Annotated in this window: 54 protein-coding genes and 1 other RNA gene; 37 read left to right on the forward strand and 18 right to left on the reverse strand. The window is 41.5% G+C overall.

What is annotated here, in order from left to right:
* Window positions 1–35 precede the first annotated feature (35 nt).
* The 5 genes from iscA to EC846_RS11000 form a co-directional block, all read right to left on the reverse strand.
* Complete coding sequence (iscA, locus tag EC846_RS10980; RefSeq protein ID WP_004661460.1) at window positions 36–356, reverse strand: iron-sulfur cluster assembly protein IscA; 321 nt, start codon at window positions 354–356, stop codon at window positions 36–38.
* 29 nt (window positions 357–385) lie between these two features.
* The gene (gene iscU, locus EC846_RS10985; RefSeq protein WP_004639432.1) at window positions 386–772 is read right to left on the reverse strand and encodes a Fe-S cluster assembly scaffold IscU; all 387 of its coding nucleotides are present in this window, start codon (window positions 770–772) and stop codon (window positions 386–388) included.
* 90 nt (window positions 773–862) lie between these two features.
* Window positions 863–2,080 carry an IscS subfamily cysteine desulfurase gene (locus EC846_RS10990; protein ID WP_004771672.1) on the reverse strand — a complete coding sequence of 406 codons (1,218 nt, stop codon included), beginning with the start codon at window positions 2,078–2,080 and terminating at the stop codon, window positions 863–865.
* Between the two features lies 1 nt (window position 2,081).
* A complete protein-coding gene (locus EC846_RS10995; RefSeq protein ID WP_004771673.1) occupies window positions 2,082–2,555 on the reverse strand; it encodes an Rrf2 family transcriptional regulator in 474 nt (157 codons plus the stop codon).
* A gap of 107 nt (window positions 2,556–2,662) precedes the next feature.
* Window positions 2,663–3,301, reverse strand: coding sequence for a hypothetical protein (locus EC846_RS11000; protein WP_123775186.1), 639 nt, complete (start codon window positions 3,299–3,301; stop codon window positions 2,663–2,665).
* Window positions 3,302–3,510: 209 nt separating this feature from the next.
* Here EC846_RS11000 and EC846_RS11005 point away from each other — a divergent pair, with 209 nt between their 5' ends.
* From EC846_RS11005 to EC846_RS11015, 3 genes are all read left to right on the forward strand, one after another.
* The gene (locus EC846_RS11005) at window positions 3,511–3,966 is read left to right on the forward strand and encodes a phasin family protein (protein WP_123775187.1); all 456 of its coding nucleotides are present in this window, start codon (window positions 3,511–3,513) and stop codon (window positions 3,964–3,966) included.
* A 168-nt stretch (window positions 3,967–4,134) separates the two neighbouring features.
* Entirely contained in the window at window positions 4,135–4,407 is a 273-nt protein-coding gene (locus tag EC846_RS11010) for an HU family DNA-binding protein (RefSeq protein WP_004639426.1), read from the forward strand.
* A gap of 139 nt (window positions 4,408–4,546) precedes the next feature.
* The gene (locus tag EC846_RS11015) at window positions 4,547–6,418 is read left to right on the forward strand and encodes a SurA N-terminal domain-containing protein (RefSeq protein WP_004771676.1); all 1,872 of its coding nucleotides are present in this window, start codon (window positions 4,547–4,549) and stop codon (window positions 6,416–6,418) included.
* 66 nt (window positions 6,419–6,484) lie between these two features.
* On the opposite strand, the gene EC846_RS11020 is transcribed toward EC846_RS11015, so the two are convergent.
* On the reverse strand, window positions 6,485–7,342 hold the full coding sequence (locus EC846_RS11020; protein WP_123775188.1) for a YbgF trimerization domain-containing protein: 858 nt from the start codon (window positions 7,340–7,342) through the stop codon (window positions 6,485–6,487).
* A gap of 323 nt (window positions 7,343–7,665) precedes the next feature.
* Here EC846_RS11020 and ffs point away from each other — a divergent pair.
* An RNA gene (gene ffs / locus EC846_RS11025) (signal recognition particle sRNA small type) lies at window positions 7,666–7,762 on the forward strand.
* A 10-nt stretch (window positions 7,763–7,772) separates the two neighbouring features.
* Here ffs and EC846_RS11030 read toward each other — a convergent pair.
* The 4 genes from EC846_RS11030 to EC846_RS11045 all read right to left on the reverse strand — a co-directional run bounded on the left by EC846_RS11030 (window position 7,773) and on the right by EC846_RS11045 (window position 10,624).
* Window positions 7,773–8,255 carry a regulatory protein RecX gene (locus EC846_RS11030; RefSeq protein WP_123775189.1) on the reverse strand — a complete coding sequence of 161 codons (483 nt, stop codon included), beginning with the start codon at window positions 8,253–8,255 and terminating at the stop codon, window positions 7,773–7,775.
* Window positions 8,256–8,301: 46 nt separating this feature from the next.
* Window positions 8,302–9,348, reverse strand: a complete 1,047-nt coding sequence (gene recA, locus EC846_RS11035; RefSeq protein WP_004771679.1) for a recombinase RecA — start codon at window positions 9,346–9,348, stop codon at window positions 8,302–8,304.
* A 159-nt stretch (window positions 9,349–9,507) separates the two neighbouring features.
* Window positions 9,508–9,936: an RNA-binding S4 domain-containing protein gene (locus tag EC846_RS11040; protein WP_004771680.1), complete on the reverse strand. Its 429-nt coding sequence runs from the start codon at window positions 9,934–9,936 to the stop codon at window positions 9,508–9,510.
* Entirely contained in the window at window positions 9,920–10,624 is a 705-nt protein-coding gene (locus tag EC846_RS11045) for an HAD-IA family hydrolase (RefSeq protein ID WP_123775190.1), read from the reverse strand. The genes EC846_RS11040 and EC846_RS11045 overlap by 17 nt, the downstream gene beginning before the upstream one ends.
* A gap of 11 nt (window positions 10,625–10,635) precedes the next feature.
* Here EC846_RS11045 and EC846_RS11050 point away from each other — a divergent pair, with 11 nt between their 5' ends.
* Entirely contained in the window at window positions 10,636–11,493 is an 858-nt protein-coding gene (locus EC846_RS11050; RefSeq protein ID WP_123775191.1) for a 3'(2'),5'-bisphosphate nucleotidase CysQ family protein, read from the forward strand.
* Between the two features lie 51 nt (window positions 11,494–11,544).
* Window positions 11,545–12,276 (forward strand): histidine phosphatase family protein, encoded by a 732-nt coding sequence (locus EC846_RS11055; RefSeq protein WP_004771683.1) that lies wholly within the window; start codon window positions 11,545–11,547, stop codon window positions 12,274–12,276.
* Window positions 12,277–12,377: 101 nt separating this feature from the next.
* Here EC846_RS11055 and EC846_RS11060 read toward each other — a convergent pair whose 3' ends face one another.
* Complete coding sequence (locus EC846_RS11060; protein ID WP_123775192.1) at window positions 12,378–12,794, reverse strand: hypothetical protein; 417 nt, start codon at window positions 12,792–12,794, stop codon at window positions 12,378–12,380.
* A gap of 318 nt (window positions 12,795–13,112) precedes the next feature.
* Between EC846_RS11060 and EC846_RS11065 the strand changes: the two genes are divergently transcribed.
* Together EC846_RS11065 and EC846_RS11070 are read left to right on the forward strand one after the other, a co-directional pair.
* Window positions 13,113–15,923: a M66 family metalloprotease gene (locus tag EC846_RS11065; protein WP_123775193.1), complete on the forward strand. Its 2,811-nt coding sequence runs from the start codon at window positions 13,113–13,115 to the stop codon at window positions 15,921–15,923.
* Between the two features lie 186 nt (window positions 15,924–16,109).
* Complete coding sequence (locus tag EC846_RS11070) at window positions 16,110–17,378, forward strand: hypothetical protein (RefSeq protein ID WP_123775194.1); 1,269 nt, start codon at window positions 16,110–16,112, stop codon at window positions 17,376–17,378.
* 47 nt (window positions 17,379–17,425) lie between these two features.
* On the opposite strand, the gene rpsT is transcribed toward EC846_RS11070, so the two are convergent.
* Complete coding sequence (rpsT, locus tag EC846_RS11075; RefSeq protein WP_004771687.1) at window positions 17,426–17,692, reverse strand: 30S ribosomal protein S20; 267 nt, start codon at window positions 17,690–17,692, stop codon at window positions 17,426–17,428.
* Between the two features lie 212 nt (window positions 17,693–17,904).
* Between rpsT and EC846_RS11080 the strand changes: the two genes are divergently transcribed.
* The 5 genes from EC846_RS11080 to EC846_RS11100 all read left to right on the forward strand — a co-directional run bounded on the left by EC846_RS11080 (window position 17,905) and on the right by EC846_RS11100 (window position 22,998).
* Window positions 17,905–18,570: an NAD-dependent epimerase/dehydratase family protein gene (locus EC846_RS11080; RefSeq protein ID WP_123775195.1), complete on the forward strand. Its 666-nt coding sequence runs from the start codon at window positions 17,905–17,907 to the stop codon at window positions 18,568–18,570.
* Between the two features lie 12 nt (window positions 18,571–18,582).
* Window positions 18,583–19,095: a ribonuclease E activity regulator RraA gene (rraA, locus tag EC846_RS11085; protein ID WP_005257007.1), complete on the forward strand. Its 513-nt coding sequence runs from the start codon at window positions 18,583–18,585 to the stop codon at window positions 19,093–19,095.
* 12 nt (window positions 19,096–19,107) lie between these two features.
* Window positions 19,108–19,896 (forward strand): glutathione S-transferase N-terminal domain-containing protein, encoded by a 789-nt coding sequence (locus EC846_RS11090; protein WP_123775196.1) that lies wholly within the window; start codon window positions 19,108–19,110, stop codon window positions 19,894–19,896.
* A 117-nt stretch (window positions 19,897–20,013) separates the two neighbouring features.
* Entirely contained in the window at window positions 20,014–20,367 is a 354-nt protein-coding gene (locus EC846_RS11095; RefSeq protein ID WP_123775197.1) for a hypothetical protein, read from the forward strand.
* Between the two features lie 123 nt (window positions 20,368–20,490).
* Window positions 20,491–22,998, forward strand: coding sequence for a tetratricopeptide repeat protein (locus tag EC846_RS11100; RefSeq protein ID WP_123775198.1), 2,508 nt, complete (start codon window positions 20,491–20,493; stop codon window positions 22,996–22,998).
* 84 nt (window positions 22,999–23,082) lie between these two features.
* Here the strand turns inward: EC846_RS11100 and EC846_RS11105 are convergent, their stop codons facing one another.
* A complete protein-coding gene (locus EC846_RS11105; RefSeq protein ID WP_123775199.1) occupies window positions 23,083–24,615 on the reverse strand; it encodes an acetyl-CoA C-acetyltransferase in 1,533 nt (510 codons plus the stop codon).
* Between the two features lie 223 nt (window positions 24,616–24,838).
* Here EC846_RS11105 and EC846_RS11110 point away from each other — a divergent pair, with 223 nt between their 5' ends.
* The 3 genes from EC846_RS11110 to EC846_RS11120 all read left to right on the forward strand — a co-directional run bounded on the left by EC846_RS11110 (window position 24,839) and on the right by EC846_RS11120 (window position 28,484).
* On the forward strand, window positions 24,839–26,230 hold the full coding sequence (locus tag EC846_RS11110) for a 3-oxoacyl-ACP reductase (RefSeq protein ID WP_004771693.1): 1,392 nt from the start codon (window positions 24,839–24,841) through the stop codon (window positions 26,228–26,230).
* Window positions 26,231–26,295: 65 nt separating this feature from the next.
* The gene (locus EC846_RS11115) at window positions 26,296–27,150 is read left to right on the forward strand and encodes a MaoC family dehydratase (RefSeq protein WP_123775200.1); all 855 of its coding nucleotides are present in this window, start codon (window positions 26,296–26,298) and stop codon (window positions 27,148–27,150) included.
* 80 nt (window positions 27,151–27,230) lie between these two features.
* Window positions 27,231–28,484 carry a serine hydrolase domain-containing protein gene (locus EC846_RS11120; RefSeq protein WP_123775201.1) on the forward strand — a complete coding sequence of 418 codons (1,254 nt, stop codon included), beginning with the start codon at window positions 27,231–27,233 and terminating at the stop codon, window positions 28,482–28,484.
* On the opposite strand, the gene EC846_RS11125 is transcribed toward EC846_RS11120, so the two are convergent.
* Both EC846_RS11125 and EC846_RS11130 read right to left on the reverse strand, forming a co-directional pair.
* Window positions 28,481–28,999 (reverse strand): GNAT family N-acetyltransferase, encoded by a 519-nt coding sequence (locus tag EC846_RS11125; RefSeq protein WP_123775202.1) that lies wholly within the window; start codon window positions 28,997–28,999, stop codon window positions 28,481–28,483. The two genes, EC846_RS11120 and EC846_RS11125, sit on opposite strands and share 4 nt — an antisense overlap.
* Before the next feature lie 12 nt (window positions 29,000–29,011).
* Complete coding sequence (locus EC846_RS11130) at window positions 29,012–29,596, reverse strand: TetR family transcriptional regulator (RefSeq protein ID WP_123775203.1); 585 nt, start codon at window positions 29,594–29,596, stop codon at window positions 29,012–29,014.
* 126 nt (window positions 29,597–29,722) lie between these two features.
* Here EC846_RS11130 and EC846_RS11135 point away from each other — a divergent pair, with 126 nt between their 5' ends.
* Window positions 29,723–31,213 carry an MFS transporter gene (locus tag EC846_RS11135; protein ID WP_123775204.1) on the forward strand — a complete coding sequence of 497 codons (1,491 nt, stop codon included), beginning with the start codon at window positions 29,723–29,725 and terminating at the stop codon, window positions 31,211–31,213.
* A 41-nt stretch (window positions 31,214–31,254) separates the two neighbouring features.
* Here EC846_RS11135 and EC846_RS11140 read toward each other — a convergent pair whose 3' ends face one another.
* Both EC846_RS11140 and EC846_RS11145 read right to left on the reverse strand, forming a co-directional pair.
* Window positions 31,255–31,848: a Maf family protein gene (locus EC846_RS11140; RefSeq protein WP_123775205.1), complete on the reverse strand. Its 594-nt coding sequence runs from the start codon at window positions 31,846–31,848 to the stop codon at window positions 31,255–31,257.
* Window positions 31,848–32,231, reverse strand: a complete 384-nt coding sequence (locus tag EC846_RS11145) for a DUF2237 family protein (protein WP_005229802.1) — start codon at window positions 32,229–32,231, stop codon at window positions 31,848–31,850. Before EC846_RS11145 ends, EC846_RS11140 begins: the two co-directional genes overlap by 1 nt.
* Before the next feature lie 140 nt (window positions 32,232–32,371).
* Here EC846_RS11145 and EC846_RS11150 point away from each other — a divergent pair, with 140 nt between their 5' ends.
* Window positions 32,372–33,559, forward strand: coding sequence for a phosphoglycerate kinase (locus EC846_RS11150; RefSeq protein WP_047432658.1), 1,188 nt, complete (start codon window positions 32,372–32,374; stop codon window positions 33,557–33,559).
* A 153-nt stretch (window positions 33,560–33,712) separates the two neighbouring features.
* The gene (locus tag EC846_RS11155) at window positions 33,713–33,943 is read left to right on the forward strand and encodes a hypothetical protein (RefSeq protein WP_004771706.1); all 231 of its coding nucleotides are present in this window, start codon (window positions 33,713–33,715) and stop codon (window positions 33,941–33,943) included.
* Window positions 33,944–33,991: 48 nt separating this feature from the next.
* Here the strand turns inward: EC846_RS11155 and EC846_RS11160 are convergent, their stop codons facing one another.
* Window positions 33,992–34,375 carry a hypothetical protein gene (locus tag EC846_RS11160; RefSeq protein WP_005257017.1) on the reverse strand — a complete coding sequence of 128 codons (384 nt, stop codon included), beginning with the start codon at window positions 34,373–34,375 and terminating at the stop codon, window positions 33,992–33,994.
* A gap of 254 nt (window positions 34,376–34,629) precedes the next feature.
* Here EC846_RS11160 and EC846_RS11165 point away from each other — a divergent pair, with 254 nt between their 5' ends.
* From EC846_RS11165 to EC846_RS11250, 18 genes are all read left to right on the forward strand, one after another.
* The gene (locus EC846_RS11165; protein ID WP_004771710.1) at window positions 34,630–35,208 is read left to right on the forward strand and encodes a nitroreductase; all 579 of its coding nucleotides are present in this window, start codon (window positions 34,630–34,632) and stop codon (window positions 35,206–35,208) included.
* Window positions 35,209–35,255: 47 nt separating this feature from the next.
* Complete coding sequence (locus tag EC846_RS11170; protein WP_123775206.1) at window positions 35,256–36,329, forward strand: NAD(P)H-dependent glycerol-3-phosphate dehydrogenase; 1,074 nt, start codon at window positions 35,256–35,258, stop codon at window positions 36,327–36,329.
* Window positions 36,330–36,386: 57 nt separating this feature from the next.
* Window positions 36,387–36,842, forward strand: coding sequence for a phosphohistidine phosphatase SixA (gene sixA / locus EC846_RS11175; RefSeq protein ID WP_005257021.1), 456 nt, complete (start codon window positions 36,387–36,389; stop codon window positions 36,840–36,842).
* A gap of 40 nt (window positions 36,843–36,882) precedes the next feature.
* Window positions 36,883–38,022 carry a type II secretion system protein GspL gene (gspL, locus tag EC846_RS11180; protein ID WP_123775207.1) on the forward strand — a complete coding sequence of 380 codons (1,140 nt, stop codon included), beginning with the start codon at window positions 36,883–36,885 and terminating at the stop codon, window positions 38,020–38,022.
* On the forward strand, window positions 38,022–38,501 hold the full coding sequence (gene gspM / locus EC846_RS11185; protein ID WP_005257023.1) for a type II secretion system protein GspM: 480 nt from the start codon (window positions 38,022–38,024) through the stop codon (window positions 38,499–38,501). Before gspL ends, gspM begins: the two co-directional genes overlap by 1 nt.
* An 89-nt stretch (window positions 38,502–38,590) precedes the next feature.
* Window positions 38,591–39,598 (forward strand): quinone-dependent dihydroorotate dehydrogenase, encoded by a 1,008-nt coding sequence (locus tag EC846_RS11190; RefSeq protein WP_123775208.1) that lies wholly within the window; start codon window positions 38,591–38,593, stop codon window positions 39,596–39,598.
* A gap of 1 nt (window position 39,599) precedes the next feature.
* The gene (locus tag EC846_RS11195) at window positions 39,600–40,193 is read left to right on the forward strand and encodes a CvpA family protein (protein ID WP_123775209.1); all 594 of its coding nucleotides are present in this window, start codon (window positions 39,600–39,602) and stop codon (window positions 40,191–40,193) included.
* Window positions 40,194–40,217: 24 nt separating this feature from the next.
* Window positions 40,218–41,756: an amidophosphoribosyltransferase gene (gene purF, locus EC846_RS11200; protein ID WP_005257025.1), complete on the forward strand. Its 1,539-nt coding sequence runs from the start codon at window positions 40,218–40,220 to the stop codon at window positions 41,754–41,756.
* 101 nt (window positions 41,757–41,857) lie between these two features.
* Window positions 41,858–43,747, forward strand: a complete 1,890-nt coding sequence (locus tag EC846_RS11205) for a M48 family metalloprotease (RefSeq protein WP_171066985.1) — start codon at window positions 41,858–41,860, stop codon at window positions 43,745–43,747.
* Between the two features lie 126 nt (window positions 43,748–43,873).
* On the forward strand, window positions 43,874–44,674 hold the full coding sequence (locus tag EC846_RS11210; RefSeq protein WP_004771720.1) for an undecaprenyl-diphosphate phosphatase: 801 nt from the start codon (window positions 43,874–43,876) through the stop codon (window positions 44,672–44,674).
* Window positions 44,675–44,782: 108 nt separating this feature from the next.
* Window positions 44,783–45,580, forward strand: a complete 798-nt coding sequence (locus tag EC846_RS11215) for a PaaX family transcriptional regulator C-terminal domain-containing protein (protein WP_123775210.1) — start codon at window positions 44,783–44,785, stop codon at window positions 45,578–45,580.
* 126 nt (window positions 45,581–45,706) lie between these two features.
* The gene (locus EC846_RS11220; RefSeq protein WP_123775211.1) at window positions 45,707–46,690 is read left to right on the forward strand and encodes a fatty acid desaturase family protein; all 984 of its coding nucleotides are present in this window, start codon (window positions 45,707–45,709) and stop codon (window positions 46,688–46,690) included.
* A 59-nt stretch (window positions 46,691–46,749) separates the two neighbouring features.
* Entirely contained in the window at window positions 46,750–47,172 is a 423-nt protein-coding gene (locus EC846_RS11225) for a PaaI family thioesterase (RefSeq protein WP_047432677.1), read from the forward strand.
* A 153-nt stretch (window positions 47,173–47,325) separates the two neighbouring features.
* Window positions 47,326–48,318: a putative solute-binding protein gene (locus EC846_RS11230; protein WP_123775212.1), complete on the forward strand. Its 993-nt coding sequence runs from the start codon at window positions 47,326–47,328 to the stop codon at window positions 48,316–48,318.
* Between the two features lie 175 nt (window positions 48,319–48,493).
* Window positions 48,494–49,270, forward strand: coding sequence for a tellurium resistance protein (locus tag EC846_RS11235; RefSeq protein ID WP_123775213.1), 777 nt, complete (start codon window positions 48,494–48,496; stop codon window positions 49,268–49,270).
* 12 nt (window positions 49,271–49,282) lie between these two features.
* Entirely contained in the window at window positions 49,283–50,407 is a 1,125-nt protein-coding gene (locus EC846_RS11240; RefSeq protein ID WP_123775214.1) for a toxic anion resistance protein, read from the forward strand.
* Between the two features lie 27 nt (window positions 50,408–50,434).
* Window positions 50,435–51,349: a hypothetical protein gene (locus tag EC846_RS11245; protein ID WP_123775215.1), complete on the forward strand. Its 915-nt coding sequence runs from the start codon at window positions 50,435–50,437 to the stop codon at window positions 51,347–51,349.
* A 214-nt stretch (window positions 51,350–51,563) separates the two neighbouring features.
* Window positions 51,564–52,369 (forward strand): thioredoxin family protein (locus EC846_RS11250; protein WP_123774090.1); only part of this gene is annotated, 806 nt, incomplete at its 3' end.

The raw sequence follows: 52,369 nt of genomic DNA on the forward strand, positions 1-52,369 counted from the left end.
TGTTTTGACGAAAAGAAAGAGAGTAGTGGTTGAGATTAAACAGTGAATGATTCACCGCAACCACATTCACCTTTTTGGTTTGGGTTGTTAAACTCAAAGCCTTCATTGAGACCATTTTTAACATAGTCCATCTCTAAACCATTGAGATAAACCAAGCTTTTAGGGTCTACAAAGACTTTAACGCCGAGTTGTTCAAATACTTGATCGTGTGTGTCGATATCATCAACAAACTCAAGTACATAAGCCAATCCGGAACAACCCGAAGTTTTCACACCAATACGAATGCCTTCACCCTTACCTCGGTTTTGCAGGTAATTGCTGATGTGAGTCGCAGCATTTTCAGTTAAATGGATCATGAAAACTCCAATGTTATTTCGGTCATCAATTAAGCTTTCGCTTTCTTACCACGATAGTCTTCAATCGCAGCTTTGATTGCATCTTCAGCCAATACAGAGCAGTGTACTTTTACTGGTGGAAGTGCAAGCTCAGTTGCGATATCAATGTTTTTGATCGCTTGAGCTTCATCAAGTGTTTTGCCTTTTAACCATTCGGTTACAAGTGAACTTGATGCGATTGCAGAACCACAGCCATAAGTTTTGAAGCGAGCTTCTTCAATTACGCCATTGTCATCGACTTGAATTTGTAAACGCATTACGTCGCCACAAGCAGGTGCACCGACCATACCTGTACCTACATTTTCTGCATTCTTATCTAAAACACCAACATTACGAGGGTTTTCGTAATGATCAATTACCTTTTCGCTATAAGCCATGTCGCTTCTCCAAACCTCGGGGTCAGCCTAATATTAATATGAGGGTTAAAACATACTTTTCAATGAAGTGCTCAAAAGAGCACTTTATGATTAGTGTTCAGCCCATTCAACTGTTGAAAGGTCGATACCTTCTTTGTACATATCCCAAAGCGGAGAAAGTTCACGTAATTTCTCAACAGCAGCTTTGGTAATTGTTAACACGTAATCAATATCTGCTTCAGTGGTGTATTTACCAAAACTGAAACGGATAGAGCTATGTGCCAACTCGTCAGATAAACCTAAAGCACGTAATACATATGACGGCTCTAAAGTTGCAGATGTACATGCTGAACCACTTGAAACAGCTGCATCTTTCAATGCCATCATCAGTGACTCACCTTCAACGAAGTTGAAGCTGACATTTAGATAGTTTGCAACGTTTTGTGTTGGGTGACCATTCAAGAACACTTGTTCAAGGTCTTGTAAGCCATTCCAAAGCTTGTCGCGTAACTTGCGAATGCGCTCTTGTTCTGCTTGCATAGTTTTGCCAGCAATTTCAAAAGCTTCGCCCATACCCACAATTTGATGAGTCGCTAAAGTACCAGAACGCATACCGCGCTCATGGCCGCCACCGTGCATTTGTGCTTTTAAGCGAACACGTGGGCTACGGCGAACGTAAAGGGCACCGATACCTTTAGGGCCATAAACTTTATGACCAGAGAAGCTCATCAAATCAATTTTCATTGTTGAAAGGTCAATTTCAACTTTACCAGCGGCTTGAGCTGCATCGACGTGGAAGAATGTTTTGTTCGCACGTGTTAATTCACCAATTGCAGCAACATCTGTCACAGTACCGATTTCGTTGTTTACCATCATAAGTGAAACAAGGATCGTATCTGGACGTAAAGCCGCTTGAACCATTTCTGGTGTAATTAAACCAGTACGTGGTTCTGGCTCTAAATATGTAATTTCAAAACCTTGTTCTTCGAGTTCACGGCAAGGATCTAACACAGCTTTGTGTTCGATTTTACTTGTAATGATGTGTTTGCCTTTTGAACCGTAGAACTGAGCAATACCTTTTAATGCCAGGTTGTCAGATTCGGTTGCACCAGAAGTCCAAACGATTTCGCGTGGATCTGCTTTAATTAAATTTGCAACTTGCTCACGCGCATATTCAGCTTTTTCTTCGGCTTGCCAACCATATGCATGTGAACGTGACGCAGGGTTACCAAAAGTTCCCTCGAACGTTAAACATTCCATCATGCGTTCTGCAACTTCTGGCAGTACTGGAGTGGTTGCTGCGTAATCAAGATAAATTGGACGTTTCATGTCAAATACCTGTAACCGATAGAAGGGCTGAATCTAAACTTGGTGAATTCTGGCGTAATGCAACAGTTTGAACGTTGTCACGCGCAATCAAATCAGCAAGGGTGATTTTTGCGAGATAATCGGCAATATGGTGGGAGAGTTCTTGCCATAAGTCATGTGTTAAACACATCGCACCATTTTGGCAGTTACCCTTATGGTCACAACGAGTTGCATCAACAGTTTCATTTACAGCTTCGATGATTTCTAGCACAGTAATTTCACTTGCATTGCGCGCCAGGTGATAACCACCATTTGCACCGCGTACACTTGAAACTAACCCATGACGTTTAAGTTTCGCGAATAACTGTTCTAAATAAGCGACTGAGATGGATTGGCGTGCTGCTATTTCCGCAAGCGTGATCGTTTGTTCAGTTGGCTGCAAAGCTAAATCAAGTAGAGCAGTCACTGCGTAACGACCGCGAGTTGTAAGACGCATGATTCGGTACACATGGTTAGACTAGATGTTTAAATTTTATGAATTCCGACTAAAATAGTCAAGTTTTAAATTGCCAATCTGAGCGTGAAAAGTGAAATATATTGGAATTATTGTATCCACGTATTATAAACAAAAAAGGCGATGAAAATAAAGCTTAAAACAGCAAAGCTGATATTGATTAGGCGTTGGCGTTTTTGCAGACGGTGAATGCGGTTTTGATACTGCTTAACCTCAACCAATAAAGTATTAATTTCCGAACGCTGCTGATCGATTTTTTCCAGCAATGGGGCAATACGTTGTTGTGAGGCAACGGCTTCAGCTTCATCGCTAAACCATTGTTTCCAGTTTGCCAGAATACTCGACAGGGTGAGGTGTGGAAGTAAATCCATAAACTCTTCAGTGTGAGTGGCATCACCCAGAATGCGCATATTGGCAATGCTACGTTGATTGTTAAACACAAAAATCTTGATCAGATCGATCAATGTGCTATTAATTTCCAGATCAATGGTGCGATCCAGCGCTTTCATATCAAACAAAAGGCCTTTTTCGGTAAACTGGATGTAAAAGTCGAAGAAAGGGATATAGCTGTTAATACGGATCGTGATTTTTTGATCAATTAATTTTTTGGCTTGCAGGCGTAATCCCGCATCATGCGTCAGGATGAAAGAGAAAAAAGTCTCTAAAACAATGATGACAATGTTGAGCAACAAATGCGGATGTTTATGTCTTTGTTGCGTATCACTCATAAGTCTCTTTTTCCTTGCCAATCAATCAATAAAAACAAAAAATCTGTAAACCTGAGTATCCTTACTCAATTGTTAAAAATAATTTACAGGACTTTCTTGCTTTGTAGAACAGTTTTTTAAAACGATCAAGTCTTAACTTTGATATTATAAAAACATTTTTATGGTCGAATACGACATACTGTTTGTAAAGTGCTTAGGAGTAATGGTCAATGGATAACTCAAATATAGAAAATCCCAACGAGGAAGCTGAGGTAAAAACTAAGCCAAAATCAAAGAGTTCTAAAAAATCTGCGTTAGATTTCAAAAAATATACACAACAAATCTGGCTGGCTGGCTTAGGTGCTTTTTCTCGTGCAGAAGAAGAAGGAAATAAATTGTTTGACTCACTGGTCAAGGTGGGCGAAGAGTTAGAATCAAAAACGGTTGATTTTGCCGACAACACGGTAGGCAAGGTGACCGAGAAAGCCAAAGAGTCGGTGACCGACACGAAAGACAAGGTTGAGAAGATTCTAGATACCAGTGTGAATCACTCGCTTAACCGTATTGGTCTGGTGACACCGAAGGATCTTCAGCACATCGAACAGCTGCTTATACAGCTCCATATCAAGGTTGATGCGTTGATCGAAGAAAATAATCAATTGAAGGCCAAATTGAATAAAAAGTAAAAAAAATGCAGGTAACTCGTCTGTTTATGTCGTATTTCAGTATTTATTTTAATTAAAAGGCCTTTCTAGTATTGCGTTCTCCCCTAAAGCATTGCTATAAAGGCGTCATGGCCTTTTAAACTATAGCCTTGGATCTTAACAAACGATATTAAGAGGATATTTTTTATCATGAATAAATCAGAATTAATTGATGCGATTGCTGAAAAAGGGGGCGTGTCAAAATCGGATGCTGGTAAGGCACTCGATGCGACAATTGCATCAATCACTGAAGCACTTAAAAAGGGTGATACGGTTACTTTAGTTGGGTTCGGTACTTTCAGCGTTAAAGAACGTGCTGCTCGTACTGGTCGTAATCCTAAAACTGGTGAAGAGTTACAAATCAAAGCAAGCAAAGTACCTAGCTTCAAAGCTGGTAAGGGTTTAAAAGATTCGGTTGCGTAATCTTTTTAAATCAATAAACGCACCATTCTGGGTGCGTTTTTTATTTATTGAATGAAAAAGTTAATTTGATCCTTATTCTGCATTCATTCACTTTTGTTTTTCAGTTAAAATTGCCCCGAAATAAAATATTGGAATTCTTATGGAATCGTTTCGTACTCTCATTAAGGGTTGGCTTGGCAAAGTCCTGTTAGTTTTGTTTTTGACTCCTTTAGCACTTGTCGGTATAGAAGGGTATTTTAGTGGTAGCAATAAAGCAGACGTTGCAAAATCAGTAAACGGTCAAGATATTTCTAATAAAGAATTAGAAAGTGCAACCAAGAACTATAAAGATCAATATTTATCACTGGTAAAAGGTGATGAATCACTTTTGAATTTGCCTGTTATTCAAGAAAAAGCATTAGATGCACTTGTTGCTCGTTCATTGCTACAACAACAAGCTGAAAAGTTAGGCATGACGCTAAGCGATGTACAACTTGAGCAAATGTTGGCACAACAGCCGAGTTTTCAAGAAAATGGCAAGTTCTCTCAAACCTTATATGAGAACTATCTACGTTCTGTGGGAATGACCAATCAGGCCTTGATCACCAGCTTACGCCAAGATCATGCGCTGAAAATGATTTCAACATCATTGATGGATTATGCTCTAGTGAGCAAGTCTGATGTGCAGCAGTTGGCAAATTTACAGACTGAACAGCGTACTTTGCATTTGGCAAGTATTAAGCTGGATGACTATAAGAAAGGCGTAACTGCTTCTAATCAGGAAATTGCTGACTACTACAACAAGCATAAAAATGAATTTAAGCAAGTTGCAAGTGTTGACGTTGATTATGTCGTGCTTACACCTGCTTTGCTGCCTAAAGCAAACCTTGCGGTTACTGAAGCTGATCTTCAACAAGCCTATACGGCTTTTGTTGATGAGAAGAAAAAGGCAATTAAACCTCAGGTTAAACATATTCTCATTACAACTGATGCGCGTGATGATGCGGCGGCTCAGAAGCTTGCCAATGAAGTCTATGCAAAAATTCAGGCAGGTGAGTCATTTGCTCAGGCAGCAGCTCAATACTCTGAAGATCCGAGCTCTAAAACACAAGGTGGTTTAGTCGATGCTTATGCGCCAGGTGTTTTCTCGGCTGATTTTGATAATGCAGTAAATGCATTAAAGAATGGTGAAATTTCTAAACCAGTTAAGACTCAGTATGGTTATCACATTATCCAAGCTGAATCTCCAATGGTGAAATTACCTTCATTTGAAGCTGAAAAAGCGCGTTTAACTGCTGAGGTTGAGAAAAGCAAACTGGCTAACCAGTTTAGCGATACCGTAAACAGCTTAAATGAAATGGTGGTCGGTAATGATTCTCTAGATGCTGTTGCTGAGGAAGTGAAGGGTGCGCGTATTGAGTCTGCAAATGGCGTGACTTTGGCAACTGACAATCCATATCTCAGTGATTTAAGCGTTAAAGCAAAATTATTTAATGATGATGTGAAAAATGGTGACCGTAACGCGTCTTCAAATATTCAGTTGGCAAATGGCGATACGATCTGGATTAAAGTTCGTAACTACCATGCGGCGGGCGTTAAACCTTTAGATCAAGCGACTGCTGAAGTAAAAGCAAAAGTGATCGAAGCGAAGGCGTATAAAGCAGCTCAAGCGAAAATTGCCACAATCCTGACTGATTTCAAAACGCAACCGGCGGCACAAGTGGTTGCAAAATCTCAAGTGAACTTTGAAAATGCAGGTACATTTGCGCGTTCTCAAGGTTTAAAACGTCCGATCGAGCGTGCTGCATTTAGTATTCCAGCGCCAGCAAAAGAAGGCTTGTGGTCTGCAACAACTGCAAAACTACCGAATGAATTGGTAATTGTTGCGGTTTCAAATGTGAACAGCAGTGTTGCAAGCACATTGCCAGCAGAGCAGGTACATGAGTTGAATCAGCTTTACCAGCAGTTCCGTGGACAACAGATCCTTGAAGACTACACTGAATACTTAAAATCGAAGGCGAAGATCAAATAATTGATTTGATCCCGCATAAAAAAGCCAGTTGATATCAACTGGCTTTTTTTATTGAAAGAAGAAAACTTATTTTTTCTGAATAAATTTGGCTTCTTCAGATTGAGGGTATTGGCTTAATAGTTTGCTTTTGTACTGACTTGCTAAAGCATCGTTATGATCAACTTCTTTCGCAATGCTATAAAGCTGATATACGGCACGCGATGCTCTTGCTGAATTCGGGTAGCGGGTCGCCACAATATTATAGTTTTGCTTTGCAGATTTGTAATCGACGGGATCAACTGCTAAATAAAACTCGGCAAGCCAAAAATATGCATTACCAATATAAATACCATTTGGATGGTTTTTAATAAAGTTCTGCATTGGCTGAATCGCTTTTTTTGCGCCACCTTGTTTGTAGGCATCAAGCGCAACCGTATAAGCCGCTTTTTCTAGCTCAATTTGATCATTGGTCGCATTGTTAGTTGCTACGGTATTTGTTTGCGGTTGAGCAGCTGGAGCTTGAGTGGTCGCAGGTGTGGTTTGTTGTGGTACTGGTGCAGCTGGGACGATCGCAGGAGTGCTGGTATCTGCATTTGTTGATGCTATTGCAGCAGAGGCATCTTGTGCTTCAGGATTATCCTCAGGCGGATCAATTTTTTGCGAAAGTAGCTCTAAGCGCTGATCCAGATCGGTATAGCGGTTGGTCAGTTCTTTTTTTAATTGCTCAATTGCATTGTCATGTTCTTCAAGCTGACCACGTAACTTGCGGATTTCCTCTTCAAGCTTCTGGTTCTTTTGCATGATTTCCCAGTTTAAGCTGGGTGTACCTGCAACAACATTATTGGCTTGTTGTTGGCTTAAAGCGCGAGATTCAATGGGAACATTGGCATATAAATGCGCACTGCTCAGCAGGGCAATAAAAAGTACGGAATGCTTTTTTAGCATAAAAATTCATCCATAAGTTGAAATATAAAGCTGTGGCCGAACAAGTCTTCACTGTTTACTTGCAACACACCAGATATAGATTTTTGATTTAGCCATTAAAACAGCAACTCATTTAAATGCAATAAGCATTTACAATCTTCAAGCACTTTTGAAGAAATTAATCTGTTCTTGTTGAATGTTTGCACATATTGAAAGTAAAAAGATAACAAATACAGACTGGTTGATGATGAATTAGGCAGTTGAGCTAAAAACTCACTGAAAAACAGAGACAAGTCTTGCAACTCAGGCAAAAATCTCTATACTTTGTCAGGCAATGGTAGCCCTGCTGGTAGCTTCGCAATTGTACTCTACGAACCCCGCCAGGACCGGAAGGTAGCAACGGTAGTAGAACTATGATGTGCCGAAGTCATGCTGGTAGGGCTGCCACCATTTATTCTTCTCCGCTCGTTCGAGCAATCACTTTCATAATCACACCCATATCAAAGCCACGGTATTGTAAAAACCGGATTTGTCTTGCCTTGATTTTCGGATCTGTTGCGACTTCTTCTCCAAATTTCTTTATTTTCAGTTGATAAGCCTGATCAAGCCAGTCGACCTCTTGTAATTCCTCTGTAATCAATTCTGCATCTAGCTGCTTGGCTTTTAATGCCTGCTTAATGCGTTGTAGGCCTTTACCTTTTCTTAATTGACTCGCCAAAGTTAGCTCAGCCACACGCTGGTCACTTTGATAGTTGTTCTGCGCTAGTTCCTCTACCAGTTTCTCGACTTCTTCTGGATTAATCGCATATTGATTCAGCTTGGCAATCAGTTCTGCCTGCGAATAGTCACGGCGTGTGAGCAGGGCAAAAGCATACGAGCGTAGTCTTGTTCCCGTTAGAGTTTTGGGTTTCTCTGTTTTTTCGTTATTAAACAAAATCGATTTCCTCATGAAAGAAAAACGCCCCGAAGGGCGTTTTAGCTTAACTTTCTAAAAAGTCTGGTTCTTCTTCATCTTCGGTTTGTGCAGCTTCAACATTATTTTTAGTTAAAAGTTGCTCACGAATCTGTTTTTCAATCTCTTGGGCCATGGCTGGATTCTCTTCAAAATGACGAATCACATTGTTTTTACCTTGGCCAATTTTGTTGCCTTGATATGAATACCATGCACCCGCTTTTTGTACGATATCTTGCTGAACTGCAAGATCAACCACTTCACCTAGCTGATTGGTACCTTTGCCGTACATAATCTGGAACACTGCTTCTTTGAAAGGAGGCGCCATTTTATTTTTTACGACTTTAACGCGAGTTTCGTTACCAGTAATCTCATCGCCTTCTTTCACTGCACCAATACGACGGATATCTAAACGTACAGACGCATAGAATTTAAGTGCGTTACCACCAGTCGTGGTTTCTGGGCTACCAAACATTACACCAATCTTCATACGGATCTGGTTAATGAAGATCACCATACAGTTAGAACGCTTTGCATTACCTGTGATTTTACGTAATGCCTGACTCATCAAACGTGCTTGTAGACCCATGTGTGAATCACCCATTTCGCCTTCAATTTCGGCTTTAGGGGTTAACGCAGCGACAGAGTCGACAACGATCAGGTCAATTGCACCTGAGCGTACCAGCATATCTGCGATTTCTAGCGCTTGTTCACCGTGATCGGGCTGTGATACCAACAGGTTATCAATATCCACACCAAGCTTACGTGCGTATTCTGGATCTAATGCGTGTTCCGCATCGATAAATGCACATGTACCGCCATTTTTCTGACATTGCGCAATGGCTTGCAACGTCATGGTCGTTTTACCTGATGATTCAGGACCGTAAATCTCGATGATACGGCCTTTAGGTAATCCGCCAATCCCTAATGCGATATCTAGTGTTAAAGAACCTGTAGAAACAGCTTCAACTGCCTGTACAGTGTTATCACCTAAGCGCATCACTGTATTTTTACCAAATTGTTTTTCAATCTGGCTTAACGCAGCTTGTAATGCCTTGCTTTTATTATCATCCATCTCAAAACCTCAAAACTTTATTTCTTAACGACTAACCCAAGTGGATGTATTGAATCTCAACTTGTTGGGACTTGAGTATAGTGGCAGATTCTCATTGTTTATTCTACATCTGATCTTTGTCTATGCGACACAAGATGACGCACCCAAAATTAGAAAATTTTATTCATCATGATAAGACCATGATTGAACATTTTCCTGTTTAAAACGATTGATATCACGACGATCTTTTTTGCTTGGTCGATGATCTGGTCGGGCTAGATTATGCATTTTTCGTTGTGATGCATGCAACTCTCGACGAGCAATACTTTCAGCTGTTTCTTCATAAAGGAGTTGTGCAGCTGGTGCGCCACCACGTACCGCTGAAAGGGCTTTTACAACCACGGTCTTTTTCTCAAAACCTTGCTGGATGGTCAGTTCCATACCAATACGCACGTCTCTGGAGACCTTGACACGATCATTATTGTGGTGGACTTTACCGCCTTCTATCGCAGCTTTGGCAATTGAGCGTGTTTTAAAAAAGCGTGCAGCCCAAAGCCATTTATCAATACGCATGGCTTCCATGCTTTCTGGTTCATGCTGTCTTGGCATCTGTTACCTGTAAGTTGGTTTCAAGATAATCAAAAAGTTCAGTTAAATGATCAAGGGCAGGATAGGGGAATTCGGTTTTCGCTCTGGCAGCTTTACTGCTTGAGGGCTGTAAAATACTAAACAGCTGGGTAATACCGAAATCTTCTGCACTTTTGAGTACGGCAACGGTATCATCAATAAATACAGCCTGTGCTGGATCAAATGGATGCAATTGCTGAAGTTTTTGCCAAAAAGCAGTTTCTTCTTTGGCGTGCCCAAGTTCTTCACTACTGATCATAAGTTCAAAATAGGGGCTAAGTTCCACATTTTCAAGCTTCAATTGCAGGCCTGCACGATCTGCATTGGTCAGTAACCAGCAACGATAACCTTTGGCTTTGAGTTGTTCTAACAATTGATGGCAGCCAGCACGCGGGCCAATCTTGTCGCGATGTTCGTACTGAAGTTGTAGTACATCGACTCCGACTTTAGCCGTCCAGTGCGCCGAAGAATACCAAGATAGTGTATGCTTATGTTGTTGGTAAAATTGAAATAGTATTTGTTGGCTTTGTTCGAGACTGCATTGGTGAACTTGAGCGTGTCGCTCAGGCAAACAGTGATTCCAGATAAAGTCGTCAAATGCTAAATCGAGTAATGTGCCATCCATGTCGAACATGGCAATCGGCTGCTGCTGTAAATCTGAATATGACATAAGGTTGGTCTATGTTTATTAAAACGCTTGCCCCACAAGATCAGTTAATTTCACAACTTGTTCCCATCATGGCGCAGGCTAGTCAAATATTGCTGGAAGAATACCAAAGTTATTGTGCGGGGTGCGAGTTTAATATTCAGGAAAAAAGTGATGATTCACCAGTAACACAGGCTGATCTGAAGGTGAACCATTTCTTATTGAAGCATTTAGCGACCGTCACTCCGCAATTGCCAGTTCTATCGGAAGAGAGTGATTATTCTGCGCGCACAGCTTGGCAACGTTGCTGGATGCTGGATCCTTTGGATGGCACCAAGGAGTTTATTCATGAACGAGATGAATTTACGATTAATCTCAGCTTGATTGAGGGTGATAGAACCACATTTGCGATCATTGCTGTGCCTTGCGAGCAGGTGATGTACATTGGTTATACTTCGGAACTGCCTTATAAATATAGTTTTAGTCGACAAGAATGGTTGCAGTACCAGATTGAAGAACATGATTTTTCCGCACCTTTACAAATTGGTCTGAGTCATAACAGCAAAAATCCCAAATATAAAAACTTTATTGAGCCGATCTTGCAACACCGTACGATAGAGCGACGCGAAGCGGGCAGCGCTTATAAATTTTGTATGATGCTGGAAGGTGAAATTGATATTTATCCTCGATTCCATCCTACTTCTGAATGGGATACCAGTTCAGGGCAGGCTTTGCTGGAAAGCATTGGCGGTGGTTTGTTGACCTTGGATAAGAAACCTTTTTTATATAATCAGCGTGAAACGGTTTTAAATGGCGGTTTTATCGCATTTCGAGATCAGCATTGCAAAAAAATTGCTTATGAGGCCTTGGCGCTTTCTGGCATTTTGGATTGAGAGTCATCCAGCTCATGCTATAGTGGGGTAAATCCGAACTTGTGTGTGAATATGGCGCTGCATTTATTGCCGAAAAGTATGCTTGAAGCAATTGATTTATTACCTGATGCTTCAACACCTGTAACCTTGTTTACTCGACATTCTCTACGCGAGCTGGTGAATGGGCAGGGCTTGGCGGGTTATGATCTGCAATTGACAGAACCAGGGCGTGATCTGGCCTATGCTTGGGGTGAATATTTAAGCCAGCATAGTGATCGGGCGATTCAGCATTGTATTTCAAGTCCAATTCAACGTTGTGTCGATACCGCAGCCTTAATGATTGAAGGTGCAGACCAGACGCGTAAGGCTGTGAATACGCATCGTATTGAAATTGTGGAACAGCGCTTATTGGTCGAGCCGGGCAGTTTTGTGCTGGATATTCAACAGGCCGCTCCCTATTTCCGTAAGCAGGGCGCTTTGGGCTTTATTAATAGTTTTGTGAATAATGCGCTGCCTGGTATGAAACATCCGATCACAGGTGTATTTGATGTATTGGAGCTGCTTTACCATACCCATCCAACCCAACAAAATGGTCTGAGTCTGGCGGTCAGTCATGACACGATTCTTGCGGCAATCATTGCGGTGATTTCGGGTAAAAACCAAATTGAGCAAACAGATTGGCCAGAAATGATGGAAGGTTTATTTGTCTGGTTTGAAGGAGACGATTTTGCCGATAGCCAGTTAAAATGGATTTGGCGTGGTGAGAAAAATGTTTTGAATATAAAGCAGTTTTTAGGCAAATAATGTATGGGTAGATTAAATGCCCGCACAATGATTGTATTCAATAAAACCCAAATAGATTTTTATTTGGGTTTTGTTTTAAATGATCTGGCAGGATCAAAGAATTAGCGACATTTACCAGTTTTTTGTCCTTCAATGCTACTTTGATTTGTTTGTAGTCGAGTTGATGCCGAGCAATGGACATCACCAGAAATAACCGATTTTTCTAAATGAATCATGGTTGCTGCCTGTGGGGCATGAATATCACCACTTACGCTTGAATTAATTAAGCGTACTGCTTTGGCTTGGTTGGTCTGTATGCTACCTTGAATGGAAGAGCTATTTAGAATCAGGCTGGCATCTTTCTGGATATTTACATCACCTTCAATAGAAGAATTATTCACAGTACAGGTGGCGCCAGCTGGAATGGTAAGATCGCTGAGCGTATTGTTATCAATGGCGCTATTACATGTTGCAGCAAAGGAAAGGCTGCTGCATAAAGCAAAGCTGATGGGAATGATAACTTTCCAGATTTTATTCATGATGCTCTCCAGCATGTGTTATTTAATTATTTATATACACTTCAATTTAAATTAATTTTATTTTCATAAAATAGCGTATTTGAGTTATAAAAATGTAGTTGTATATCGGTCTGGCATTGTTGTGGCTTTGATTCTGTATTAGCGCTTATTATTTTAAAATTACAATAAATTAAGCATACTATTTCAATGTTAAAAATTAACTTCACATTCGATCATTTAAATTGTTAATATTATAAATATATGATTTATATTAATTTTAATTAATTAACAGAATTTATCATTAACGATAATTTGACAAGTTTTTCTTGGGGAAATGTGATGCAATTACAACTTAAATATTTAACGGTCTGTTTACTGTCCATGATGGTGGCCGCTTGTGGTGGAGGTTCTTCAGATAGTACAAGTGGAACAAATCATACTGAGCCGCCGAAGAATGATAATACGACCGCGGGAAATGGGAGTCTAATTCCAGATGATGGAACCAGTGAGTTGCCGGGTGATGGAACATCTGAAACACCGAACCAAGGTGGAGATACGACGACAGAAACCCCATTGATTCCTCCTGTTATGGAAAAGTATCCAGAACCCAACAAGGATGTGATTGATGAAGCTGTCTTGGGCTTTTATGATTACGATAAACTCGGACTGCCACGATTATTACGCAATGATTTAAATGGCAGTTTTGCCGCGATGCTGCAATTCGCACAAAGCCATGTGGTTAATCCTAAGAATAATGAAAAAGATTCAATGCCATGCTTAACCACTGAAAAAGATGCATTATTGCTGGTTACTCCATTGGCGGAAATGGGGGATTTGCAAACATTACAAGTCGAAATTTATCAGGGTAATCAACTACTCCGAACCGTTAAATTGAAAGAGCCATCGAGAATTGCAGCTTCGGATCAATCCAATACAGATGGACGTCCGCCTGTAAGTTATTCAAAGCGAGCATGGACAGTTGCCTTGAAATGGCATGAAATCCGAGCAGGTCTGCATCTTCGCGTGGTTGATCCACTGAATAACCGCAGTGGTGATCTTGCAGCAGACAATATTGACTTGGCCGCGCCGGGTGAATTGGTGGTGCAGAATATCCGTTTAGGCTTATTAACTGATCCGCCGAAATCTACGGGTCATTATATGCTGCTTGAGCCTGCAAAAGCAGGCACTGATTACTTTCAGACTATTCCTGCTGCACGTATGATCGTCGCAAAATATGATGATTTAAGACTCAATAAAGTCATGGTTGCGAGTGGTGTTATTTATGATACAGCCAGCGCAACTACGGGTGATGTATATAGCGGTGATATGCGTGAGAATACCGCCAAGTCGACTTTTGGCGTGGGGATTAATCTGGCCAACTGGGGTATCACCAGTGCTTCAATGGCGAGTCAGGAACAACCTCAGTTGACTCAAAGTGTGGTAGCGCATTATGCACGCGGGAAATATAGCAACGGTGAGGCCACCCATGGCTTAAGTGGTGGTAATGGTATGTTGACCTTGATCGATTCTGTGGGCAATGAGTTTAGCCATGAAATCGGCCATCATTATGGGCTTGGGCATTATCCTGGTGCTGTGGGGGAGAATATGTTCTGGGCTGCACATCATGCGGATAGTGGTTGGGGCTATATTGCCTTTAGAAATAAAATGCGTGGCAACCTCAATTGGACCAATACCAATTTAGGTGATGGGGCCAATGGTGTACCAAACTTCCTGAATAAATATGCCTATGGTTGGGATGCAATGTCGGGTGGCGCAACGGCAAGCAGTATTTCTAAGTATACCCATTACACGGGCTATAGTACTTCTCTAAAAATTCAGCCTGCTTTTGATCGTTATGTGTGGGATGCCAATTCGCCAACAGGCTATAAAAAATGGAATGCAACAACACGGATGATGGAAGTTGCACAACCTAAAACGCCGAATTCAAGTAATGTCTGGTATAACCGAGCTGATGGCAATTATTTGAAACCAAGAATGTTTGGCGTGCCTGTGTATACGATTTTGGGTGGATATGATCCTGAAGCGCAGGTTGGCCTGATCTATCCAGCAGCAAAAGGAAATTGGGGGAATGTATTTGACTTACCACAAGTGAATCCAAATGCTACAACCGCGAATTGTTGGTTGAATGTGCGATTTGCTAGTGCAAGTCAAAATATCGTTTTGGCACCGCAGCGCATGAATGCCAATAGCAATGCCAATAAGTTCCATGTCAACCTTGCGCAAAGTGAAGCACCGCAGCAAGTCAATCTTTACTGTAAAAAAGCCGACCAAGCATCAGCGGTATTACTGTCTAGTTTAGCCATCCCAGCTAACACGACTGCTTTAGCGCCAGCCGTTGAAATTGGTAAGGATGCAGAATATTCAGCTTTAAGGGCGCTTGAATTACCTCAACTGGAGCAGGCTTTACTTAATAATAAGAATAAGGCTGTTGTAAATCTTTCACCTGAATCTAAATTGTTGTTTGATTCATATAGAACCTTTAAAGATCAGTTATCACCAGAAGCACAAACTGAAATGGTGCGTTATACCCAGCAGCAGATTAAGCTTTATCGTTTAAATCGCTGGATCAATGTGTATCGCTCGGACTTGACCAATTTAAATGCCGATGCATTAACTGCGTTCCGTGCTTTTGTTGAAAAGTTGGAGCTCAAAGGTGATTTGAATTTTGCATCAAGTACCAGTTTATTAAACAGAGCCAATTGTTTAAAAGCTGAGAAATTGGCGAATGGTGACTTAAATGCATTTATTAGTGGATCAACAGGCTGTGTCGGCAATGATTCCGAAAAATGGATTTATGATGCATTGGGTAAAATCCATAATAAGCAATATATTGACCAATGCCTAACAACCACGGCTGGGAATGTCATTAATCTCATGCCTTGTAGTACAGCAAACAGTCAGGTGTGGGAGCTTGATACTGCGGCTCAAGCGATTAAGCAATCGAATCAGTGCTTTGATCTGGAAGGTGGTTATTTAACTAATAATCGTGCACGTCTAATTCGCTATCGTTGTACCAGCGGCGCCAATCAAAAATGGAGCATTCCAGTGATGAATAATAGTTTGGTACTTGCGGGCTTATCGGCTAAGAATTTACCAGTTGCGGCTAAGGCTTTAGCTGTGAATCCTTAATCACCATAAGATTTCATCTGAGCATAATAAATAAAAATATGGAGCGCTTCGGGGCTTCATATTTTTTATCACGCATCATATGTCCTAAAAAGTTAAAAATAATAAAAACTGGTCTTTTAAAATTGGTCTTTTTTCGTCATGATATGAAAATAAAAAGAGAAAACTGACACATAATTGGATAAAAAGATGTTATCAAGCACAATTTATTTATGGGAGCCTGAGATTTTTACAGGTAAAGTGCCCGCAGAAGATGATTCTCATCAAGTTGCTTTTGAGTTGCACCAGCAATATTGCAACATTTCCAGTCATGGCAAAACTTTGCAGGCATGGTTGCTATTATTTTCCAATAAAATTTGTGATCCACAATATCAGGCCTATTTCTCTGAGCCTACTCAGCTGTGGGTCGAAAAGATCAAGCAGCAATTTGCTCAGGGCATAGGCGCAAGTGTGCGTTTAGATGCATTGATACAAGAAGCTGAAAATGATGCGGTGTATCGGGTCTTTTATGAAACGGTTCAAGAAACGGGAATAGGGTTTTATGAGCCGAATTATAATGTATGGGCGATTGGAGAATTGCAGTCTCCAGAAAATGCAGTGTCGCATATGCTGCAACCTTATTTGTTGGAACCATTGGAATTAAAACAAATTCAGGTTGTCGAAGAGGTGAAATCACCTTTGCAAACAGGCAATTTTGATATTCCGCATAATATGGCTGCTGCTGAGCAACTGATTAGCCAATGGTTTGAGCAGCAAGAAGATACGCAACATCTCAAACTTGATGTTTTTAATGTGGCGCATGATTTTATTTCAAACTGGGGCAATATCGGTCGACCAGAATTGGCGCTTGATACAGGCTATCGTTGCTTTTTATTGACTCAAAAACAGCTGGGTGTGTTTTATCAATTGAAGATGGTACTTAGGAAATTGACCATTAGCCCGATGCTGTCTTTTGCAATAGATTTTACCGATCGTTTTATTCCTGATCACTTGCAGGAGCAGCTATCTGAACGTTTGATTTTTAGGCTGCGTTCGCTGGATGTTCATCAACGTTCTATCGGGAAGCATACTTCTGAGCCTTGTTTCTTTTTAACGGGGCGTTGGGAAAGCAAAGACAATATTCAGGATTTCTTCCAAAATTTAGATGCTTATATCCATTTTATCTTTTCAAATGTAGGGCAAGGTAAACTGGAGACGTTACAAGCGTGGGCATATGGAGATATGCCAGCAGACTTTACGGTGGATCTGGATTTTCGTTTTGAGTTAATGATGATTGCACTGAGTCAGGATCATGATTATTTAAATGAGCGCTATCATTTTTATAAACAGGCTTTTACTCAACACAATGCGCGTACGCGTGATCTGGGGTTGCTTGAGGAGAGTTATACGTTTTGCCAGAAACTGATCGTGATCGTGAAAGAGGCGGGAACGGGTTTGCAGCCTTATTTGAAAAACTGAAGACAATAAAAAAGCCCGAAAATTCGGGCTCTTTTATATGCATCAAATTAGTTAGCTAATGCTTTAACTTGAGCGTTCAAGCGGCTCTTATGACGAGCAGCTTTGTTTTTGTGGATGATGCCTTTATCAGCCATACGGTCGATTACAGGAACAGCTTTTTTGTAAGCTTCTGTAGCAACAGTATAATCACCAGCAGCGATCGCATTTACAGTACGTTTGATGTAAGTACGAACCATAGAACGCAAGCTTGCGTTGTGTTTACGTGCTTTAACGTTTTGACGAGCACGTTTTTTAGCTTGAGCAGAGTTTGCCACTCGTGCACTCCTTGAAAATAAGTTGGTCTGGGCGGGCTGAAGTTAAAACCAAAAAATATTGGCAACATTCACCAGCCCGTAAACAAGTGCCATATTTTGAGGAAACTAAGCCCCGAAGTCAAGTCTTGTGATACTTTTAAGTACATTTAACAGATGATAATCGTGCAAGAAAACGTTACATTAAGCCTAGTCATAGCTTGGAAGAATTAAAAATGAGAATAGGTGATAAAAAAGCAATTGTAATTGGTGCTACTGGATTGGTTGGTCAGGCCTTGGTGGATGAGCTACAACAAGCAGAAGATTTTAATTCGATTACCGTTGTTGTCAGGAAAAATTCAGAAACATTAAATACTTATAGTAAGGTTACTCAACTGATTCTGGAAGATTTTCTGTTATTGAATGATGAGGATGTCAATGCCTATACCCATGCCTTTAGTTGTTTGGGAAGTACCATTAAACAGGCGGGTTCTAAAGACGCTTTCTATGCAATTGATTATGAAATTAATGCGCATTTTGCTGATCTGGTTCAGGATAAAAATATTCATTTATTAATTGTGAGTGCGTTGGGAGCGAACGCAAATTCGCCAATTTTCTATAATAAAGTGAAAGGTGAACTCGAAAACTACCTCAAAAGTCTGTCAATTTATAAGCTATCGATTTTCCAGCCTTCGCTTTTAATTGGTAAACGGAGTGACGTGCGCTTGCTAGAGGATCTGGCGCAGACCGCATTTAAGTTGGTGGAAAAAACGTGGACTAGGCCGTTTAAACTTAAACCTGTTACCGCTGAGCAATTGGCGCATACTATGCTGGTTGCAGCACAAACACAGACTGCCGCATTTAAACTGTACGATAACCTGAGCATACAACAAAGCAAATAATGGAGAATTTCAGTGACGACAATTCCTTTTGTAACTTGTGATTTGTTAGATGATAACCCTGAAAAAGAGCTACAAGTGGTCATCCCATCTTTAGATGGTAAATTCTTTAAAAGCTATGGCGCACGTAAAACCTTTGGCGGCCAAGTGGTCACGGTAAAGTGTTTTGAAGATAACTCGCGTGTGAAAGAGCTCTTGGCAACGGATGGTACAGGTAAAGTACTGGTGGTTGATGGCGGTGCATCCATGCGCTGTGCCCTGATGGGAGATATGATTGCCGAGTCAGCAGTGAAACATCACTGGAATGGAGTGGTGATCTATGGCTGTGTGCGTGATGTCGATGCGATTGCAGAACTGGATTTAGGCGTACATGCATTGGCTGCAATCCCGCAAAAAAGTAATCGCAAAGGCATAGGTGAAGTCGATGTCAGCTTGTATTTTGGTGGCGTGACAATCAATTCAGGCGATTATATCTACGCAGATAATAATGGCATTGTGATTGCAAAAGAAAAATTAGTCGACTGCTAAAAGGATAGCACTATGCTGAATAAGGTGAATCATCAACTCAAAGTTTTACAATCTGTTGTTGCTAGTGTGATTGAAGGTGGACGAGGTGCAATGGGAACACCATTTCCAAATCAACCTGCAAAAGCAATTAAGCTCTATGAGTTTGAAGGTTCGCCGTTTTGCCGCCGTGTCCGTGAAGTTATTACTTTGCTGAATCTGGATGTGGAAATTTATCCATGTCCAAAAGGCGGTCAAAAATATCGCCAGATCGTGAAAGAGAAAGGTGGAAAAAAACAATTTCCTTTTTTAATTGATGAAAATACAGGTGACCAGCTATATGAGTCACAGGCAATTATTCATCATTTGTTTAAACATTATGGTAAAACAGGCCAAACACCGAAAAAATTTAGCCATTATCCAAAACTTCCCTATGTATCTACATTGGCGACAGTCGCCAATGCGGCGCGTGGGGTCTGGATTAATCAGCAGATTGTTGAACGTCCAGCGCCAGCGCAGTTATTGGAGCTGTGGAGCTTTGAGGCAAGTCCTTATACCCGTTTGGTGCGTGAAGTACTGACTGAGTTGGAATTGCCTTATATCCTGCATAATGTGCCGAAAGAGCGTTGGCAGGACATGGGGCCAGCAGTACTGCGTTTAAAACCGGGGAAATATATTCCGCTACCAAATGGTAAGCGTGAAAAAGTGGTTGAAGTGATGGGACGTGATATTCAGGTGCCGTATCTGGTCGATCCGAATACAGGTGTAAAAATGTTTGAATCTGCCAAGATTGTGGAATATTTAAAGAAACAGTACGGAAAATAATTGTTGGAAAAGCATCTTTTAACAGATGCTTTTTTTTATATCTGCTGAGGTGAAGGTTGCTTCAATAATGGATTTAGCGGTTTAATACCGTTGAAAAAATAGTGATGCGATCTCGAAATGTTAAGCCAATTGACCAACTTATTTAAAAGTTCTAAAGAAACACCTGAGCAGTTATTTTTAAAAGAACATGCTTTGGCCTTTGATGCTGAACAAGGGGCGATTCTGGGCGGGGTAGTGCTGAATGAGTTAGGGTTTCGTCTAGAGTATTTCTCAAACCGAAAGTTAGATCGATTTGATGATCTGGAAAAGTTATTTCGGATTGCACCGCAAATTAATGAAAAGATCGATCTAGAAATTCATTCACAACGTTTTGTTGAACGGCTGGGAAATAATGAAGAAAATCTCAAAGAACTTAAGCAAGCGATTAAAGTTTTAAATGATTATTTTGTGAAGTTTAAACGAGCGAGATAGAGTAATATAAGTGCAACACCATCTATCAAATAACCAACACATATAAGGCGTGGCTACAAAAGTGTAGTCTTACCCTATATTCGGGTATGAACTTCAATAAAGATAATAACTAGAGACAAATGCATGGCACATCGAATTTATTTATATAATGTTAATAAAGATAAACAGCATAGTGATTTGGGCTATTTAGGTGAGTGGAAATATGAAATTCCACAGTTGTTACTTCCGCTGTTTTTTGCACAACCTTCCCGTAAGGGGCATTTGCTGTACTTTTACCGCCAAGGTGGTATTGAGTACTTACAACGTTTTTACCATTTATTAAATGAACAATATCAATTCAGTGAACAGGCGGGCTGTGTAGAGGCCCAGCAGACCATGTTCGAGCTGTTACAGCACTTGCCTTATGAGCAGCTTGAAATGGATGCCACTGATGTCTTTAATATGAATGAGGACAGTCATCGTCAGCAGGCACAGCAATGGCTTGAAGACATCTTGGAGAAAAAAGCCTTGTATGATCAGGCTCTGGAGCAGCGGGATTTAACTGTTCTGGATGTGGTATTGGCCAGAACGGGCTATGAAAACTTTCTAGATATTTTACAGACAGACTGGGTGCAATGGGGATTGGGCTATTGGGAAGAATCACTTTATCGCGATGCATCGGAAAGCTTTGAGGAAAATGGCCTATGGGGACTCAGAAACCGTCAGGGAGAAGTTGTTCTTGCACCGCAGATGAGCGAGATCTGGGCGTTTAATGATGAGGGAATCGCCGTATTTGAGCGCAATGCACAATATGGTTATCTCAATCATTATGGGAAGATTCTGCTCGAAGCACAGTTTACGGATGCTTATGACAGTTTTCAACTGGAAGGTAAAAATTATGCAGTGGTTCATCCACAGGAAAAGCAGGAATTAGAAGGCCTAATCTGTGTGGAAGATGGTCAATGGATGATTCCAGCCTGCTACGAAGCAGTAGAGCAGCTACTTTACTCGGACGTTTTTAATGTGTTTAAAGCAGGTCAGTATCGCCTGGTTAATCTCCAGCATCAGGCTATTGTCGCTGAATCATCGGATCATCCTTTCGATCTGGATTATTTAAATGAACAGGTTAAGCTGTATTACTGTACACAAAAAAGCTCGGCAAATAGACGTTATTTCCTGAGTAACGGCAGCTATCTGGGAGAGTATATTGAAGATGTACTGCAACCACTCAGTAATGGCTATTTATGGGTCAAGCTGAATAAGTTCCAGCGCAAGATTTGTGTATTAAAACCAAATGGCGAGTTACTGATTGATGATATTGATCAGCTGAAGGAATGGTCGGGTTATGGTTATCGTAGTTTTGCTTATCGCAAAGACAAGAAATGGTATGTCTATCAGACCGAAACCCATTGCTTTTTGTTAGCGCAAGGCATGGATAAGCTGATTGAGGGGGAATATCTGCATGAACTCGAGGATATTTATCCTTTTGAACATGCAGGGCAATATGGTCTGTTCGATGCCAAGCAACAGCGATGGCTGATCCCGCTTGCCAATCAGTTTGAGCGTATCCAACACGTCAGTCACGGCTTGTTCCAGTGCATCACGACAGCGGGAAGCTATTACTATGATGCAAAACAAAACATGCTGGGAACAACAAGTTTTGATTATATTGCGCCGGCAATTGAGCGTTATGACCCGGAACAAGGACTATTAACTTTATTCAAAGCGCTGAATGTATTTTTTATCAACCCGCAGCGTCAACTGGTACAAGCTGCCCCTGATCAGATTGCCCAATTTTATCTGTGGCGCTTTAATTTCCAAGGCAAGGATTTAAGATTTTTCGAGCAGTTCTATTCACACTGGAAAGCTGCCCAAGGCCATAGCTATTTTGGCCAGCTGAAGGTCAACACCTTGTTGAAAATGGCGCAATATTTTGAAGAACATCATGATATTGCGCAAGCCATAGAATATTATCAGGCTGCTGCGGATCAGGGGGATAGTGAGAGTATGGTGGCCTTGGGCCTGATTTATAATAACGGTGAAGGTGTGCAGCAAGATTATGTGCGTGCGCTGGACTATTACTGGCAAGCAGTGCAACTGGACAATTCGTGGGGTTGGAACAATCTAGGGTGTATGTATCTTAACGGGCATGGGATTGAGCAGGATGTCCAGCTAGCGATTGAATGTTTTAACAAGAGTGCACAATTGGGTAACGGGCAAGCCTGCAAAAATCTGGCAGGGTTTTATTATGATGGGATTGACGTTGAACAGGATCTGGCGCTTGCCGCAACATATTATCAACGTGCCGAGCAGCAGTTTTATTTCAGTGGGGAACAGCTTGCTGATATCTACTATCAACAGGCGGCATATGCTCAAGTTGCCAAGCTGATTAAGCGTGATAAAGACGAAGCATATACGGCGATCTATTATGCACTGATGTATGAAGCAGGGCATCAGTTTAAGCAGAATATTAAAAAGGCCATCCAATATTTTGAAAGGGCATTGCAGTATGCTGATTACCCTTATGCATTGAAGCAGTTACTGCATTATTATGCTGAATCTGAACAGTTTAAAAATCCTGAAAAATATCAGCATTGGCAGGAATATATCGTAAGTAATGCTATACAACTTGATGAATCTGCATCTGATTAAGCAGGGCATAAGCGCAGTAAAGCACTAAGCAATAAAAAAGCTGAATCAAGTGATTCAGCTTTTTTTACTTCATTTGGTGAGCAATTATTTTTCAATAATCGCTGTGACACCTTGACCGCCAGCAGCACAGATCGAAACAAGAATGCGACCTGAACCTTTTTGATTTAAGATTTTTGCAGCAGTTGCGATGATACGACCGCCAGTTGCAGCGAATGGGTGACCCGCAGCTAAAGAAGAACCTTTAACGTTGAGTTTGCTACGATCAATTGAACCTAAAGGTGCATCTAGACCTAAACGCTCTTTACAGAATTTTTCATCTTCCCAAGCTTTCAAAGTGGAAAGCACTTGTGATGCAAATGCTTCATGGATTTCATAGTAGTCGAAATCTTGAAGTTTAAGGCCAGCACGCTCAAGCATACGTGGAACTGCATAAGCAGGTGCCATCAATAAGCCTTCTTTCTTACCCACGAAATCAACCGCAGCAGTTTCAGAGAAAGTCAGGTATGCAAGCACTTCATGGCCGTTTGCTTTTGCCCATTCTTCTGAAGCTAAAAGTACACATGATGCACCATCAGTTAACGGCGTAGAGTTACCTGCTGTCATAGTTGCAGCTTCGCCCTTACCAAATGCTGGCTTTAATTTCGCTAATTTTTCAGCAGTAGAGTCAGCACGTAAGTTGTTATCACGGCTTAAACCTAAGAATGGCGTGATTAAGTCATCAAAGAAACCTTCTTCGTATGCTTTTGCCATTTTTTGATGAGAAGAAGCAGCTAAAGCATCCTGATCTTCACGTGGAATACCCCATTCAAGCGCAGTGATTGCTTGATGGTCACCCATAGATAAACCTGTACGTGGTTCACCATTTTTAGGCGCATCCATAAGATCTTTTACATTGATTTTTGCTAAAGCTTTTAAACGGTCTTTACCTGTTTTGGCAATATTAAGTTCAAGAAGTGCTTTACGTAAGCCATCACCGAAAGCGATTGGCGCGTCAGATGTTGTATCCACACCACCAGCAATACCCACTTCGATTTGACCCAAAGCAATTTTGTTTGCAACCAAGAACGCTGCTTGTAAGCCAGTACCACATGCTTGCTGAATGTCATAAGCCGGTGTTTCTGGTGCAAGTTGCGTGTTTAACACACATTCACGTGTCATGTTGAAGTCACGGCTGTGCTTTAATACCGCACCCGCAACCACTTCACCTAGGCGTTGACCTTGCAGGTTGAAGCGCTCAACCAAACCGTTTAACGCAGCTGTAAACATGTCAATGTTAGAAGCTGTGAAATAAGCGCCGTTAGAGCGAGCGAAAGGAATACGGTTACCGCCGATAATGGCAACACGGCGCACAGTGTTTTGGCTCATGGTTTTATCCTGTTGAACAGAAGGTTTGGTTGTTTTAGCTGCCGCTGCTTTTGTCGTTGTAGAAGCAGCGCTTTTTGTAGTACTCGCACTACGGCTGGTAGAACGGGTACGCGTTGTCTTTGGTGTCGTCGTTGCTGCTTTTGGAGTAGTGGTCGCAGTTTTACGTTTCGTAGTCGCTGCTTTTGATGTATTTGACACAGTCTCCTGAGCAGAATTGTCGACTGCTGGATTTTCTTGAGTTGTTTTGCTCATAAGGCTTTTCCAAGCATAATTGCGATATTCTTGGTACAAACATACCATATTTTCAATACTGCTGTATTGACTAGAATGACGCTTGAGACCACATTCAGGTCAAGACATCCAGACATGAACTCAAGTATGATTTGTAATGAGTCAATCAGACATTGATTTCATGCCATATCCCAACATGATTCATGTGTTTGTAACAAATTCATTTGTATGAGAGATAATAACCATGACTGATCAGTACCAAGCATTTACACAATCACCTTTAGGTAAATTTGTTGTAAAAAATTTAGGTCTACCATCACCAGTAACGCTAGATCGTTTTGAAAGTGCTCAGCCTGTTGTGAATGGAGCAGTATTGCTTGGCGCAGCACCATCAAGTACGGTTTCTGGTGCGATTGCTCAAGTTCTTAGCAATATTCATGCAGATAGCTATGTCGGTAATAATGTTGAATTACAACAAACTGCTGCAAAAGTCGGCTTAAATCTTCGTCCATTGAATGCCGATGATAAAGAATCTAAATTTAAAGCCGTTGTATTTGATGCTTCTGGTATTCAAGATTCTGAGCAGTTAAAAGAGTTGTATAACTTCTTCAATCCAATCGCTCGTCAAATCTCAAGTTCAGGTCGTGTAATTGTGATCGGTACCACACCTGAAACTGCAAAAACAGTCAAACAGGCGATTGCACAACGTGCGCTTGAAGGTTTCATCAAATCTGTTGGTAAAGAATTCAAAAAAGGCATTACTGCTCAAGTCGTTTATGTCGACCAAGGTGCAGAAGCAAACCTTGAATCAACTTTACGTTTCTTGATTTCACCACGTTCTGCTTATGTATCAGGTCAGGTGATCCGCGTATCTAAAGCAGATGTGGCTGATTTAGACTGGGCGAAGCCACTTGCGGGCAAAACTGCATTAGTGACTGGTGCAAGTCGTGGTATTGGTGAAGCGATTGCGCATGTATTGGCGCGTGATGGTGCACATGTCATTTGCTTAGACGTTCCACAACAACAAGCCGATCTTGAGCGTGTTGCAGGTTCAATTGGCGGTTCAGTATTGGCAATCGACATTACGGCTGCTGATGCGGGTGAAAAAATCAAGACTGCCGCTGCAAAACAGGGCGGTTTAGACGTGATCGTTCACAATGCAGGGATTACCCGTGACAAAACTTTGGCAAATATGAAGCCTGAGCTTTGGGATCTTGTAATTAACATTAACTTGTCTGCAATTGAGCGTGTTAACGATTACTTACTATCTCATGATGGTTTAAATGCAAATGGCCGTATCGTTTGTGTATCATCAATCAGTGGTATCGCGGGTAACCTCGGTCAAACCAACTATGCGGTATCTAAAGCAGGTGTGATCGGTCTGGTTAAATTTACTGCGCCGACATTGAAAAATGGTATTACTATCAATGCAGTTGCACCAGGTTTCATTGAAACGCAAATGACTGCTGCGATTCCATTCGCGATTCGTGAAGCTGGTCGCCGTATGAACTCAATGAACCAAGGTGGTTTACCTGTAGATGTTGCGGAAGCAATTGCGTGGTATGCATCTACTGGTTCAACAGGTGTGACAGGTAACGTTGTTCGCGTCTGCGGTCAAAGCTTGTTAGGTGCTTAAGCATTAGGGTTTTGAAGAGGGGTGCTTGTGCATCCCTTTTTTATAAAAATATTGAAAGGTTTATTATGAATACACGTCATTTTAGTCAGTTGCCAAAACCTTATTTAGCTTATCCAAAAGTCATTCAAGGTCTCATTTTCAAAAAGCCAAAAGGTGAAAAGGTTCTGCCACAAGTTGAGTATGTGGTGGATACACTTAAGATTGATAGCAAGCATTTAGAAAGCTATAACGAGATTTGTGGTTTTAAAAATGATGGTTTCGTACCTGCAATTTATTTAGCGGTTTTGTCTCAAAGTCTGCAAATGCACATGATGACCAGCGAAGCTTTCCCGTTTCCGATTTTGGGTTTGGTGCATATTCGTAACCAGATTAAGCAGACACGCAAAATTGGTGTAAATGAGCAAATTACGCTGTCTTGTAAATTTGGTGAATTGAAACCGCACGACAAGGGTTTACAGTTTGATTTCATCACGACTGCGAAAGTTGCTGGTGAAGTGGTGCTGGAAAGTTTAACGACGTATTTATCACGCCAGAAAACTGAGAAAAAAGCAGGTGAGAAGGCTAAAGATACGCAAGAACCAGCTTATCAACCACAAGCAGAATGGAATATTTCAGAAAATACGGGTCGCCGTTATGCGGTGATTTCTGGTGACTTTAACCTGATTCATATTCACGCCGTAACTGCAAAAGCATTTGGTTTTAAACAGGCGATTGCACATGGTATGTGGAGCAAGGCTAAAGCTTTGGCGAGCATTGAGCTTTCAGCAGCTTATGAAGCAGATGTCTGGTTTAAATTGCCAATGTATTTACCTTCAACGGTTGAGTTTTTAACTGCGGCTGAATCAACGCAAACAGATTTCTTGATCCGCAATGTGAAATCTAAAAAGCCGCATGTGGCTGGTACAGTGAAAGCACTTTAATACATTTTAAAATTGAAAATGCTCCCTGTTGTTCGCAACAGGGAGATTATAAAAACATAAATATCATAAGGAATTGGGCTTTGATTAAAGAAATTTTATTTGCCGATACACATCATTATCACGGCAGTGTTGATGAGCGTTTTATTGACTTAGCTAGCCAATTTAGCCGTTTACAAGATGCACGAAGCCAGCAAGGCGGCGCGGCATTGGTGGTGTATTTCCAAGGTCAAAAAGTCGTTGATATTTTTACGGGTAAAAAATCTCAAGAAGAAGATTGGCAATCAGATACCTTAGCGATGTGTTACTCAACGGGTAAAGGTATTCTTGCAACCCTTGCGCATATTCTGGTGAGTGAAGGTTTACTTGAGTATGATCAGCCTATTGCACATTACTGGCCTGAATTTGCTCAAAATGGCAAAGCCAATATTACTTTGCGTCATGTTTTATCGCATCAAAGTGGCTTGTTTGATATTCGCAATATGATTGATGCCGCGACAGAAATGCTGGATTGGTCGCACATGCTGGATGTGGTTGCAGCGGCAACACCGCGTTTTTTGGCAGGACAAAGTTTTGCCTATCAGCCCTTGACCTATGGTTGGATTTTGGGTGGTGTGATTGAGAAAGCAGCCAAGCAGCCGTTAAATTGGTTAATGCAACGTTATCTTGTACAACCACTTGAATTGGATGGGGCATATTTCGGCACGCCTGCTTCAGAACTAGATCGTGTTGCGCGGTTATTGGTGAAGCCAAAAGCCCCAACCTCGACTAAGCCTCAAACCAAGAAAAATAATCAGCCACGTAAAGCCTCTTTATCAGAAAGATTATTAGAGCTTTCAGGGCAAAACCCTCAGGATTTTCAGGATGCCATGATTCCTAAAGGAATGCGTCATTTTAGTTTCTACAGTGATGAGGGGTTACAAGCTGTTATTCCGGCAGCCAATGGTGTATTCACTGCGGATAGTTTAGCTAAAGTATATGCGATGCTGGCCAATCAAGGGCAATGGCAGGGGCAGCAATTCATTCGTCCAGAAGTATTTAAGCAACTCAGTACGGTACAAAGCAAAGTGCGTGATCGAGTGATGCCAATTCCAATGCATTGGCGTTTGGGTTATCACCGTATTTTAACCATGGGCAAACGTGCGCCACATGGCTTTGGGCATGTGGGTTTTAATGGTTCAGGCGCATGGTGTGATTTTGATCGTGAATTGAGTTTTGCTTATACCCATAATTTTAATGTGACTTCGGCAACAGGGGATTATCGTTTGTGGGGCTTAAGTCAGGAAACGCTTCGTTGTGCAGATGCAATTTTAAATGGACGCAAAGGCTGGTTCTAATTCGTATCAGCTTGATAGGGTGGAATGTGATAAATCACTGCCTCATATTTCCGTTCAGTTTTGTATCCAGCAACAGTTCCACCTAAAAATTCAGCTAGTTTACGACTTGGCTGATTTTCAATTGCAACAGGATATAAGAAATATTGGGCAGACATATGTGTAGAAGCCCAACGAAAAACTTCTAAGAGGCCTTCTTTGGCAAAGCCTTGATTATGGCAATCTTCCCGAATCCATAAGCCCAATTCGGGTGTTGTAGTACCTAAATGATGGATGCCAATTAAGCCAATAAATTGCTGATTTTCTTTATTACGTAATACAAAATGGTGATCCGTACGTTTTGTTTCTGCGATAAGCCATGTTTGCCCAATCTGTTCGATTTCTGCAAAGCTTTGTGCTGGCTCCCATGTCATATAACGCGTTAAAGTTGTAGTCACACAAGGGTAGATATCGGCTAGATCATTCATTTGAAATAGAAATAAATCCAGTCTTGGTGTTTGTAATAAAGGGGGGCTCATTATTTTCTCATTTTACTTTTTAAACAATTCTGCCTGAATGATAGCTTCAGTATGACGCTTAAAATCAACTTCATTTAAGCCAGTCAATCCTAATTTATAAATTCCTTCCAGACCACAGACAAACGCAATTAACCGCCATGCGATGTCATGGCTATTGGTCTCAAAATGAAACTCTCCCTGTGCTTGACCTTCATTAATCATACGGACAATTGAGCGATGCCAGTCCTGCATGGCGATGTTATAAGCCTGTTTTATTTCTTCATCTTGATCAATGAGAACTTCGGCTTCATTCCAGAGTCTTAAATAGGGTTGAATCTGCTCAATATTTTCACAACCGAGTAGCAAGGAGAGGCGCTGTAAAGCGTTGGCTGTGCTGACCTGATTTTCAATTTCGTCCAGTTGTTGCATTAGTTTGATAAATGCTTCTGCTTTTAAATGTGAGCTGGAGGCAAAATGATGATGCACTTGTCCTGTCGAGGTTTGCGCTTCGGTGGCAATACGGCGTACGGTCATCGCAGAAAAACCTTCGTTTAAAGCGACTTGCATGGCCGCCTGTAAAATCATTTCACGACGTTGTTCGCGATTTAAATAAGCCATTCTTTGTTTGCACCTATACCTGCATATAAAACGGAAACACACTACTCCAAATTTTAAAGTTGGACAAGTGTTCAATTTTGGTTATAATGACAGCAATTTGAACAATTGTCCAATTTAGAGGCATTTATGTCACGCAAGTGGTTAATTCTTGCAATCGTTGTATTGATCTATCTCCCTGTATCGATTGATGCGACCGTTTTACACGTGGCGACACCGACGTTGAGTGAGTCACTTTCTTTATCAGCAAATGAATTGCTGTGGATTATTGATATCTATTCCTTGGTCATGGCGGGCCTGATTTTACCTATGGGTGCGTTGGGAGACCGTATTGGTTTTAAACGGCTGATGATTATTGGCGGGATCTTATTTGGTCTGGCGTCATTGGCAGCTGCATTTTCTTCTACTGCTTATGCCTTAATTGGTTCACGTGCGTTATTGGCAGTGGGTGCAGCCATGATTTTGCCTGCGACTTTATCTGCGGTCCGTAATACCTTTCTGGATGAGAAGCAACGTAACTTTGCACTTGGCATCTGGGCGACTGTCGGTGGTGGTGGTGCAGCCTTTGGCCCATTATTAGGTGGTTTCTTGCTGGAGCATTTCCATTGGGGCGCTGTGTTCCTGATTAATGTGCCGATTATGCTTGCTGTGTTGGCTTTAACGGTATTTGTGATTCCAAAACAGGCAGGGCAACCAAAGCAGAATCTTAACTTGCTACAGGCCATTGTATTGGTGGTTGCTATCCTGAGTATGATCTATGCAATTAAAACCGTGATGCATGGGTTTAGCATCTGGTCGGTTTTGATCTTTGCCGTGGGCTTGAGTTTACTGGTGGGCTTTGTCCGCAAACAGCTCACGTCAACGTCTCCAATGATTGATATCCAATTATTCAAACACCCTGTTATTGCGACAGGTGTGGTGATGGCAATTGTCTCCATGATGGCACTGGTCGGTTTTGAATTGCTGATTTCACAAGAACTGCAATTTGTTTACCAACTTTCTCCATTGGCTGCGGGTGCATTCATTTTACCGTTTATGGTGGCGATTAGTTTAGGCGGCCCAATCGCCAGTATGCTGGTCAATCGTTTTGGGCTACGTTCAGTAGCATCGCTCGGTATGTTGATGAGTGCGGTAAGTCTGTGGGGCTTGGCAAATACTGATTTTATGCAGGCGAAGATGCAGGTCTGGAGCTGGATGGTTGTTTTAGGTTTAAGTGTAGAAATTGCTTTACTGGCTTCAACCTCTGCGATTATGTCTTCAGTACCGCCAAGCAAAGCCACGGCAGCAGGGGCAATTGAAGGGATGGCCTATGAGCTGGGAGCAGGTTTAGGAATTGCCTTTTTCGGTCTGATGTTGTCATGGTTCTATGCCAATTCGATTGTAGTACCAACCGAAGTGCCGCATCGCATTATTGAACAGGTGAGTAGCTCGATTGGAGAGGCGGTTCAAGCTGCCAAACAATTACAACCTGCGATTGCAGAGCATGTGATTACTGCTGCGAAACAAGCCTTTAGTCAATCACATCGTTCCGTGTTGAATGTCGCTGCCTTGTTGTTCTTGATCTTGTCGATCTTTATCTGGTTTGCTTTGCCAAAAAGAGTCACTGTGGTCGAGGAATAATGATTGACCCTGATCTAAATTGAGTTTAGGTCAGGGTATTTTTAAGGAACACTGATTTCAAACTGGCGTAAGATTTTACATAGTTGAATCATCGGCAAGCCCATCAATGTGGTTTGATCATCACCCACCATTTTTTCATATAAGCTAATGCCTAAGCTTTCACATTTAAAACTACCGGCACAATGTAAAGGCTGGTCAATTTCAATATAACGTTCAATTTCTGCCAAGGTTAATTCGCGGAATTTAACTTGGTAATGCTCAACCAGTGTGGTTTCAAAGCCAGATTGTAAATGTTGAACACTGAGCGCGGTGCTGAAAAATACGGTTTGACCCGAGTTGGCCTGTAATTGCTGAATGGCATTTTCAACGCTTAAAGGCTTGCCAATAAAATCATACGGGGCATGTTCACGCCAAGCCACCTGATCGGAACCAATCACAATCGCATCTGGATGTTGCTGAGCGATCACAGCTGCTTTTTCAAAAGCGAGACGTTTAGCCAAATCATCGGCATGTAATTCACCTGTTGCAGATTCATCAATATCAGGGGAAATACAGCGATAATTCAGCCTTAAACGATCCATGAGGTCTTTACGGGTTTGGCTGCTTGAGGCCAGAATCAGTTCATACTGGCGCATTACACTGCATATTCCACAAGAATATTGAGCGGTACGTAGTGTAACACCGCATTGTGGCATGCATTCAATTTGATCGGTGGCGCATGTCCAGCCTGATAGGCTTCTACCCAGCGTGTCACACAAATGCACCAAAAGTCACCTGGTTTAAGCCCGGGAAAGCCGACTTCTGGTAACGGTGTGATCAGGTCATTGCCGACTTTTTGTGAAAAATTCAGAAATTCAGAGGTCATTTGCGCGCACATGGTGTGTTGACCTGAGTCGGTGACCGCCGTGTGACAAAAACCATTACGGAAATATCCGGTCAGCGGATCATAACAACAGCTGGCTAAAGGTTCGCCAAGTACATTTAAACGATTAATTTTAGGATCTGGATGAATAGACATAATAATAATAAAGATCGGGTGACGCTGATTATCATAATCAAAAGTGACGGCTTCGGCAGCTTTTCTGCAAAAAAACTCACCTTTATTTCAGAGAATCATTTAAAATTGTGCCGTTTTTAAAATCAACTAGAGAGCCATCCATGAATTTTCAGCGCATGACTGATCTTGATTTAGCAGGTAAACGTGTCCTTATTCGTGAAGACTTAAACGTTCCTGTAAAAAATGGGGAAATTACCAGTGATGCACGTTTACGTGCTGCATTGCCAACTATTAAAGCTGCTTTGGAAAAAGGCGCGGCAGTAATGGTATTTTCTCATTTGGGTCGTCCTGTAGAAGGTGAGCCAAAACCAGAACAATCACTTGCACCAGTTGCTGCTTATTTAAGCAAAGCTTTAGGTCAAGATGTTAAATTATTCACAGACTATTTAGATGGCGTGGACGTTGCAGCGGGTCAGGTAGTATTGCTTGAAAACGTGCGTTTCAACCACGGTGAAAAGAAGAATAACGAAGAACTTGCGAAAAAATATGCAGCGCTTTGTGATGTATTTGTTATGGATGCATTTGGTACAGCGCACCGTGCAGAAGCATCAACTGAAGGTGCTGCACGTTTTGCACCAATCGCAGCAGCAGGTCCATTGTTGGCTGCTGAATTAGATGCGCTTGGTCGTGCAATGCAAACTCCAGAAAAACCAATGGTGGCGATTGTTGCGGGTTCTAAAGTATCGACCAAGCTTGATGTATTAAACTCATTATCAACGATCTGCGATCAATTGATCGTTGGTGGTGGTATTGCTAATACTTTCCTTGCGGCAGCGGGTTATAACGTTGGTAAATCACTTTACGAAGCTGACTTGGTTGAAACAGCAAAACAAATTGCTGCAAAAGTGAGTGTGCCATTACCAACTGATGTTGTGGTTGCAGATGCAAGCCAAATCAACTTTGAAGACTTCTTGGGTTCATTGGCAAGCGCACAAGCTGTGGTGAAAAATGTTGCAGATGTGACTGACACTGATATGATTCTGGATGTTGGTCCTGAAACGGCTAAAGCATTTGCAGAGATCTTAAAAACTTCAAAAACTATTCTTTGGAATGGCCCAGTGGGCGTATTTGAAGTGGATCAATTCGGTGAAGGTACTAAGGCACTTTCTTTGGCGATTGCTGAATCTGCTGGTTTCTCGATTGCAGGTGGTGGTGATACATTGGCTGCGATTGATAAATATGAAGTTGCTGACCAAATTGGCTATATCTCAACGGGTGGTGGTGCCTTCCTTGAGTTTGTAGAAGGTAAGACTTTACCTGCGGTTGCAGCTTTACTTGAACGTGCTTAATCAAGATTTAACCTTTTGATTAGTCACGAAAATATAAAAAAGAGTCGATTTAAATCGGCTCTTTTTACTTTTGTACAACGTTGTAGTCATTAAAGTGTCATATATCTGAAATATGCTTGTCACAAGTTAACCAAGTTACTGTGGAAAGCCGTGATGAAATTTAAATTAACCCTTGCCGCGCTAATCATTGCTCCAATCATGCTGACTGCATGTGCAAAGAAAGAAGAAGCGAAGAATGTTGAACAGCAAGATCAGGCTGCTTCTGCTGCTGTAGCAACTCAAACGACTCCAGAGCAACAAGCTGCAATTGATGCAATCGATAAACCGAATTTAGATGAACATAATACTGATGTTGCAGAGGTTGCTGCGAGCGAAGCTCACTAAGCAATCCAGAAAATAAAAGCCGATGTAGAAACATCGGCTTTTTTGTTTTTAAGCGTTGGCTTTGCAATAGAAGGTGAGAGTGGTCTGGTAATCATCATCTTTGGCTAAAGAAGCATTTTTACCTGTAATGGTACCAATCACACCTGCGGCAGCTTCAACCATCTTGCCCGTCTGCTCATCTACAACACCTTTCAGTACACCTTGATAAGCTGTTTTTTCATCGACAACAACAGGCGAGGTATTGCGAGTACAGGTTTTTTGGGCAGCGCTAATCGCATTATTTTTAGCGATCAAATTTGTTTTACCAATGCCAGTTACTTCATATTGATTATTTTCTTTTTGAATCGCTAATGTGTTGGTCGGGGTAGATGCACATGCAGTCAGACCCAATGCCAAGCCGCCAAGTAAACTCATGATGAAGGTTTTTTTCATTGCTTGTTCTCAAGTGGTTACGTAATCATATTATTTGAACATATAATTTTTGAGTGCTTTGGCAGGTTATGTACAGTTTGTGCAGAGACTCTGTTAATTTTGTCAAATGAATGATGAGCTTAGCAATGATGATATTTTCATTTACTGACAAAAAAGCAATATAAGCAGCAGATACAAGCATGAATTAGGCATAGTGGAAATCATTCAGATTATGCTAATCTAGCGCCATCCATGTGTTAGTTAGATTCATTTCAATGACGGACTCAAATATAGAGACAATTCATCAAAATATTCATCAACGTCAATCTATTGGTCAACTTATTGAGCCAGCACCGAATACAGAACAACTCGAAAAAGCAGTACAAGCGGCGTTGACCGCGCCAGATCATCATCGTTTAAAACCCACCCGTTTTGTGATCGTTACACCTGAGCAACGTGCTGCTTTTGGTGAGCATCTAGCCAAAGCTTTGGCAGACCTCGGAGAAACAGAGCCTGCCCAGCTTGATCGGGTGAAGCAGCATCCATTCCGTGCGCCGTTGCTGGTTTTAGCGTTAACGACCCTTCAAGATCATCCCAAAGTACCGCACTTTGAGCAGATCCTGAGCACGGGTGCAGCGATTCAGAATTTCTTGTTATCTTTACAGGCACAAGGGTTCGCAACCATGTGGCGTTCAGGTGCTGTGGTTGAGTCAAACTGGTTAAAACAACAGTTAGGTTTAAAAGAGCAAGATTTAATTTCAGGTATTATCTATATCGGAACTGCGGCAAAGGCGATTGCTCCGCGTGCAGAAATAAACAGTCAGGATTTTGTCAAAGTGTGGCAAGCAAACTAAGCTCGGTTTGTAATGATTAAAGAAAGAAATAGGTTTCAGGATAAAAAATGACAGAGTTAAAATTTAGCGATTTAGTTGAACCCGTAGCTGTAGATCAAAAAACAGCATTAAGAATTACAGTATTGGGTGGTGGTAGTTTTGGTACAGCCATGGCTAATCTAGCTGTGCGTAATGGTTGCGATACCATGATCTGGATTCGTGATGCTGCGGTGGCGGAAGAAATCAATCAAACTCACGTCAATAAACGCTATTTGCCTGATTTTACCTTGGAACCAGGATTACGTGCAGTCGCTGATCTGGAACTGGCTGTACGTGACCGTGACATTATTCTGGTGGCGATTCCGAGTCATTCATTTCGTGATGTATTAAAGCAGATTGCACCATTTATTACCTCTCAGGCGGTGGTTTCATTAACCAAAGGGATTGAGGCTAAAACCTTTAGTTTCATGAGCTATATCATTCGTACAGAATTACCAGAAGTACCATACGGTGTGTTATCGGGTCCAAACCTTGCCAAAGAAATTATGGCGGGGATGCCATCAGGCACTGTAATTGCCAGTGATTCTGAATTGGTTCGCTATGCAGTTCAGCATGCGTTACACAGCGCCTTATTCCGCGTGTTTGGTAGCGATGATGTACATGGCGTGGAATTGGGCGGTGCACTGAAAAATATCTATGCCGTGGCAATGGGGATGGGTGATGCATACAAGATTGGTGAAAATACCAAGAGTATGATCCTGACGCGTGCTTTGGCTGAGATGAGCCGATTTGCGGTAAAGCAGGGCGCGAATCCTTTGACATTCTTAGGCTTATCGGGTGTCGGTGATTTATTTGCGACCTGTAATAGTCCGTTGAGCCGTAACTATCAGATTGGCTTTGCTCTAGGTTCAGGTAAAACACTGGATCAGGCGACCAAAGAACTGGGACAGACCGCTGAAGGGATTAATACCATTGTTCAGGTGCGTACCAAAGCACAAGAACTGGATGTATACATGCCAATTACCAATGCACTGTATGAAGTGATTTTTGAAGGCGCACCGCCAATGAATATTGCGTTGTCTTTAATGAAAAATGGTCATCGTAGTGATGTTGAGTTTGTTTTACCTCATCATGAAGTCTAATCAAAAAACTGTCATCTATTCGCGTTATGATACAGCTATAAAAAATAAGGTCGTTTTATGCAGTTAACTTTAGTTCGTCACGGTGAAGCGTCTCCAGCCATCAATGGAAACGATATGCAACGCCCATTAACCCAGCGTGGACATCAGCAAGCTGAGCAAACTGGGCAGTTTTTAAAAGATGTGATTCAGCCTGAAATCTTTGTGGTGAGCCCTTTATTGCGTGCTCAGGAAACTTTGGCTCATATCAAGGCACATTTTCACGGCATTCCGGTTCTGATTTGCGATAAGATCAAACCAGATGATGATGCCAAAGATGCAATTGAATGGTTGTCAAAATTACCGTACGAGTCAATTGCGGTGGTGTGTCATATGAATGTTGTGGCACATATTGCTGAACAGTTGACCCATGAGAACTTTAATCCATTTGCATTGGCAGAAGCCCGTATCTATGATCAAGCTGTGATCGCGAATGGATTATCGACACAAAAGAACCGTTTTACGCCAACACTATAATTTTTATATATCCGCGTTAGGATAAGGGTACTGAACACCGATGCTGTATTTATGGATGCCCGAAACCAATGGAACATGGTATTGGTCGGCTGGGGAAAACTGGTTGCAAGCCAATAGTCTTGAGCAATTGATTCAAGGCTTGCAAGAGCACAATGGAAAAGAAGCGGTGGTTTATTTTCCAAGCCGTAATGCTCAGATGTTGCAACAAGCAATGACAAAGGTACATTACAAACAATTGGGACAAGAGGGGATCAAATATCTCCTCGAAGAGTTTGTAACCTTACCGATTGATCAAATGAAAGTGGTACATCATTTTCATCAGGATCAAGTCAATATTCTAGGTGTAGCACAGTCAACCATTGAAACCTGGCAGCATGCACTCAGTTTGTTACCTGTCCAGATTAGTGCTTTCTTACCTGACTTCTTGATTTTGCCTGAGCCAGAGCAACATGAGGTTGTGCTGGTCAATCTCTATGATCATTTACTGGTTAGAGAAGATGCATGGCTAGGCAACTCGGTGGATGATCTCGGCTTATTTCTTGAGTTCCAGCCACCTGAAACACAATTTAAGTTTGCCAATTTAAATACTGCCCAGATGGACAGTCTGGCAACGGCATCTAGTAAAGATCAGCGTACAGAATTCAGTTACCAATTTCAGCCATTGTTAAAAGCAAAACAGCATCCCTTTAATGTTTTGCCGAAGTCAAAAAATGCAGAAACCCAATGGTCGGGCTACTGGAAAGCTGCCGCAGCAGTACTTTTGGCTGTGATCGTGGTGCAATTGGGTTACGATACCTTACGCTGGTCGAAACTGAAAAAAGTCGCCGATCAGACGGCTGTTCAAGCTATTGATCAATACAAATACTGGTTCGGTGAAAATATCAGGGTGACTGAACAAAATATTAAAAGCCAGTTTGAAAGCCAGTTGCGTATGAGTCAGCTTGGCGATACGCAGGCACTGTCACTGTTGAGTCGTGTCGGGCCAATCCTGATGCAAAAACAGATTGTGGCTCAGCAGGTTAGTTACGATGCTTCAACGCTTGCCATGTCACTTAAAGCAAAATCGGCAGATGATTTACAAGGACTGACCCAACAATTAAATCAGCAGGGTTTTCAGGCTGAGTTAGGCAATGTTCAGGCGGACAGTGTGGGCGCAATCGGGGTGGTAAAAGTAAAATAATGAAAGCACTAACACGTTTACAAAACAGCTTCGACCAGAAAGTTGAAGCACTTAATGAATATCTGCAAAGTTTATCTGTGCGTGAACGCGTGATGGTTATTTTTACGACCATTTTTGTGATTGTGACAGTGATCGGTTATTCCTTGTGGATAATGCATGCTTTAGCCGATCAGCAGCAAAAACGCTTAAATGAGCTCAAAGATCTGACTGTCTGGATGCAGAGTAATGCTGCTACTATGAAACCTGCCAATGATTTGTCACTGACTGCTGCGGACAAGATTCAGCGGACAGCACAACAGCAGGGCTTGGCTGTATCCTCTCAGCAAAATGGCGAACAGATTCAACTGGTGGCAGAACATCAGAATTATGCTGTTTTAGCTAACTTTTTAATGCAATTGTCGCAAATGGGGATTAGCATTCAAAAAATGGATATGGTGTCAAACAATAATCAGATTAAATTAACTGCAACAGTACAGTAAGCCATTAAAAACCCTATGTCAGGCATGGCGTTTTGATACGCCTATGCCTATAATATGCCTACTTGAAAAAACAGTAGACTGTGATTGGTATGTTATATTCATTGGCTCGCCCTTTGTTGTTTACTTTAGCGCCAGAGCGTGCACATGAACTTACACTTTCTATGCTGGATAAAGCCCATAAAATTGGCTTGATGCATCAGAAAGTTGCAGCGAAACCTGTGACATGTATGGGAATTGAATTTCCAAATCCTGTGGGTCTTGCTGCCGGTTTAGATAAAAATGGTGCGCATATTGATGCTTTAGCAGCACTAGGCTTCGGTTTTATCGAAATTGGAACCATTACGCCACGTCCACAAGCAGGTAATCCTCAACCGCGTTTATTCCGTATTCCTCAGGCAAAAGCCATTATTAACCGTATGGGTTTTAATAATGATGGCGTGGATAAACTGATTGAGAATGTCAAAGCATCAAAATTTAAAGGTGTTCTTGGAATTAATATTGGTAAAAATGCCGATACGCCTGTTGAAGATGCAGTTTCTGATTATCTGATCTGCCTAGAAAAAGTTTATAATTACGCTTCTTATATTACGGTTAATATTTCATCTCCAAATACCAAAAACTTACGTAGCTTACAAAGTGGCGATGCACTAACAGAGTTGTTACAAACATTAAAAGATCGTCAACTAGAACTGGCAAAACAATATAATCATTATGTTCCTCTCGTGCTCAAAGTTGCACCAGATTTAACCACAGAAGATATTGATTTTATTGCAGCACAATTATTGCAATTCAAGATTGATGGTCTCATCGTGACCAATACCACGCTTGGCCGTGAAGGTGTCGAAAACCTTGAAAACGGAAATGAAGCGGGTGGCTTGTCTGGTGCGCCTGTATTTGAGAAAAGTACCGAATGTTTACGCCAGTTTGCGAAAATACTCGCGGGTCAGATTCCTTTGATCGGCGTCGGTGGTATTTTGGCAGGTGAACATGCGGTTGCGAAACAACAGGCAGGAGCAAGTCTCGTTCAAGTCTATAGCGGACTGATTTATACAGGCCCAACCCTAATCAAAGATTGTGTTAATGCGATGACATTGTGAAATGAACACGCTTGATATCATTATTCTGGTCATCTTGCTCATTGGAGGGCTGAACGGTTTGCGCCAAGGATTTATTAAAGCCTTTGCGAACTTGATCGGATGGATATTTGCATTGATCATTGGAGCAAAATACGCTGTGGTATTGGCACCTGCAATGAGCAGTCTGAGCCAAGACCCCGTTGTGCAAAAAATTGCTGCTTTTGCTTTTATCGTATTGATCATCGTGGTATGTACCTGGATTGTTTCGGCATTACTCAATGGGCTCTTGAAAAGTTTAAAACTGGGCCCATTAAATCGTTTAGCAGGTGGTGCTTTTGGTTCCCTCAAAGGACTATTGATTGTGCTGATCACCATGCAGGGTCTCGGCCCATGGGTAGAAAGCTCACCGCACTGGAAACAGTCTAAATTCGTACAAATTTTATTACCTTACGCACCTTTGGCTACTGAAATGTCCAAAGATGCGGCAAATCAAGCTTTACATCAAATGACATCTGAAGGTGCGTTGTTACATCGCCCTTCACCAGAAATGGACGAATCAGAACGTGTAGCTGTCACAGACCGTTCTGATCATTCGACGAAAAATCCTTTTTATTAATCGCTAGCTTGTCGCGAGGTTGCTATGTGTGGAGTTGTTGGGATAGCCGGTAAATCACCAGTGAACCAAATGTTATTTGATGCCTTAACGATGCTGCAACATCGAGGACAGGATGCCGCAGGAATCGTAACCTGCCACCAAGGGCGTTTATTTCTCCGCAAAGATAACGGTATGGTACGCGATGTATTCCATACCCGTCATATGCGTGCATTGCTTGGGAACTACGGGATTGGACATGTGCGTTACCCAACCGCAGGTTCATCAAGCAGTGCTGAAGCGCAGCCGTTCTATGTAAACTCTCCGTACGGGATTACCCTTGCACACAATGGTAACCTGACCAATGCCGCAGAAATTCATGATGACCTGTTTAAAACAGATTTACGTCACATGAATACGGACTCTGATTCAGAAGTTCTGCTCAATGTCTTTGCGCATGAATTACAGAAGATTCGTACCTTAAATCCAACACCAGACGATATTTTCCACACTGTTTCTCGTGTACATGAACGTTGCAAAGGCGCTTATGGTGTGGTTGCCATGATTACAGGCCACGGCTTGGTCGGTTTCCGTGATCCGAATGGTATTCGTCCTCTGGTGTATGGTTCTCGCGAAACTGAACAAGGGACTGAATATATTATCGCTTCTGAATCAGTTGCGATTACGGCACTAGGTTTTAAGGTAGAGCGTGATATTGCGCCTGGCGAAGCGATTTTCATTGATGAGAATGGACAACTGTTTAGCAAGCAATGCGCTGCCAATCCTGAATATCGCCCATGTATTTTCGAATATGTGTATTTTGCTCGTCCAGATGCAACGATCGATGGTATTTCAGTGTATAAAGCCCGTTTAAAAATGGGTGAGAAGCTGGCGTATAAGATTTTGAAAGAATGGGGTGAGGAACACGATATTGATGTTGTGATTCCAATTCCAGATACCAGCCGTACCTCTGCTTTAGAATTGGCAAATATTTTGGGTGTGAAATTCCGTGAAGGTTTTATGAAAAACCGTTATATCGGACGTACCTTCATTATGCCGGGTCAGCAACAACGTAAAAAATCAGTTCGTCAAAAATTGAACCCTGTAGAGCTTGAGTTTAAAGACAAGAATGTTCTATTGGTCGATGACTCGATTGTACGTGGTACCACATGTAATGAAATTATCCAGATGGCACGCGATTCTGGTGCGAAGAAAGTCTTCTTTGCTTCAGCCGCGCCAATGGTGAAATATCCAAATGTGTATGGTATTGATATGCCTGCGAAGGCTGAACTGATTGCATCAGGCCGTACAGTTGAAGAAATCCGTGAAAATATTGGTGCAGACCGTCTGGTTTTCCAAGACTTGGAAGATTTGAAAAATGCGGTTCGTACCAGCAAAGTGCCAGATTTAACTGAGTTTGATTGTTCAGTGTTTGATGGTATTTATGTGGCGGGTGGAATCGACAAGGATTACCTTGATAAACTCGAGCAAAAACGTAGCGACTCTGCAAAAAATAAACTAGATAGCTATATTGATGTGAATATTGATGCCGCTTCGGTTGATTTAACAGGAATCAAAGAAGAGTAATCATCTTAATCTATAGAAAAGCGGGAATTTCCCGCTTTTTTATTTTATGATAACGGATACGGAAGTCCTAAACAGAAACAATGTAATCAGGAAAATTTACATTGAGAGAAATGAGCCATTACTTAATCGAAAATAAGAATATTGCATGGTCAATGAGCTTTTGTTGGCTGGCGATGTTGTTGACTGTTTTTATTCTTAATCTAATTTTAGGTTTGGTCGTCCATTTCTTCGATTATACGCAGCCGATCTGGTGGCATGTTCTTAGTCCTTATTTTATTCTCTTGCTTATTTTTGTGCTGTTCTGGTCGGTTGGTGCGGAACTCTATGTACTACGTGAAGGCGGGCATTCGCTTGCCAAGCAATTAAAGGCCAGACGTCTGGTGTTTGATGAAAGTACGCCCGAAGAAAGTACGGCATTAAAAATTGTAGAGCAAGTGGCCAAAAGCTTCTCTATCGATCCTCCTGCGGTCTATGTTTTACCTGATGAAGTTGGTGTAAATGCTTTAACCGCTGGCTTTAGATCGCAAGATATTGTGATTATCCTGACTTGGGGTGCTTTGCAAAATCTTGATGAGCTGGAACTGTATGGCTTGCTCAGTTATGAGTTCAATCAGATTTTATCTGGTGAAGCAGTTGAAAATACCAAGCTTAAACTTTTGTATAGTGGCCTAACGACCTTTAGCCAATGGGGAAGCAAGCTGGCTCAAGCGGGTTATAGTCCTTATGCAACGTCTTATCGCAATAAGTTTGAAACCATTTTTGTCGCGATAGGTGGGGTGATTTGGCTGATTGGAAGTTTAGGGATTTTAATTACCCGTGGAATTAAATATCTGACTTTAAGTGGGCGAACCTTTCGCAATGATCTTAAGACCATGCGATTGATGAATAATAATGCCAATATTCAAACCCTATTAAGGATTTACGTCCATCATTCGGGCTCGCAAATTCACAGTGCCTATTCTGAATCTATTTCGCATATGTGCTTTGCAAACTCATTGAGTCCACAAAGCTGGATGAATATTCATCCCAGTATTAAAGATCGAATCTATGAATTGAATCCGACTTTATTGCAAGATTTACAATTAGAAAATCTAAGAAAATTACGTAATCGTCCTTTATTTAGCTTGTTTCGTTCGTTGGAAGAAGAAACGGCCGATATTACGACGCCTTGGAGTTCACCACAGCCTTTACCGTTGTTGCGTTTATCACCGATTAGTTTTGCGTTGAATGATGCGATTAAGCCGCTTAATCCAGAAATACGTAAAAATAAGAAACGTCCTGAACTCATTCAGCGTGCGATGCAAACCGCAACGGGTTCGCGAGAGGTGATGGTTGCGATTTTAATGATCCGTCAATATCGCGAATTTATTCCACAGGATGCACCTGTGAGCCATGCCATTGTTGATGCTTTATTGAATCTGGATGGTCGTATTCATGTGCAAATTTTCCATGATGCCTGTAAGAATATTGGGCACATGCCAGCCAGTATTGCCCGTCAATTTCTGACGAAGTTGGCGTGTATTATTCAGGAAGATGGAGAAGTCGGGTTATTAGATGCCTTATTGCTTGAACGGGTTAAAAATGAGCTCAATTTAATGCCCGCCCATCTACCTGCTGCTTTTGAAGATGTGAAATCTCAGATTGTGCATCTGATTGATGCCTTGTTGCACGTCCAGCAAATCAACAGTCCGAATCAGCTTGAAGTACGTGAACGTATTTTGCAACTGCTTTTGACTGAAGAAGAAATGCAAACCTATGCAGATATTTCAGATGAGCCATTGGATCTGGCTGAAATCCTGAATGACGTGTCAGGGTTGTTATTACGGGATCGTCTCAATATTTTGTCCATTGCAGAAAGATGCCTCTGGAATGACCGTATTATTACCCAAGATGAGTTAGATGTTTTAGAACTTTTATATTGGCGTCTGGGTTTTGATACGCATGAAGTGGTCGAACAAATGCAAAAGAAAAATAGTCTGATGATTATTTAAGAGATATTTATGTACATGCGTCCTTTTTTGATAAAAACGTTACGTGACAATCACATAAAATGATGCCATTTCAAGGTAAGCTTGCCGTTTATTTTTATTCTTGTATTACGTGCTTTTGAGTAATTTATGGAACATATTGAAATTTTAAAAGCCTTATTTTTAGGCTTTATTGAGGGTTTAACCGAATTCCTACCCATTTCAAGTACAGGTCATTTGATTTTATTTGGTCATATGATCGACTTTCATTCAGATGACGGTCGTGTTTTTGAAGTTGTGATTCAGCTTGGTGCGATTCTGGCGGTATGCTGGTTATATCGACAAAAGATTTTTGACTTGGTCAAAGGTTTTTTTAGTGGCGATGCTGAAGCGCGACATTTTGCTTTTAGTGTTTTATTGGCGTTTATTCCAGCGGTGGTGATTGGGGTATTTGCAGTCGATTTTATTAAGAGCGTGTTGTTTAGTCCTCTTGTGGTTGCAGTCGCTTTAATTGTCGGTGGTCTGATCATTTTCTGGGTTGAATCAATTAAATTTGATCATAAAACCACGGATGCGACCAAGATTACCTATAAGCAGGCTTTTCTGGTGGGTTGTGCGCAGTGTGTGGCCATGATTCCAGGAACCTCGCGCTCAGGTGCGACCATTGTCGGTGGCATGTTCTCGGGCTTGTCTCGTAAAGCAGCAACCGAATTTTCCTTCTTCTTGGCGATGCCAACCATGTTGGGTGCAGCGGTATTTGACCTGGCGCGTAATGCTGATGTGCTAACGCAAGATAATATGCTGAATATTGCGGTGGGTTTTGTGGCTGCCTTTATTTCGGCACTGTTTGTGGTGAGTGCATTGGTAAAATTTGTTGAACGACACACATTACGTGTGTTTGCTTGGTACCGTATTGTTCTCGGTATTATTTTGTTGTTTGTTTTCCTATAAAAAATAAAAAACTCTCCCTTTTTGCAAATGCGAAAAGGGAGATTCTCAGTTAAGATTCCCATCTCTTATTTCTAATCTTTCATATTCCTATATGGGTTCGACTGCAAGATGACAATAGCTAAAATGAATGCCCGTGACTTAATTATTGATTTGCTTCTTGGGCTACAAGGTCGTGCGATTTCAATTAAGCAGATTATTGTTGCGGCAAGACTATTCGACATCAGTGAGAACAGCATTCGCGTAGCGGTTACTCGTTTATCGAGTGATGGCGTCATAGAAGCGATTGAGCGCGGCGTGTATCAGTTTACAGTGCAGTCGCATGAATGGGCTGATGTCATGTTGAATCGTAAACAAGGGATTAAACAGACCAAGCGCTGGAATCACCAATATCTGGCTGTATTTACGGGTGAGTTGGGACGTGTTGATCGTACTGCTTTAAATCGTCGGGAAAGAGCATTAAAACATTTTGGTTTTAAAGAGCTTGAACAGGGAATTTATATTCGTCCAGATAATCTGGCAATTGGCTTTGATCAGTTATTTTCAGAATTAAAATCTTCAGGTTTAGAAGAGACCGCAAAAATCTGCCAAATTAACCATTTTGATGCGACAACTTTAGCGAATTTGCCAAAACTCTGGACAACCCAGACCTTAAACCAGAATTATGAGAAATATTGTCAGATGATCCAGCAGTGGTTAGCGACTGTACCGCAACTTTCCTTAGAGGATGCTGCTCGAGAGTCGCTATTACTTGGACGACAAACGATTTCTTTATTGATGAATGATCCCTTATTGCCGGAAGATTTTGTCGATGTACAGCTCCGACAACAGTTTGCTGAAAGTGTACAACGACTCGATCAGACAGGTCTGGATGCATGGCGTAAATTCTATGAAAGTCATATTGAGTAAAGGTTGATTACAAATATTACAGATAATTTAATTTTAATTTATTGACAGAAATATTACTAAGTTTAAAATAAAAATATAAATTGTGTAGTTTTATAAAAATAGAACACATTCTGACAGGATAGAGAGATGAATACACGCGTTGCAATTAGTGACTTATTCAGTAGAGAGGAAATTACTGAACTCACCGCTAAATCAGATTTGCATGGCAGTTGGGCTGTGTTATCAACGTGGGCAGTCATTGGTGGGACTTTTGCTGCAGTAGCGAGCTCATGGGAATATTTACCTGCATGGGGTAAATTATTGATGTGTATTGCTGCATTGGTCATTTTGGCGGGACGTCAATTGGCACTGGCAATTATCATGCATGACGCATCTCATCAAAGTCTGTTTAAAACCAAATGGCTCAATGACACTTTAACTGACTGGTTATGTGCGCGTCCGATCTGGAATGATCTGCATAAATATCGTGCCCATCACATGCGTCATCATAGTAAAACCTCAACAGTGGATGATCCCGATTTATCGCTTGTGACAGGCTTTCCGACCTCTAAGAAATCTTTAATGCGTAAATTTATACGTGATGTATCCGGAGTGACTGGATTTAAATTTGCAGTTGGTCGTGTGCTGATGGATATTGAGAAAATGGAGTGGACGGTTTCTAATGATCGTCGCTGGATTTCTCAGGAAGGCAAACATTGGACTGATTATCCGAAAGCATTCCTAAAAAATAGTGGCGGGGCAATTGCCACCAATGCAGCGTTATTTTCAGCCCTATGGGCGGCAGGTCATTCTAAACTTTATGCATTGTGGGTTGTGGCATATTTAACACCATTTCCTTTATTTCTCAGAGTTCGTTCAATGGCAGAGCATGCAGGCATGGAGACCAGCAATAGTGCATTAACCAATACCCGTACCACCAAAGCAGGCTATCTTGCACGCGCTTTGGTTGCGCCGATTAATGTTAACTATCATAAAGAACATCATTTGATGGCTGCGGTACCTTATTTTAAACTGCCAAAAGTGCATCAAATGTTGCGTGAACGTGGACATGTCGGTGAACCGCCAAGCTATTGGCAGGTATTAAATGAGCTTTCGAGTCAGGCTGATTAGTTGGGAAACTCAAGCATTACATTTTAAGAAAGATATAACTGGAACAACAGGAATAATGCATGGCAGCAACAAAAGACGAAATTATGGGATTTTTGGCGCAGGAATTTCCGCAGGCGTTGATGAAAAGTACCATTGAAGAGATTACACCAAGAGGTGCACAGCTGCTTTATCGTGTTGATGCTGGAGACTTGCGGCCGGGACAGACGGTTTCAGGGCCGACTTTAATGCTGGTTGCAGATTACGTGCTGTATATTGCCATTCTGGGACATTTAGGTCTGGTCGCGATGGCCGTGACCACCAATATGACCATTAACTTTTTCCGTAAACCAAATGGCAATCGCGATATTCGAGCTGTCTGTAAGTTGATCAAAGTGGGTAAAACCTTAGTTACAGGCGAGGTCTGGTTGTATTCGCTGGATGATGAAGAACCTGTGGCACATGTCATTGGAACTTATGCGCTACCACAAAAACCAACGGATTAAATCTTAAAACCGAACAGATTAATCAGTTGATTTAAATCATCTACTCGGTTTTTATTGACTGCAAATCTATTAAAAAAATAAATCGCGTCATAGGATCATGCCGCTAAATCAGGTGAGATGAATAGATAATAAATCTTATCTGGGAAGAACGAGATGATAATTAAAAACGGTTTGATTACTTTGGCGTTACTTGGATTTGCAGTTGCGACTCAGGCCAAGCAAACAGTATGTGTATTTGATCCTGTGGGTAAATCGGGCGATGCTTTTGCATTGGCAAAGGACTATGCGCTTGAAGCCAAGAAGTGGGGTGCGGATATCGATTTACGTGCCTATGTTGATGAACGTGTTGCCGCAGAAGATTTGAAAGTTGGACAATGCGATGGTGCGATTATCAGTGGCTTACGGGGGCGACAGTTCAATAAATATGTCGGTTCTCTGGATGCAATTGGCGCATTAACCGATTTAAAAACGGCAATTTTAGCCTATCAAATTTTGTCAAAGCCGCAAGCTGCAAAAAGTATGATCAATGGGCCTTATGAAATTGCTGGGCTTGGCACGATTGGGCCTGCTTATCTGTTTGTTTCTGACCGCAGTATCAATACCTTAGCCAAGGCTGCGGGGAAGAAAGTCGGGGTGTTTGCCTATGACGAGGCACAACCGAAGCTGGTCGCTCAAGTCGGTGCCCAAGCAGTTTCTGTAGATGTGACCAATGCAGGTGCAAAATTTAATAACCATCAGATTGATATTGTCCCTGCACCGATTGTTGCCTATAAGCCGTTTGAGCTTTATAAAGGTCTGGGCGATAAAGGTGGAATCGTAAAATTTCCACTCACTCAAATTTCAGCAAATTTTATTATTCGCAAGGATAAGTTTCCAGCAGGATTTGGGCAAAAGTCACGTGAGTGGGTGGCAGGTCAACTTAGTCGTACTTTTAATATTATCGTCAAATATGAAAAGGAAATTCCTGCAAAATACTGGATGAATATTTCACCTGAAGAGCAGGTGAATTATATGAAAATGATGCGTGAGGCACGTATTTCACTGACTAAAGCAGGTATCTACGATCCCAAAATGATGAACTTTTTGAAGAAGGTTCGTTGTAAACAAAATCCAAATAGTTTTGAGTGTACACTGAATGATGAATAAATCATGAATCAGGCTCGGTATAACCCTCTTTATTGATTGTAATTTAGAGGGTTTTTGCTTTTTAATCTGGCAATAAATTTTAAAAAACATAACAACAATGCTGTATGCGAAAGTGCGAGAACATGCTACAAATAAACCTGTCCAAATTTATTTGTACCCACGATTTTTAACTTATATGACGATACCGCTCGACTTAATACCTTTATCGCAAATTGAGTCAAATCAAGAACATATTTTAGCGATCAAGCGTAATGATTTAGTGCCTTTATTAAACGATCCACATCGTTTAAATCATTATGCAGATCATTTGGTGCAAGCACAGAGTGTCCTGCTCAATGGCGTTGATCCAAAGCTGAATCAGCAACTGAGCGAAGTGATTAGCCAAATTATTCAGCAGCTTTCGGTTTCAAAAAAATATCTGGGTGGGCGTCGCTTCAATGCATTGCAAAAATGGTTGGGGATTGATGTCGAATACGATGCCGGGCAAGTCAAATATGTTAAAGATTTAGATCGCTTGATTAATGAAGCCAATCATCTTAGTCAGCGCTTACAGATCGAAATCCAGAAATCCCAATCACGTTTGCAGCAGGCATTGGGGTTGCGCGAGCAGATGGCAGCTTATATTCAGGCCGCAGATGAGTTTTTAAAAGAATATCCTCAATTTAGCAAACAGCAGGTGCTGGACCATTTTGTTGAGCGACTTTCGAAAAAAGTGAATACATTACAAACTTTGCAGAGTAGTAATGATATTGCGATGAAGCAAATGCAATTGTCCCAACATTTATCCTTTAGTCTTTTAGACCGTTTTAAAGAAGCGCAACAGGTCTTAATTCCTGCATGGCAATATCATTTGAAGCAAAGTCGTGAGTCCAGCTCATCGGCGACCATTGAGCAACTGGACAAGAGTCGAGAAAACTTGATTCAGAATTTGAAAAAATCATTACAGAAATAAGAGGGGAATATCATGTCAGATTCAGAACTTAGCAAAGTGTCTCATGAACTTGAACTCAAGCCTGAGCAACGTTTTGAGCAACTCAATCTAAAAGAATTGGGTTTACAGCCACAAGACCTTGCCGAAGTGATGGATGCCCATAAAGAGTTGGCAGAAATTAGCACGACTGTTGTGGCAGAGTACGGCAAAAATATTGCCAATAAGACCTCGACTTATACCGATGAGTTATTAAGTTTGGTGCAAAATAAAGATCTGGATAGCACGGGACAAAAACTCAATGAAGTGGTTCAGGTGGCCCAGCAACTCAATACTTCAAGTATCCTGAATAAATCAAAGAGCTCGGGTTTTTTTGGTGGCTTACTGAGCAAACTTAAGGGCGCCAAACAAAATTTTGACCAGCATTTTAATACCACCAAAGAACAAATTGATGTGTTGGTTAAGGAAATTGAAAGTTCGCAATCAGGTTTGAAGGCGCGTGTCGGCACGCTTGATAAAATGTTTGTTGCCGTACAGGATGAATATAAGCAGTTGGGTGTATACATTGCAGCAGGTCAATTGAAGCAGCAAGATATCCAGCAGCAGATTTCAGCTTTGACTTCTCAAGAGCAGGATCAGCAGATCACACAGCAGATTTATGACCTGAATCATTTGGCCAATAATCTCGAAAAGCGGGTGAGTGATTTACAGGTTTTACAACAGTCTGCCATGCAAACATTGCCAATGATCCGCATTATCCAGTCGAATAACCTGATGCTGGTCGATAAGTTCTATGCGATTAAAAATATCACTTTACCAGCTTGGAAAAATCAGATTAGTCTGGCGATTTCATTGCAAGAGCAGAAGAATAGCGTACAGCTTGCCAAAGCCATTGATGACACCACCAATGAGTTATTACGCCGTAATGCTGAGTTACTTCATCAAAACTCTGTTGATACGGCCAAAGCGAATCAGCGTTCAGTGATTGATGTGGAAACACTTGAACATGTTCAAAACACCCTCATTAAAACAGTAAACGATGTGATTCAGATCCAGAAAGAAGGCATGCAGAAACGTGCAGAAGCAACGACACGTTTACGTGCATTGCAGGATAGTTTGAATCATCTGGTGCTGGAGAATAGTCAGCCACCTCAATCTTGATACGATTAATTTTTGAAGGAAAGATCATTGTCACCGATAGACGATTTTAGTGTACAGCCGCTTGACCAGCGTTTAGATGTGTTAAAAAAACGTCAGCGCCATTTAATGATCTGGTTTTTTCTGACCAGTACTCTAGCGGTTGTTACCATTGCATCGCTCTTTTTTCAGAAAGAATTTATCTATCGTTTCTTTGATCTTTCCATGCAGGTTCAGGCGCTAGATTTGCCTTATCATGTACAGGAATTAATTCCTTTTAAACAGCCTGTCGATTATTTCTTTAATTTATTGTCATGGTTTGGCTGGCTGTTTTTAAAAATATTTGTCTCATTTCTTGGTGCTTTTTTTCTTGTGAGCTGGGCGAAGAAAATCAAGTTTTTTCAGCAGCGTTTTCAAGCATGGACACAGCGCTTTCTGGCATGGATTATTTCGTTTATCTTGCTTTGGTCTGGTTTGAGTTACATCCAGTATGACTGGAAAGATGAAACCAAACAGGCCTATCAGCAGTGGATGAGTTATCAAAATAATATTGTGGAAAGTCAGATTGCGCAGGATTTACAGCAAGCTGATATTTCTTCGACTGAAAAGGCATATGTCTTGGCGCAAGTGGCCTTATTGCATCAACCTGTTGATCGTAAAACCGCCAATATCTATGTGAACCAGCTGATTGATGCTGAAAAAAATGATCCGCTTTTGTTTAAAAAATACGATTTTAAACCTGAGCAGTTGTGGGTAATGCAGCAGCAACTTTATGGCAAAAGCATTACTGCACTTACACAACCGCTGGATGTACGTGCCCAGCAGGCTGAGCGTGTTTCCCATATTGTGACTGTCATTTTGTGGGGAATCGTTATATTGGTCTTGGTTTTAAGCGCAGTTTTATATGTGCTGGCCAAAAATTTGAAAAATCGTAGAAATCGAATCAGTCAAAAGCTTGATTATTAATGCATTTTTATGCTCATAACACACTGCAGCGGGTAGAGCCATTTACCCTTGAGCTAGCCCGCTCAAGATGTATCAGATAGTTTGATTTGTTTTTGATAGATTTATTCGATCAAAACAATAAAAACATACTGTTTTACCTATTTATAGTTTTTACGTACTATAGCCTCATTGAATGAATTTACTGATTTAAAAGTCTTAGGGTTTGGAGAAATACATGTTAGATCAAAATATTAAAACTCAATTAAAAGCTTATTTAGAACGTTTAGAAAGTCCGATCGAACTGGTTGCTGCTTTAGATGACTCGGATAAAGCAGAAAAAATCAAAGAACTGGTGACTGAAATTGCGGAACTTTCTGATCAGGTTACGGCGCGTTTTGACGGTTCAAACGCTCGCCGTCCTAGCTTTGGTGTAGCGAAAGCAGGTGAACAACCACGTGTGTTCTTTGCTGGCTTACCGATGGGACATGAGTTTACCTCTTTGATCTTGGCATTACTGCAAGTTTCTGGTTATGCACCGAAAGTGTCTGATGAAGTATTAACACAGATCAAAGGCTTAAACTTGACTGCAAACTTTGATGTGTTTGTTTCATTAAGCTGTCATAACTGTCCAGATGTAGTACAAGCGCTCAACTTGATCGCGATTAACAATCCCAATACCACAGCGACCATGATTGATGGTGCTTTCTTCCAGGATGAAGTGGAAGAACGCAAAATCTTGGCGGTACCAATGGTATTTCAGGACAATGAACATATCGGTCAAGGTCGTATGACTTTGGAAGAAATCGTTGCTAAGCTCGATACCAACTCTGCTGAGAAAGATGCAGCGGCAATCAATGCCAAAGATGCGTTTGATGTATTGGTGATTGGTGGTGGCCCAGCAGGTGGTACAGCAGCGATCTATGCAGCACGTAAAGGCATCAAAACCGGTATCGTGGCTGAACGCTTTGGCGGTCAGGTGATGGATACCATGGATATTGAAAACTTTACCACGGTGCAAAAAACAGTAGGCCCTAAGTTTGC

The organism is Acinetobacter sp. BIGb0102 (assembly GCF_003815055.1).
Classification (GTDB): Bacteria; Pseudomonadota; Gammaproteobacteria; order Pseudomonadales; family Moraxellaceae; genus Acinetobacter; species Acinetobacter vivianii.

Bases quoted from the DNA above. Each gene is read 5' to 3' on its own strand.
- iscA (WP_004661460.1), bottom strand. From the start codon at position 356: ATGATCCATTTAACTGAAAATGCTGCGACTCACATCAGCAATTACCTG.
- iscU (WP_004639432.1), bottom strand. From the start codon at position 772: ATGGCTTATAGCGAAAAGGTAATTGATCATTACGAAAACCCTCGTAAT.
- EC846_RS10990 (WP_004771672.1), bottom strand. From the start codon at position 2,080: ATGAAACGTCCAATTTATCTTGATTACGCAGCAACCACTCCAGTACTG.
- EC846_RS10995 (WP_004771673.1), bottom strand. From the start codon at position 2,555: ATGCGTCTTACAACTCGCGGTCGTTACGCAGTGACTGCTCTACTTGAT.
- EC846_RS11000 (WP_123775186.1), bottom strand. From the start codon at position 3,301: ATGAGTGATACGCAACAAAGACATAAACATCCGCATTTGTTGCTCAAC.
- EC846_RS11005 (WP_123775187.1), top strand. From the start codon at position 3,511: ATGGATAACTCAAATATAGAAAATCCCAACGAGGAAGCTGAGGTAAAA.
- EC846_RS11010 (WP_004639426.1), top strand. From the start codon at position 4,135: ATGAATAAATCAGAATTAATTGATGCGATTGCTGAAAAAGGGGGCGTG.
- EC846_RS11015 (WP_004771676.1), top strand. From the start codon at position 4,547: ATGGAATCGTTTCGTACTCTCATTAAGGGTTGGCTTGGCAAAGTCCTG.
- EC846_RS11020 (WP_123775188.1), bottom strand. From the start codon at position 7,342: ATGCTAAAAAAGCATTCCGTACTTTTTATTGCCCTGCTGAGCAGTGCG.
- recA (WP_004771679.1), bottom strand. From the start codon at position 9,348: ATGGATGATAATAAAAGCAAGGCATTACAAGCTGCGTTAAGCCAGATT.
- EC846_RS11040 (WP_004771680.1), bottom strand. From the start codon at position 9,936: ATGCCAAGACAGCATGAACCAGAAAGCATGGAAGCCATGCGTATTGAT.
- EC846_RS11045 (WP_123775190.1), bottom strand. From the start codon at position 10,624: ATGTCATATTCAGATTTACAGCAGCAGCCGATTGCCATGTTCGACATG.
- EC846_RS11050 (WP_123775191.1), top strand. From the start codon at position 10,636: ATGTTTATTAAAACGCTTGCCCCACAAGATCAGTTAATTTCACAACTT.
- EC846_RS11055 (WP_004771683.1), top strand. From the start codon at position 11,545: ATGGCGCTGCATTTATTGCCGAAAAGTATGCTTGAAGCAATTGATTTA.
- EC846_RS11060 (WP_123775192.1), bottom strand. From the start codon at position 12,794: ATGAATAAAATCTGGAAAGTTATCATTCCCATCAGCTTTGCTTTATGC.
- EC846_RS11065 (WP_123775193.1), top strand. From the start codon at position 13,113: ATGCAATTACAACTTAAATATTTAACGGTCTGTTTACTGTCCATGATG.
- EC846_RS11070 (WP_123775194.1), top strand. From the start codon at position 16,110: ATGTTATCAAGCACAATTTATTTATGGGAGCCTGAGATTTTTACAGGT.
- EC846_RS11080 (WP_123775195.1), top strand. From the start codon at position 17,905: ATGAGAATAGGTGATAAAAAAGCAATTGTAATTGGTGCTACTGGATTG.
- EC846_RS11090 (WP_123775196.1), top strand. From the start codon at position 19,108: ATGCTGAATAAGGTGAATCATCAACTCAAAGTTTTACAATCTGTTGTT.
- EC846_RS11095 (WP_123775197.1), top strand. From the start codon at position 20,014: ATGTTAAGCCAATTGACCAACTTATTTAAAAGTTCTAAAGAAACACCT.
- EC846_RS11100 (WP_123775198.1), top strand. From the start codon at position 20,491: ATGGCACATCGAATTTATTTATATAATGTTAATAAAGATAAACAGCAT.
- EC846_RS11105 (WP_123775199.1), bottom strand. From the start codon at position 24,615: ATGAGCAAAACAACTCAAGAAAATCCAGCAGTCGACAATTCTGCTCAG.
- EC846_RS11110 (WP_004771693.1), top strand. From the start codon at position 24,839: ATGACTGATCAGTACCAAGCATTTACACAATCACCTTTAGGTAAATTT.
- EC846_RS11115 (WP_123775200.1), top strand. From the start codon at position 26,296: ATGAATACACGTCATTTTAGTCAGTTGCCAAAACCTTATTTAGCTTAT.
- EC846_RS11125 (WP_123775202.1), bottom strand. From the start codon at position 28,999: ATGAGCCCCCCTTTATTACAAACACCAAGACTGGATTTATTTCTATTT.
- EC846_RS11130 (WP_123775203.1), bottom strand. From the start codon at position 29,596: ATGGCTTATTTAAATCGCGAACAACGTCGTGAAATGATTTTACAGGCG.
- EC846_RS11135 (WP_123775204.1), top strand. From the start codon at position 29,723: ATGTCACGCAAGTGGTTAATTCTTGCAATCGTTGTATTGATCTATCTC.
- EC846_RS11140 (WP_123775205.1), bottom strand. From the start codon at position 31,848: ATGCGCCAGTATGAACTGATTCTGGCCTCAAGCAGCCAAACCCGTAAA.
- EC846_RS11145 (WP_005229802.1), bottom strand. From the start codon at position 32,231: ATGTCTATTCATCCAGATCCTAAAATTAATCGTTTAAATGTACTTGGC.
- EC846_RS11150 (WP_047432658.1), top strand. From the start codon at position 32,372: ATGAATTTTCAGCGCATGACTGATCTTGATTTAGCAGGTAAACGTGTC.
- EC846_RS11155 (WP_004771706.1), top strand. From the start codon at position 33,713: ATGAAATTTAAATTAACCCTTGCCGCGCTAATCATTGCTCCAATCATG.
- EC846_RS11160 (WP_005257017.1), bottom strand. From the start codon at position 34,375: ATGAAAAAAACCTTCATCATGAGTTTACTTGGCGGCTTGGCATTGGGT.
- EC846_RS11165 (WP_004771710.1), top strand. From the start codon at position 34,630: ATGACGGACTCAAATATAGAGACAATTCATCAAAATATTCATCAACGT.
- EC846_RS11170 (WP_123775206.1), top strand. From the start codon at position 35,256: ATGACAGAGTTAAAATTTAGCGATTTAGTTGAACCCGTAGCTGTAGAT.
- sixA (WP_005257021.1), top strand. From the start codon at position 36,387: ATGCAGTTAACTTTAGTTCGTCACGGTGAAGCGTCTCCAGCCATCAAT.
- gspL (WP_123775207.1), top strand. From the start codon at position 36,883: ATGCTGTATTTATGGATGCCCGAAACCAATGGAACATGGTATTGGTCG.
- gspM (WP_005257023.1), top strand. From the start codon at position 38,022: ATGAAAGCACTAACACGTTTACAAAACAGCTTCGACCAGAAAGTTGAA.
- EC846_RS11190 (WP_123775208.1), top strand. From the start codon at position 38,591: ATGTTATATTCATTGGCTCGCCCTTTGTTGTTTACTTTAGCGCCAGAG.
- EC846_RS11195 (WP_123775209.1), top strand. From the start codon at position 39,600: ATGAACACGCTTGATATCATTATTCTGGTCATCTTGCTCATTGGAGGG.
- purF (WP_005257025.1), top strand. From the start codon at position 40,218: ATGTGTGGAGTTGTTGGGATAGCCGGTAAATCACCAGTGAACCAAATG.
- EC846_RS11210 (WP_004771720.1), top strand. From the start codon at position 43,874: ATGGAACATATTGAAATTTTAAAAGCCTTATTTTTAGGCTTTATTGAG.
- EC846_RS11215 (WP_123775210.1), top strand. From the start codon at position 44,783: ATGACAATAGCTAAAATGAATGCCCGTGACTTAATTATTGATTTGCTT.
- EC846_RS11220 (WP_123775211.1), top strand. From the start codon at position 45,707: ATGAATACACGCGTTGCAATTAGTGACTTATTCAGTAGAGAGGAAATT.
- EC846_RS11225 (WP_047432677.1), top strand. From the start codon at position 46,750: ATGGCAGCAACAAAAGACGAAATTATGGGATTTTTGGCGCAGGAATTT.
- EC846_RS11230 (WP_123775212.1), top strand. From the start codon at position 47,326: ATGATAATTAAAAACGGTTTGATTACTTTGGCGTTACTTGGATTTGCA.
- EC846_RS11235 (WP_123775213.1), top strand. From the start codon at position 48,494: ATGACGATACCGCTCGACTTAATACCTTTATCGCAAATTGAGTCAAAT.
- EC846_RS11240 (WP_123775214.1), top strand. From the start codon at position 49,283: ATGTCAGATTCAGAACTTAGCAAAGTGTCTCATGAACTTGAACTCAAG.